This is a genomic window from Marinomonas sp. ef1, from assembly GCF_002806845.1.
GTDB lineage: Bacteria > Pseudomonadota > Gammaproteobacteria > Pseudomonadales > Marinomonadaceae > Marinomonas > Marinomonas polaris.
This window is the reverse complement of the sequence record NZ_NHTT01000004.1, coordinates 115343-173013: the sequence shown is the minus strand read 5'-3', so window position 1 is coordinate 173013 and position 57671 is coordinate 115343. Positions and strand designations below refer to the sequence as shown.

The 57671-nt window shown below is 43.5% G+C and carries 53 protein-coding genes (2 of these 53 running past the window's edge); 26 read left to right on the top strand and 27 right to left on the bottom strand.

The features are described from left to right. Window positions 1-1709, bottom strand: the 5' portion of a protein-coding gene (uvrD, locus tag CCS02_RS07365) for a DNA helicase II (RefSeq protein WP_100636241.1). The gene continues 505 nt to the left of window position 1, outside the view; 1709 of the gene's 2214 nt are visible here — the first part of the coding sequence; it begins with the start codon at window positions 1707-1709; the stop codon falls past the left edge of the window. Window positions 1710-1892: 183 nt separating this feature from the next. Between uvrD and CCS02_RS07360 the strand changes: the two genes are divergently transcribed. The 3 genes from CCS02_RS07360 (at window position 1893) to CCS02_RS07350 (ending at window position 4368) form a co-directional block, all read left to right on the top strand. Next, on the top strand, window positions 1893-2087 hold the full coding sequence (locus CCS02_RS07360) for a PA3496 family putative envelope integrity protein (protein WP_100636240.1): 195 nt from the start codon (window positions 1893-1895) through the stop codon (window positions 2085-2087). Window positions 2088-2387: 300 nt separating this feature from the next. After that, complete coding sequence (locus CCS02_RS07355) at window positions 2388-3584, top strand: amino acid aminotransferase (RefSeq protein WP_072839347.1); 1197 nt, start codon at window positions 2388-2390, stop codon at window positions 3582-3584. A 157-nt stretch (window positions 3585-3741) separates the two neighbouring features. After that, on the top strand, window positions 3742-4368 hold the full coding sequence (locus CCS02_RS07350) for a DsbA family protein (RefSeq protein WP_100187246.1): 627 nt from the start codon (window positions 3742-3744) through the stop codon (window positions 4366-4368). Window positions 4369-4409: 41 nt separating this feature from the next. Here CCS02_RS07350 and CCS02_RS07345 read toward each other — a convergent pair whose 3' ends face one another. Beyond that, window positions 4410-5234, bottom strand: coding sequence for a phosphatase PAP2 family protein (locus CCS02_RS07345; RefSeq protein WP_100636239.1), 825 nt, complete (start codon window positions 5232-5234; stop codon window positions 4410-4412). Window positions 5235-5544: 310 nt separating this feature from the next. On the opposite strand from CCS02_RS07345, the gene eptA reads away from it, so the two are divergent. Beyond that, window positions 5545-7182, top strand: a complete 1638-nt coding sequence (eptA, locus tag CCS02_RS07340) for a phosphoethanolamine--lipid A transferase EptA (RefSeq protein WP_100636238.1) — start codon at window positions 5545-5547, stop codon at window positions 7180-7182. An 89-nt stretch (window positions 7183-7271) separates the two neighbouring features. On the opposite strand, the gene CCS02_RS07335 is transcribed toward eptA, so the two are convergent. Next, window positions 7272-8846, bottom strand: a complete 1575-nt coding sequence (locus CCS02_RS07335) for a GntR family transcriptional regulator (protein ID WP_100636237.1) — start codon at window positions 8844-8846, stop codon at window positions 7272-7274. Window positions 8847-9083: 237 nt separating this feature from the next. Between CCS02_RS07335 and CCS02_RS07330 the strand changes: the two genes are divergently transcribed. Together CCS02_RS07330 and CCS02_RS07325 are read left to right on the top strand one after the other, a co-directional pair. Beyond that, entirely contained in the window at window positions 9084-10301 is a 1218-nt protein-coding gene (locus CCS02_RS07330; protein ID WP_100636236.1) for an aminotransferase class V-fold PLP-dependent enzyme, read from the top strand. 6 nt (window positions 10302-10307) lie between these two features. Beyond that, the gene (locus tag CCS02_RS07325; RefSeq protein ID WP_100636235.1) at window positions 10308-10715 is read left to right on the top strand and encodes a SufE family protein; all 408 of its coding nucleotides are present in this window, start codon (window positions 10308-10310) and stop codon (window positions 10713-10715) included. A 40-nt stretch (window positions 10716-10755) separates the two neighbouring features. Here the strand turns inward: CCS02_RS07325 and CCS02_RS07320 are convergent, their stop codons facing one another. Together CCS02_RS07320 and CCS02_RS07315 are read right to left on the bottom strand one after the other, a co-directional pair. Continuing rightward, window positions 10756-11373: a LysE family translocator gene (locus tag CCS02_RS07320; protein ID WP_100636234.1), complete on the bottom strand. Its 618-nt coding sequence runs from the start codon at window positions 11371-11373 to the stop codon at window positions 10756-10758. 260 nt (window positions 11374-11633) lie between these two features. After that, window positions 11634-12557, bottom strand: coding sequence for a LysR family transcriptional regulator (locus CCS02_RS07315; RefSeq protein ID WP_012072113.1), 924 nt, complete (start codon window positions 12555-12557; stop codon window positions 11634-11636). Between the two features lie 209 nt (window positions 12558-12766). Between CCS02_RS07315 and CCS02_RS07310 the strand changes: the two genes are divergently transcribed. The 5 genes from CCS02_RS07310 (at window position 12767) to CCS02_RS07290 (ending at window position 19801) form a co-directional block, all read left to right on the top strand. Then, window positions 12767-14599: an ABC transporter ATP-binding protein gene (locus CCS02_RS07310; protein ID WP_348981526.1), complete on the top strand. Its 1833-nt coding sequence runs from the start codon at window positions 12767-12769 to the stop codon at window positions 14597-14599. Window positions 14600-14644: 45 nt separating this feature from the next. Then, on the top strand, window positions 14645-16174 hold the full coding sequence (locus CCS02_RS07305; protein WP_100636232.1) for an ABC transporter substrate-binding protein: 1530 nt from the start codon (window positions 14645-14647) through the stop codon (window positions 16172-16174). A gap of 93 nt (window positions 16175-16267) precedes the next feature. After that, window positions 16268-17191, top strand: coding sequence for an ABC transporter permease (locus CCS02_RS07300; RefSeq protein WP_012072116.1), 924 nt, complete (start codon window positions 16268-16270; stop codon window positions 17189-17191). Window positions 17192-17198: 7 nt separating this feature from the next. Further along, on the top strand, window positions 17199-18050 hold the full coding sequence (locus CCS02_RS07295) for an ABC transporter permease (protein WP_012072117.1): 852 nt from the start codon (window positions 17199-17201) through the stop codon (window positions 18048-18050). Further along, window positions 18047-19801, top strand: coding sequence for a M14 family metallopeptidase (locus CCS02_RS07290; RefSeq protein ID WP_100636231.1), 1755 nt, complete (start codon window positions 18047-18049; stop codon window positions 19799-19801). The genes CCS02_RS07295 and CCS02_RS07290 overlap by 4 nt, the downstream gene beginning before the upstream one ends. Before the next feature lie 92 nt (window positions 19802-19893). Here CCS02_RS07290 and tcdA read toward each other — a convergent pair whose 3' ends face one another. After that, the gene (gene tcdA / locus CCS02_RS07285; protein WP_100636230.1) at window positions 19894-20673 is read right to left on the bottom strand and encodes a tRNA cyclic N6-threonylcarbamoyladenosine(37) synthase TcdA; all 780 of its coding nucleotides are present in this window, start codon (window positions 20671-20673) and stop codon (window positions 19894-19896) included. A 144-nt stretch (window positions 20674-20817) separates the two neighbouring features. On the opposite strand from tcdA, the gene CCS02_RS07280 reads away from it, so the two are divergent. Further along, complete coding sequence (locus CCS02_RS07280) at window positions 20818-21558, top strand: TrmB family transcriptional regulator (RefSeq protein WP_072839336.1); 741 nt, start codon at window positions 20818-20820, stop codon at window positions 21556-21558. Between the two features lie 82 nt (window positions 21559-21640). On the opposite strand, the gene CCS02_RS07275 is transcribed toward CCS02_RS07280, so the two are convergent. The 13 genes from CCS02_RS07275 to mnmG all read right to left on the bottom strand — a co-directional run bounded on the left by CCS02_RS07275 (window position 21641) and on the right by mnmG (window position 33193). Next, window positions 21641-22060 (bottom strand): F0F1 ATP synthase subunit epsilon, encoded by a 420-nt coding sequence (locus CCS02_RS07275; protein ID WP_072839335.1) that lies wholly within the window; start codon window positions 22058-22060, stop codon window positions 21641-21643. A gap of 63 nt (window positions 22061-22123) precedes the next feature. After that, complete coding sequence (gene atpD / locus CCS02_RS07270) at window positions 22124-23500, bottom strand: F0F1 ATP synthase subunit beta (RefSeq protein ID WP_072839334.1); 1377 nt, start codon at window positions 23498-23500, stop codon at window positions 22124-22126. A 29-nt stretch (window positions 23501-23529) separates the two neighbouring features. Continuing rightward, window positions 23530-24390 carry a F0F1 ATP synthase subunit gamma gene (atpG, locus tag CCS02_RS07265; RefSeq protein ID WP_072839333.1) on the bottom strand — a complete coding sequence of 287 codons (861 nt, stop codon included), beginning with the start codon at window positions 24388-24390 and terminating at the stop codon, window positions 23530-23532. Between the two features lie 82 nt (window positions 24391-24472). After that, window positions 24473-26017 carry a F0F1 ATP synthase subunit alpha gene (gene atpA, locus CCS02_RS07260; protein WP_072839332.1) on the bottom strand — a complete coding sequence of 515 codons (1545 nt, stop codon included), beginning with the start codon at window positions 26015-26017 and terminating at the stop codon, window positions 24473-24475. Between the two features lie 38 nt (window positions 26018-26055). Next, window positions 26056-26592: a F0F1 ATP synthase subunit delta gene (locus CCS02_RS07255; protein ID WP_100187237.1), complete on the bottom strand. Its 537-nt coding sequence runs from the start codon at window positions 26590-26592 to the stop codon at window positions 26056-26058. Between the two features lie 11 nt (window positions 26593-26603). Then, window positions 26604-27074, bottom strand: coding sequence for a F0F1 ATP synthase subunit B (locus tag CCS02_RS07250; RefSeq protein WP_012072126.1), 471 nt, complete (start codon window positions 27072-27074; stop codon window positions 26604-26606). 57 nt (window positions 27075-27131) lie between these two features. Then, the gene (gene atpE / locus CCS02_RS07245) at window positions 27132-27389 is read right to left on the bottom strand and encodes a F0F1 ATP synthase subunit C (RefSeq protein WP_012072127.1); all 258 of its coding nucleotides are present in this window, start codon (window positions 27387-27389) and stop codon (window positions 27132-27134) included. A gap of 66 nt (window positions 27390-27455) precedes the next feature. Next, entirely contained in the window at window positions 27456-28304 is an 849-nt protein-coding gene (atpB, locus tag CCS02_RS07240; protein ID WP_072839330.1) for a F0F1 ATP synthase subunit A, read from the bottom strand. 48 nt (window positions 28305-28352) lie between these two features. After that, entirely contained in the window at window positions 28353-28760 is a 408-nt protein-coding gene (locus CCS02_RS07235; protein WP_072839329.1) for an ATP synthase subunit I, read from the bottom strand. A 164-nt stretch (window positions 28761-28924) separates the two neighbouring features. Further along, the gene (locus tag CCS02_RS07230; RefSeq protein ID WP_100636229.1) at window positions 28925-29809 is read right to left on the bottom strand and encodes a ParB/RepB/Spo0J family partition protein; all 885 of its coding nucleotides are present in this window, start codon (window positions 29807-29809) and stop codon (window positions 28925-28927) included. Window positions 29810-29854: 45 nt separating this feature from the next. Further along, a complete protein-coding gene (locus CCS02_RS07225) occupies window positions 29855-30622 on the bottom strand; it encodes a ParA family protein (protein WP_012072131.1) in 768 nt (255 codons plus the stop codon). Between the two features lie 3 nt (window positions 30623-30625). Beyond that, complete coding sequence (rsmG, locus tag CCS02_RS07220) at window positions 30626-31252, bottom strand: 16S rRNA (guanine(527)-N(7))-methyltransferase RsmG (protein WP_072839327.1); 627 nt, start codon at window positions 31250-31252, stop codon at window positions 30626-30628. Between the two features lie 51 nt (window positions 31253-31303). After that, entirely contained in the window at window positions 31304-33193 is a 1890-nt protein-coding gene (gene mnmG / locus CCS02_RS07215) for a tRNA uridine-5-carboxymethylaminomethyl(34) synthesis enzyme MnmG (protein WP_100636294.1), read from the bottom strand. Window positions 33194-33887: 694 nt separating this feature from the next. Here mnmG and CCS02_RS07210 point away from each other — a divergent pair. After that, on the top strand, window positions 33888-35249 hold the full coding sequence (locus tag CCS02_RS07210) for an 8-oxoguanine deaminase (protein ID WP_100636228.1): 1362 nt from the start codon (window positions 33888-33890) through the stop codon (window positions 35247-35249). A 131-nt stretch (window positions 35250-35380) separates the two neighbouring features. Here the strand turns inward: CCS02_RS07210 and CCS02_RS07205 are convergent, their stop codons facing one another. Further along, window positions 35381-36439, bottom strand: coding sequence for an NAD(P)-dependent alcohol dehydrogenase (locus CCS02_RS07205; protein ID WP_100187232.1), 1059 nt, complete (start codon window positions 36437-36439; stop codon window positions 35381-35383). Window positions 36440-36625: 186 nt separating this feature from the next. Here CCS02_RS07205 and CCS02_RS07200 point away from each other — a divergent pair, with 186 nt between their 5' ends. The 8 genes from CCS02_RS07200 to CCS02_RS07165 all read left to right on the top strand — a co-directional run bounded on the left by CCS02_RS07200 (window position 36626) and on the right by CCS02_RS07165 (window position 44507). Next, on the top strand, window positions 36626-37504 hold the full coding sequence (locus CCS02_RS07200) for an AraC family transcriptional regulator (RefSeq protein WP_232728839.1): 879 nt from the start codon (window positions 36626-36628) through the stop codon (window positions 37502-37504). 106 nt (window positions 37505-37610) lie between these two features. Beyond that, window positions 37611-38282 carry an acrylate utilization transcriptional regulator AcuR gene (acuR, locus tag CCS02_RS07195; protein ID WP_100636226.1) on the top strand — a complete coding sequence of 224 codons (672 nt, stop codon included), beginning with the start codon at window positions 37611-37613 and terminating at the stop codon, window positions 38280-38282. Window positions 38283-38352: 70 nt separating this feature from the next. After that, a complete protein-coding gene (gene acuI, locus CCS02_RS07190) occupies window positions 38353-39339 on the top strand; it encodes an acrylyl-CoA reductase (NADPH) (RefSeq protein WP_100636225.1) in 987 nt (328 codons plus the stop codon). A 55-nt stretch (window positions 39340-39394) separates the two neighbouring features. Further along, entirely contained in the window at window positions 39395-40552 is a 1158-nt protein-coding gene (locus tag CCS02_RS07185) for a glycerate kinase (protein ID WP_100187229.1), read from the top strand. Window positions 40553-40683: 131 nt separating this feature from the next. Continuing rightward, window positions 40684-41754 carry a sensor histidine kinase gene (locus CCS02_RS07180; RefSeq protein ID WP_100187228.1) on the top strand — a complete coding sequence of 357 codons (1071 nt, stop codon included), beginning with the start codon at window positions 40684-40686 and terminating at the stop codon, window positions 41752-41754. Next, window positions 41751-42440 (top strand): response regulator transcription factor, encoded by a 690-nt coding sequence (locus CCS02_RS07175; protein ID WP_100187227.1) that lies wholly within the window; start codon window positions 41751-41753, stop codon window positions 42438-42440. The genes CCS02_RS07180 and CCS02_RS07175 overlap by 4 nt, the downstream gene beginning before the upstream one ends. Window positions 42441-42484: 44 nt before the next feature. After that, a complete protein-coding gene (locus tag CCS02_RS07170; protein ID WP_100636224.1) occupies window positions 42485-43138 on the top strand; it encodes a potassium channel family protein in 654 nt (217 codons plus the stop codon). Further along, window positions 43104-44507 carry a TrkH family potassium uptake protein gene (locus CCS02_RS07165; protein ID WP_232617121.1) on the top strand — a complete coding sequence of 468 codons (1404 nt, stop codon included), beginning with the start codon at window positions 43104-43106 and terminating at the stop codon, window positions 44505-44507. The genes CCS02_RS07170 and CCS02_RS07165 overlap by 35 nt, the downstream gene beginning before the upstream one ends. A gap of 60 nt (window positions 44508-44567) precedes the next feature. Here CCS02_RS07165 and mnmE read toward each other — a convergent pair whose 3' ends face one another. The 4 genes from mnmE to rpmH all read right to left on the bottom strand — a co-directional run bounded on the left by mnmE (window position 44568) and on the right by rpmH (window position 48377). Next, window positions 44568-45947, bottom strand: a complete 1380-nt coding sequence (gene mnmE / locus CCS02_RS07160; RefSeq protein ID WP_100187294.1) for a tRNA uridine-5-carboxymethylaminomethyl(34) synthesis GTPase MnmE — start codon at window positions 45945-45947, stop codon at window positions 44568-44570. Window positions 45948-46085: 138 nt separating this feature from the next. Beyond that, window positions 46086-47741: a membrane protein insertase YidC gene (yidC, locus tag CCS02_RS07155; RefSeq protein WP_100636223.1), complete on the bottom strand. Its 1656-nt coding sequence runs from the start codon at window positions 47739-47741 to the stop codon at window positions 46086-46088. Window positions 47742-47835: 94 nt separating this feature from the next. Next, window positions 47836-48234, bottom strand: a complete 399-nt coding sequence (rnpA, locus tag CCS02_RS07150) for a ribonuclease P protein component (RefSeq protein ID WP_100636222.1) — start codon at window positions 48232-48234, stop codon at window positions 47836-47838. An 8-nt stretch (window positions 48235-48242) separates the two neighbouring features. Continuing rightward, window positions 48243-48377, bottom strand: a complete 135-nt coding sequence (gene rpmH / locus CCS02_RS07145) for a 50S ribosomal protein L34 (protein ID WP_012072147.1) — start codon at window positions 48375-48377, stop codon at window positions 48243-48245. Between the two features lie 512 nt (window positions 48378-48889). Here rpmH and dnaA point away from each other — a divergent pair. The 4 genes from dnaA (at window position 48890) to gyrB (ending at window position 55199) form a co-directional block, all read left to right on the top strand. Beyond that, a complete protein-coding gene (gene dnaA / locus CCS02_RS07140) occupies window positions 48890-50440 on the top strand; it encodes a chromosomal replication initiator protein DnaA (RefSeq protein ID WP_072839314.1) in 1551 nt (516 codons plus the stop codon). A 32-nt stretch (window positions 50441-50472) separates the two neighbouring features. Then, window positions 50473-51570, top strand: a complete 1098-nt coding sequence (gene dnaN / locus CCS02_RS07135; RefSeq protein ID WP_011977840.1) for a DNA polymerase III subunit beta — start codon at window positions 50473-50475, stop codon at window positions 51568-51570. A gap of 98 nt (window positions 51571-51668) precedes the next feature. Further along, a complete protein-coding gene (gene recF, locus CCS02_RS07130) occupies window positions 51669-52775 on the top strand; it encodes a DNA replication/repair protein RecF (RefSeq protein ID WP_100636221.1) in 1107 nt (368 codons plus the stop codon). After that, a complete protein-coding gene (gyrB, locus tag CCS02_RS07125) occupies window positions 52776-55199 on the top strand; it encodes a DNA topoisomerase (ATP-hydrolyzing) subunit B (protein WP_100187219.1) in 2424 nt (807 codons plus the stop codon). Window positions 55200-55293: 94 nt separating this feature from the next. On the opposite strand, the gene CCS02_RS07120 is transcribed toward gyrB, so the two are convergent. Beyond that, entirely contained in the window at window positions 55294-56139 is an 846-nt protein-coding gene (locus tag CCS02_RS07120; protein WP_100187218.1) for an SDR family oxidoreductase, read from the bottom strand. An 83-nt stretch (window positions 56140-56222) separates the two neighbouring features. Here CCS02_RS07120 and CCS02_RS07115 point away from each other — a divergent pair, with 83 nt between their 5' ends. Beyond that, window positions 56223-56636 carry a winged helix-turn-helix transcriptional regulator gene (locus CCS02_RS07115; RefSeq protein ID WP_100636293.1) on the top strand — a complete coding sequence of 138 codons (414 nt, stop codon included), beginning with the start codon at window positions 56223-56225 and terminating at the stop codon, window positions 56634-56636. 77 nt (window positions 56637-56713) lie between these two features. Here CCS02_RS07115 and CCS02_RS07110 read toward each other — a convergent pair whose 3' ends face one another. Beyond that, window positions 56714-57436 (bottom strand): siderophore ferric iron reductase, encoded by a 723-nt coding sequence (locus CCS02_RS07110; protein ID WP_269800426.1) that lies wholly within the window; start codon window positions 57434-57436, stop codon window positions 56714-56716. A gap of 75 nt (window positions 57437-57511) precedes the next feature. Continuing rightward, window positions 57512-57671: the final stretch of a TonB-dependent siderophore receptor gene (locus tag CCS02_RS07105; protein ID WP_100636219.1), read on the bottom strand. It continues 1982 nt past the right edge of the window; 160 of the gene's 2142 nt are visible here — the last part of the coding sequence; its start codon lies beyond the right edge, outside the window; the stop codon is at window positions 57512-57514.

Genomic DNA, 57671 nt, shown 5'->3' with positions numbered 1-57671 from the left:
AACTCTAGACCTTTCGCCGAGTGCAATGTCATCAACTGCACGGCGTCTTGGTACTCGTCGGCTTGAGCATCGCCAGCGTCCAATACAGCTTTATCCAAGAATGCCATCAGTGGAGAGCTAAACTCTTCGTCTTCATCGCTCCAGCTGAATCCGCCTGCCGCACCAACCAACTCTTTTAAGTTTTCGATACGTGCTTCGCCTTTCTCACCTTTCTCTTTTTCATGGAAAGGAATCAAGCCAGCTTCTTCAATGATCTGCTCGAAAATATCATTCAGGTTCAAATCTGGTTGCTGCACAGTGGTGCTCAAACCTTCAATAAGATGCAAAAACGACTTGATGGCATTGGTTGCTCGCCCCGCCATCAATGACTGACGCACGACTTCTTGCGCGGCTTGCCACATAGAACAGCCATTATCTCGCGCGATTTCACGTAATGTACCGATACTACGTTCGCCAATACCACGAGGTGGTACGTTGATGACTCGTTCCATGGCTCCGTCGTCATTTGGATCCAACGCCAAACGTGCGTAGGCCAAGGCATTTTTGATTTCAAGACGATCGTAGAATCTGTGCCCACCATAAATTCGATAAGCAATCTGTTCCCTAACAAGGCATTCCTCTATGACGCGTGACTGAGCATTGGAACGATAGAGAATCGCCATATCAGTCAGAGAGGTTCCCTTGTCGCGCCATTGTTTGATGATGCCAATGATAAAACGCGCTTCGTCTTGTTCGTTAAAGCCTGCGTACAGCGAGATTGGATCGCCTTCACCGCTATCCGTCCAAAGCTCTTTCCCCAAACGATCATCATTGTGTTTGATCAAGCCATTGGCTGCATTCAGGATATGACCAGTTGAGCGATAGTTTTGCTCCAAGCGAATGGTGCCAACGTCTTTAAAATCTTTGGTGAAGTTTTGGATGTTTTCAATTTTTGCGCCACGCCAACCGTAAATCGATTGGTCATCATCGCCCACGGCGGTAATCGTACCTTGGCTACCTACCATGATACGTAACCAGGCGTATTGGATAGTGTTGGTATCTTGGAACTCGTCCACCAGCACATGGCGGAAACGATCTTGGTAATGGCGTAACAAAGCAGGCGTACTGAGCATCAGCTCATGAGCACGCAATAGCAATTCGCCGAAGTCCAATAATCCACCACGTTCACAGGCTTCTTCGTAATGGTAGTAGAGCTCGCGCATGCCTTTGGAGAAAGGATCATGGCTATCTGGTACATGAGCCGCACGGCGGCCTTCGTCTTTTTGCGCGTTAATAAACCAAGACACTTGCTTTGGCGGCCAGCGAGTATCATCAATACTCAGCTCGCGCATAATACGTTTGATTAATCGCAGTTGATCATCGCTGTCCATTATCTGGAAGTTTTCTTTTAGTCCCGCATCACGCCAATGGGCACGCAAGAGTCGATGCGCCAAACCGTGGAAGGTGCCAACCCACATCCCTTGCGGCGGAACACCCACCAACTGTTCGATACGGCCTTGCATCTCGCGAGCAGCTTTATTGGTAAAGGTTACCGCCATCAGGCTGTAAGGCGACAACTCGTAAGCGTGCATCAGCCATGCGATCCGGTGCACTAGGACTCGGGTTTTTCCTGACCCAGCGCCAGCCAAAACAAGGCTATTCTGCAAAGGCGCTGCGACGGCTTCTCGCTGCTTGTCATTCAGTGAGTCGAGGATAAAAGAAACGTCCATTACATTCCGCCATAATAATTAATAAATTTGTAACAAAAAACGCGTAAAAATAAGTTGATTTTCATTCTATTTGGGTTTTTTATTAGCTTGAAATAAGTGATCTGTCTATTTTGACTTTTTTTAACTGTCGATGACAGCGATCTATGCACTTCAATGTCGTCGAACGTCCAAAAGGGTATAACGATGAGCGATTTTGCTGAAACACTAACTGAAGTAAAAACCGACATAATGCACGCTTCCATTAGCTTGGATAATGAAACAAAAGAACGGAATCAAAAGGAAGACGCGATACGTATGTTAAAAGCCAGACGTGCAATTGAACAGCATTTAGAAGAAAAACGTTTGCACCATGATATCTCTAACGGTTGGGACGATTAATTTCCCTGCTCATTAGTTGATACTTAAAGTGAACTAAATACGACCTAGCTATCTTGCTAGGTCAACGTTTTTTTACACTCAAAAACATCCCTCTCAGCAACCAACGTGTTGTGATATTACTCTATCGGCCTCAAAAAGCGGCTTTATTTAGAATAAGCCGCAATATTTCTACACAGTTAATTCTTGCCCTTTTCCGCCAACTTATAGCGGTTACTCACATGTTGGAGTACCATACGGTCTGATTTTTATATCTTCTAATCCATAATAAAAAAAGAAAATAACCCTCTTGGGGGAGTTACCATGTTTGAACATATCCAAGCTGCTCCGGCAGACCCAATTCTTGGCCTGAATGACGCTTACAGAAATGATCCAAATCCCAATAAAATTAACTTGGGCGTTGGTGTTTATAAAGATGAACAAGGCAATACACCTATTTTAAAATCAGTCAAACAAGCAGAAGAACGTTTGTTGGCTCAAGAAAAAACCAAAAGCTATTTAAGTATCGAAGGCGCACCCGCTTATCGATCTGCCGTGCAAACGCTTTTATTTGGTAAAGAACACAATATTATTACCAAACAGCTTGCTCAAACAGCCCATACCCCTGGCGGCACAGGCGCATTACGCGTCGCAGCAGAATTCATTAAAAAACATTTACCAGAAGCGACAATTTGGGTCAGTAATCCAACTTGGGCAAACCATCAGGCGGTCTTTCAATCCGTTGGTTTAGAAGTTGGCAGCTATGCTTACTACAATGCTGATAACAAATCTTTAGACTTTGAAGCCATGCTTGCGAGCTTGTCTCAAGTTCCTGAAGGCGATGTAGTATTGTTTCATGGCTGCTGCCACAACCCAACTGGCATAGATCCAACACCAGAACAGTGGTATCAATTGGCTAAGCTATGTAGCAAACAAGGCTTCTTGCCATTGTTTGACTTTGCTTATCAAGGCTTTGGCCAAGGCTTAAAGGAAGATGCTCAAGGCTTACGTACTTTCTTAGAGCACGTCCCTGAAATGCTGATTGCTAGTTCGTTCTCCAAGAACTTTGGTCTGTACAACGAACGTGTTGGCGCACTGACTATTTTGTGTGAAACCGCTGAACAAGCTGAAACAGCGTTCACACAAATCAAACGCTGTATTCGCACCAACTACTCAAATCCGCCATCTCATGGCTCAGCAGTTGTCGCCGAAATCCTTAATGATGCCGAGCTGTTCGCATTATGGGAAAGCGAAGTAAAAGCCATGCGTACTCGTATTCATGAAATGCGTAGCTTGTTTGTGAATACACTACGAATCAAAGGCGTTAGCCAAGATTTTTCGTTTATTTCACATCAGCAAGGTATGTTCTCTTTTTCTGGTCTAACACCAGATCAAGTTGCTCAGTTGCGTAAAGAGTACGGCATTTATATTGTTGGCTCAGGACGTATCAGTGTTGCAGGTATGACTCATGAAAACATGGGTCCACTTTGTGATGCTATTGCCGCGATTTTAAAGGGCTAGGCTAACATTTAGTCGCTACTGCGCAATTCTAAAAAACGGCTTCAAACTTTCATGTTGAAGCCGTTTTTTTATGTCGATTGTTTTTGTTTGTTGTTTTATCGCTAAAGAGGCTGTTACCTTATGGACTCGCTTTTTTCTATCTTCACAGGAGCCATCAATGACCGCCACACTGATTTACTGCTACGACCCTATGTGCAGCTGGTGTTGGGGATTCCGCCCTACTTGGACCAAGCTACAAAAATCCCTACAAGACTTAGTCGATGCAGATCAATTAACCATTCAACCCATGCTTGGAGGTCTTGCCATCGATTCTGATGTCGCTATGCCAGATGAAATGAAAAGCAAACTAGAAAGCACTTGGAAAAACATTCAAGCGTCATTAGGAACCAAGTTTAATTTTGATTTCTGGAAAACAGCTGCACCACGACGCTCGACTTACCCAGCATGCAGAGCCTGTTATGTCGCAAGAGACACAGGATTGGAAGAAGAAATGTATCACGCCATCCAAGAGGCGTATTACCTGAATGCTAAAAACCCATCAGACTTAGACATTCTCATTGAATGCGCTGAGCAAATAGGCATGAATGCAGACGGTTTTCAGAAAACCATGCAGCACGTTAAAAATGAACGTTTATTGGAAGAAGAAATAGAGCAAGCTCGACATCTTGGCTTAAATTCATTCCCTTCTTTAGCCTTGCTTATAGGCGATAAGCTCACGCCTATTCCACTAGACTACAAAGACCATTCAAGCATGTTAAATGCCATAAAAAAGGCGCTGTCTTAGCGCCTTAGTCACTTAAATCACATCAGTTCTATAAATATAAATCAACGAACTAAAATATAACTCTTCACTGTCCGAGCTATCGCAGCTGCTGAAACAACATATAGCAAAGGTAAAGCGAGCTTATAATCGTTGCCATCTACAAACACCATAATGCACGCAATAACTAGCAGACTCAGCGTAAATAGGTGCACATAGGCACACAAACCAAACTTCCATTTTGCTGTGATTATCACACCACCAACACCTAAAACCACACCCAATGCGCCACCAACTAAAACATCCATTGGCCAATGCACACCAATCAACACTCGACTCAAGGCAACCAATACCGCCAACAGGATAAACGTCGCTTTAGCATAAGCATTTTGAACGTAGCAAAAACACACACTTGCTAATAAGAATGCAGTTAAACTATGGCCAGAAGGAAAGCTACGTGCTTTATAGGCTCTGCCCAAAAGATTAAAGGTTTCAGGATCAAGCACTGCCGGTGGACGCGGCATCGCAAAATAATCCTTAAGTAAGTTAACTACGATGGCACCAAGTAATGTGGTGAATAGAACAGTCCAATGAAAACGAATATTGCGGCAAGAAAATAACAGCACTAGGGCCAACAAAAATACGCCATCTCCAAATACCGTCATATTTTCCAATAAGAAAGAAGGTATGTAGGTGCTAAAACTATTTATTTCCATAAAGCCAAAGTGATAACCACCAAGAACATTACCAATCATGGCAGTGCTTGCTAATACAACTGCAACCAAAAGCAAAATTTGAATACTAGATTGAGGAACAACAGCCTTGCTTGATCTCGCTTGATCTAGCAGCGATTTATAATTGGTCGACATTTTAGTTAAGTGACAACGCATAAAACCCTCATTTCTTTTGGCAAAAAGAGATATAACTTCGATTGCCACATTTTATGCACATTGAGTGAAAAATAAGTGAAATGCGAATTTAAGACATAAACAGAAATGAATAATTATGTATTTGTTTGTACTTTTATGTGAAATAAGTAAATAAAAGATAAAAGAAAGATTGATGATCATGATGAAATCCCCGTTAATAGGCGAATAATCACGAGCTATTTTTCCATCTAGATTTTTCTTATTTAGCCTTCTCTTAATCTAGGCTTTTTATCGAAGTAGCAAACAAGGTCAACAGGAATACATATCCCAAATGAAGCGTAACCACACTATTTTGTCCCGATTCACTTCGGGGCTATGTTCTTTCTTCAGACAGGGTTTTAGAACAAAACCTAGTACTTCAAGCTTTGTTATTTTGCTAACGCTACTAAATACAGCGCTATATAACTGGCCTTTGTTTTCTTTTTCGATAAAAAATCTAGATGGCTTTACGCTGAATAGCTTGCAAACTCTTATGACTGTTTTTGCCGCTATTTATCTAGTCACTACTCTTGTGCTTTATGTTTTGTTTATTTTATCTAGACGCTTAGGTAAAGCTGTGTGTGTGGTGTTTGCACTTGCAAACTCATTGGCAGTGTATTTCGTGGTGACCTATAACGTCATCTTAGACAGAACCATGATAGGCAATATTTTTAACACCCAATATTCAGAATCTGGACAATTTTTAAGCCCAAAGCTGGCCATTTATTTTATTCTGCTTGGCGTCTTACCAGCTTGGTTAATCCTTCGTACATCGGTTCAAAAAACCTCAAGAATACGATTATTCGCGCATCTCATTATCACCGTCATAGTCACGTCTACTTGGATTTGGCAGTCACAAAGTCATTGGCTATGGATTGATGATCATGCCAAACAATTAGGTGGCCGAATCATGCCATGGTCTTACGTAGGGAATACGATTCGCTATCAAAACCAGTTAGCGAAAGAAAATGTGGTACAAACGCTATTACCAGATGCGACTTTTGGTTCAAATGAAAAAACCGTTGTGGTGTTAGTCATTGGTGAATCAGCACGAGCGGAGAATTTTTCCCTATACGGCTATGACAAACCAACCAATCCTTTGCTAACCGCTTCTGAAAATGTCGTTACCTTAAAAAATGCGACCTCTTGCGCCACTTACACTACCGAATCGGTGAAATGCATTCTTTCACACAATAACCCAAGTGGTAGTTTCTCCGAGCAATTTGAACCTTTGCCAAGTTACCTGCAAAGACAAGGAGTTGACGTTTTTTGGCGCACCAAAAACTGGGGGGAGCCGCCAATTAAAGTAGCTAGCTATTTAAGTTCAGGGGATTTGAAAAAGAACTGTGAAGGCAGTGAATGCGACTATGATGGCGTGTTATTAAGCCATCTGGCTGAGCAAATTCAGGAATCGGATAAACAAAAAGTCTTTGTGGTTCTGCATCAAACAGGCAGTCATGGACCATCTTATTACAGTAAATATCCGAAGGAGTTTGAGGTTTTTAAACCTATTTGTCGTTCGGTCGAGCTTAGTAACTGCACGCAAGAGGAGCTAATTAACGCCTACGATAATACAATCTTATATAACGATCATTTCTTAGATCAGTTACGCAAAACTTTAGAAGGATTGAAAGACACCTCCAGCGCTTATCTTTATGTATCTGACCATGGCGAGTCACTTGGCGAAGGTGGTATTTATTTACATGGAACACCTTACTCCATTGCACCTGAGCAACAATTCAAAGTGCCGTTCTTTGTGTGGATGTCGCCATCTTTTATTGATCAGAGGCATATCTCTATCGATAAACTAAGAGCACGAGAACAAAGCACCCAAGCGAATATTTTCCATAGCGTCATGGGTGCCTTTGATATGAACAGCGAAATCTATAATAAAGACCTAGATATGTTCAGGGCTGCGCGCCAACAATAGCCATAGACTAGCGAACAAACAATAAAGGCCAGTAAATCTGGCCTTTATTGTTTTTGTCATTTTCTAGAAAACCTGACTCTTTTTGGGCTCTAACCAAAGTCGTGATTAATTAAATCCAACATCGGGTTATAAAGTGGTTCTGTTGTGGCATTACGAGACTTTTTAGCTTCCTTCTCAGGCTGCGCTAAATCGCTTTCTATCGCTTCGACAAGCTCTTCTGTCTGCTCGTTTGCTTCAACTAAGTACGTAGCCTCAAGAGGCTCTAAAACCTCTTCTTCAGTCTCTTCAATGATTAGTTCTACAGGATCAGTAATCAGCTCAACCTCATCAAAGACTAAATGCTCAGCCAAGGCTTTTGCCAATGGTTCCACATCGTCCAAGGTGACATTCACCGCCAACCAATGATTAGCGTCGGCTTCATGGCTAACCAAGGCTCCGGGCACAATCGCGTGGCGGAAACTGGCTAGCAAGGCAGTCATACTGGCAACATCTAATGGTTTCGATAAACGCATCCAAAGTGACATACCACCTTTGCTAGCAGCAAAACTAACATGCTCGCCGAGACGCGTTTCTAGGTGTGCTTTAACGCGCTCAGAATTCGCCCAAACCTCTCTCGCGCGTTTCATTAATGAGCGCTTACTATTTGGCTGTAATGCATCATTCAAGGCCATTTGTTGCGCATCGCTTAACGCCATATCAGCGCCTAAGAAAGCGCCCTCCAACAAGGCTTGATGTTTACCAGGCAAACACCAGCTAGCAGAGCGATCTACGCCTTTTGATTCCACGCCGCCGATATAAACAATATGATCAGACGAATCCAGTGACTTGTAGGTCATCATAGATCCAGCGCGATACGCCAAATGTGAGCACAAATCCCACTCAATCACTGGCAGCTTGGTTTCTTCAATAATTGCTAACCAGCGACGCAGACTTAAATTACTCACCAACTGGCCAGCAGGAAACGAGAACTGTCCCGGCAATACAATCAGACGAATGGATTTATCTCGTAAGCAACGAATCGCTAAATCTAAATCGACACCGCGTTCGCCAGCCGTCAAAGCAATCACTTGTCGTCCTAAGCTTTGCAATGTAGTAGTAATCCGCGGATCACAAGGCGTTAACACCAACACGCTATCGCCACGTTGAGTCAGTGTTTGTACGGTTTGAGTGAAGATTGCTAAAGGGGAACGCCCTAACCAAAGATGTGATGCATGAGCTTTGATACCAAGCCCTTTTAAATGCTCACTAACGGCTTCACGGGCCGCCAAATGACCTTTGCCCAATACAGGCAGATGGATTTCTTCCTGACGCACTGCAGGGCTTAAAAAAGTGTCGCTTTGATCAACCAAGGCCGCTCGATGCGCAAGACATGACCAAGCTGGCTTAGTACCGTCTTTGGCGAGTTCACGTAATTCTTCGCCAGCCAATAACAATGCCGGTTTTGTCTCGCTACGGTGACAAACAAAGTAACCAGATTTAGGACGAGACTCGATCCAACCGTCTTCACTCAATAACTCATAACCATGTATGACCGTATTTAAGCTCAGACCCAGTTGTTTCGATAAAGCTCGTAAGGACGGCATTTTATCACCGGGCACAATGGCCTCTTGTGACATCTGATCCAAGAACCAATCCACCACACCTTTATATAAAAAATCCGCCACCGTTTTGTACCTTTTCTAGTTTGTCATCTAGTATCTGTTATCAATCATTATAGTTGTCTTAAAAAAACGCAAGTAAAAGCCCAATAATTCACGATTTTGATGGGAGTTAAGGTACAATTTCACCAATTTAGCGCAGATTTCATGACTTTTGGTTCAGACTTTTAAGCCACTAGCATCACCAATTAAAATCCGCCCATTGTTAAAAACCAAAGTAGACAACCCTAAAGTAGAGTATTCATGGCTTTTGACCCCTCCTCGCTTCGTCACCTATTCCCAATTTTGGCGCAGTCAGCCTATGATCATCCGCTAACCTATTTAGATAATGCAGCGACGACGCAAAAGCCGTTGCCAGTATTGGATGCAATTCAGGACTATTACCGAAGCTTTAACGCCAATGTTCATCGTGGTGCGCACTTCCTTAGCGACCGAGCAACCAACCGTTTTGAGCAAGCCCGAGACACGATCGCAAGCTTTATTAATGCGCCAGAACAAAGCCATGTGATTTGGACAAAAGGCGCGACAGAAGCCATCAATACAGTCGCTTTTGGTTTAGAGCATCTGCTCGAAAAAGGCGATGAGATACTCATCACTAGTTTAGAACATCACGCCAACTTGGTGCCTTGGCAGCAATTGGCCTTTCGCACTGGCGCTCGATTACGCATTCTGCCATTAACATCCAATGGCGAATGGGAGCCGGAATTCAGCCACTACTTCACGGATCGCACGCGTATTTTTGCGGCGACGCAGATTTCCAATGCCATCGGCGTAAGCACACCGCTGCAAACAATGCTCGATCATGCCAAGCAACAAGGCGCTTTTACCCTTGTCGATGGCGCTCAAGCCGTGGCGCACTATCCTATTGATGTGCAAATATTAGACTGTGACTTTTATGTCTTCTCTGGCCACAAGATGTATGGTCCAACAGGTATTGGCGTGTTATATGGTAAAAGCCTCGCTTTGGAAGTTCTGCTGCCCTACCAAACCGGTGGAGAAATGGTGCGTCATGTTTCGTATCAAGCCACAGAGTTCAATGTTTTACCTTATCGCTTGGAAGCAGGAACACCTCACATCGAAGGCGTTATTGGCTTGGCGGCGGCCTGTGATTTTCTTAACGCTCAGGATCGTCTGGCGTTATTAGCTTGGGAACAATCCCTCGCCATGCACGTATATTCACGTCTTCATAAAGAAGGTGGCATCGAAATTTATTCGCCCGAGAAAAACACTACTTTGGTTTCACTAAGTGTACCCAATATTCATATCTTGGATTTGAACGCTTACCTAGATAGCCAAGGTGTAGCGGTTCGAGCTGGCAGCCACTGTGCCCATCCGTTAATGGCACAACTTGGTGTTGCCGGAACCTTGCGTGCCTCTTTCGCCTGTTACAACACCATGGAAGAAGCCAATCGCTTCTGCGATGTTCTTCTAGAAGCCATAGACCTATTAAATGACGAGTAACAAGCAATGACAGACTCTTTAGGACAACAAAAGCCAGTAAACATAAAAGCCCTGCTGCAAGCTTGCCGTAGCAAAGAAGAAACCTTTAAGGCTTTGATGACGTTAAGCAAAACCTTACCGAGACTGTCCGCTGAAGAAAAAACCGAAGACAACAAGGTAAAAGGCTGCGAAAGCGCTGTTTGGCTCATCATGGAAGGAAACGATGGACTACGTCACTTCAAAGCCGACAGCGACGCCAAACTTATGCGCGGTGTATTAGTCGCCATATTGAGCTTAGTAGAAGGAAAAACGCTAGCGGATATTCAACAAATGGACCTCAAAGCAGAGCTAGCCGAGCTTAACTTATCAAGTTACCTAACCAGCTCTAGAACCAATGGTGTGTTAGCGATTTTGAACAAAATCAACACGGTATAAGGTTTAGATACCTTTTCTTTTACTTCACAATACCTGTTACTTAGCTTTTATTTACCAAGATCAATGACAATCCAAAGCCTATAAATATTCCGCCAGTTAATCGATGAAAAAGTCGGTTAATGTTCTCTCTCGCTAGATACTGACTAATTGATGTCGTTGCTAATGCATAAAGACCCAAGCCAACCATAGAACAACAGGCAAATGTCCCCGCTAATAAACAAAATTGCGGCAGGACGGCTTGATTCAAGTCGATAAACTGAGGGAATACGGCAGTGTAGAATGCAATGGCTTTAGGATTACTCATACCAACCACATAAGCTTCAGTAAAAAGCTTTTTACCTGTAGTTAAAGGTTTAGAATCCTTTTGTAGAGCAGGCTTAGTATATCGAGTATTCCAAGCTTTAACTCCAAGATACATTAAATATAAACCACCCAAGACTTTGATCAGGCTAAACAGTAAATCAGAAGCAAGAATAATGGCTCCCAACCCTGCAGCCGATAAACTGGCAAGGGTCATTACAGCCGCAACGTTGCCTGCAATCCCCTTCATGGATTGCCAAACACCAAAATTAGCGGAGTTCTTTATAGCGAGCAACACCGCTGGACCGGGGGAAAAAGTCGCTACCAAGCAGATCAGCAAAAACAACCAATAATCCATCTTCATTCTCCCTACTGATATCTGAATTAAAATTTTTCGTTATCTATTTGTTTTAGATTATTAATCTTAGGTTTCCCTAAAATTTTCAATAACACATTACGGCATGATCTTAATATTGGATACAAAATAGCAGCGACCTTTTTGGAGCTAAACAGCCAATAATTCAAGCGGTTAAACACGCCAGATCGCCGCTAGTGCATTGATAGATCCCCTTCCAATTACATTTGTAGCAACCAGATAATTAGTGATAGTAACTCTTCTTATTTCTGCATAACAACACAATCGTTATTAAACTCTCGCATTGTTTTAGCGACTTTTTGAATGCTCTGAGTAAAACTATATAAGGACTTATGTTGTCGAGCGTTTGTTGGATACGCCAGTCCATAAGGATAATAAATCGCAGGCTCAAAAGGACGAATTACTACACCATTTCCTTCCCACACTCGTGCCGCAAAAGGCTCTAAAACCGCCACAGCTAAACCAGCCGCAATCATGGCATAGCCAGTATGTGATGTGTCTATCATGATACGCTGTTTAATCTGTGATTTTACGGAGTTTAATACTCCACCTAACTCGCTCCAATAAACAGGCGAACTGTCGACCACAGTAAGTACGGTTTCACCGATCAAATCTTGCGCGCAAATCACTTCTTTTTTAGCTAACGGATGATTAGACCTTGCTGCAAAGACAAATCGAGCATTACCAATAAACTCTCGCTCGATGCCGATTAATTGAGGCAATTCCAACCCTATTGCTAAATCAACTGAGTTGGTTTGTAGTTTCATCACCAACTCAGCCATGCTGTCGGTATGAATGGTCACGCGTTCCTCTGGAAAGAACTTTTTATGTTCCTGCAAAGCAAGCGGTAATAGAGAGGTCGCAATAGCCGACGTACTGGCTATTTTTAACTCACTTGGTGTTCTTGTCCGAATTTTTGATGCTACCGATTCGAGCTTTTCTAGCCCTAAAAAACTTTCTTCTACGGAACGAAAAAACTCAGCAGCTTCATGAGTTGGATGCAGTCGTCCTTTACGGCGGTCGAACAAAGAAAAACCTAACGAATGCTCAAGATCACTGAGTAAACGACTCACAGCAGGCTGAGAGACATGCATTTCGGCCGCTGCAGCCGCTGTTGTTCCTCGCAGCATGATGTAACGAAACGCCTCTACTTGCCTGAATTTCATACAGCCTCCCCCTTATTCAATAACATTTGATTATCAAGCATACGATAATATAAGTGGAAGTCATCGTATTAAATAAACATTATGAAAGTAGGTAAAGAATAAGAACTTAAAAAAATAGCTTAGATAGTTTGCCAAACACTCACTTAAACAGGTTGTGATTAGACAAATAGAGCCTGGACCAAATGCATCTTGATAGTAAGGATTATTTAGTGACAGACATCTCATCCGCTCCAATACTGACCGTCGAAAATTTATCGGTGGAATTCGGTCAATCTCGCGTTATTGATGATCTTAATTTTTCTGTCATGGCTGGCCGAACACTCGCCATCGTTGGAGAGTCTGGATCAGGGAAATCTGTTACGTCTCAATCTATTATGCGCTTAGCTGAAAGTACCGGCGCTAGCTACCCAACTGGTCGCATACTCTTCTCCACTGAAAAAGGCGAAGTGGATCTGCTCTCGCTTTCGCAAAAAGAAATGCGCTCAATCCGTGGTAAAGACATTGCGATGATTTTTCAAGAACCAATGACCTCTCTAAATCCAGTTTTCACTATTGGCGATCAAATTTCAGAATCTCTGTCTTTGCACAAAAAAGTCACCAAAGACGAAGCCATTGAAGAAAGTATCAGGCTATTAAAAATGGTTCGTCTCCCTGACGCCGAAGATATGCTTAAACGTTACCCTCATCAGCTATCTGGCGGTATGCGCCAACGAGTTATGATCGCCATGGCGTTAGCTTGCCGTCCAAAAGTGTTGATTGCCGACGAGCCAACAACAGCACTTGATGTCACCATTCAAGCGCAAATCTTAACCATCCTTAATGACTTGCAAAAAGAGCTCGACATGGCGGTGATTTTTATCACTCATGATATGGGTGTCGTTGCCGAAATAGCGGACGACGTTGTCGTCATGTGGAAAGGTAAAAAAGTTGAGCAAGGCGCAGTGAAAGAGCTATTTGCCAACCCTCATCATCCTTATACCAAAGCCTTATTATCCGCGGTTCCAAAGCTAGGCAGTATGGCTGGCGAAGACTTTCCAAAACGCTTTCCAATTACCGTGATGGATGGCGAAAATCCACGCGTAATAGGTGAAGAAAAAATACAGGATACCGCTCGATATAATGACGGACCTCTGTTATCGGTACGAGATCTAGTAACTCGCTTTGATAGCAAGAAAGGCTTTTTTGGCGGCGTTACGCATCGTGTACATGCCGTAGAAAAAGTCAGCTTTGATATTTTTCGTGGCGAAACACTCGCTCTTGTCGGCGAGTCAGGTTCAGGCAAGTCAACAATAGGCCGAACCATTCAACAACTGCAAAAAGCCACCAGCGGTGATATTAGCTTTGAAGGCAATCCATTTGCCACAATGAGTAAAGCTGATAAGCAGCGTTTACGTCAGGAAATTCAATACATTTTCCAAGACCCGCTAGCGTCTCTTGATCCACGAAAAACCATTGGCTTCTCTATTGCTGAACCTATTAAAACCCACGACTTAATTCGCGGTGAAAAGAACATTCAGAAAAGAGTCCATGAGCTATTAGAGCGAGTTGGATTAACCGCCGAACACGCAAAACGCTATCCTCATCAGTTTTCAGGAGGTCAACGTCAGCGTATCTGTATTGCTCGAGCACTTGCCTCAAACCCTAAACTGATCATTGCTGATGAGGCGTTATCTGCTCTTGATGTATCTATCCAAGCACAGATCATCAACCTCTTTATGGAGCTACAAGAAGAACACGGCATCGCGTATTTGTTTATCAGTCACGATATGGCAGTAGTCGAAAAAATGAGCCATCGTGTCGCTGTACTGTATCTGGGACAAGTCGCTGAATTAGGCTCTCGCCAGCAAATTCTTGAAACTCCATCTCATCCCTACACACAACGTTTACTCAGCGCTGTGCCTATTGCTGACCCAACCATTAAGCGTGATTTAGGTCGCTTAAGTGGCGAAATTCCAAGCCCTGTTAGACGTGTAGGAGACGAGCCTCGCATCCTACCACACAAAGAAATCGCGCCAGGACATTTTGTGGCTGACGCTTCATAAAAATAACAATTTATCCAACTATCACAAAAGAACGGAGAGTTGAAAATGAACAGTAAAAAATCATTAGGGACGGTATTAAAAACCCTAGCTATTACCAGCAGCTTAACCGCTGCAAGTTTAAGCTTTGCCAATACATTAACCGTATCTTCACCACAAGATCCGGGAAGTTGGGACCCAATCGACACATTTTTAGTTAATTGGGCTTCCGTCGCAACCAATATCTATGATGGTTTAACCTATCGTGGTCCAGACCTAAAATTACAACCAGGACTTGCTACCTCTTGGAAGCAGTTGGATGACGGAAAGCGTATTCGTTTTACATTACGCCAAGGTGTTAAATTCCATGATGGCGAAGACTTTAATGCTGCAGCCGTGAAATTTACTTTTGATCGCTTAATGGGTGATGAAGGTAAAAAAGGCCCACAGCGTTCTAATTATTCCGCGATTGATTCAGTCGAAGTCATTGATGACTATACCGTCGACTTCCATCTAAAAGCGGCGGATCCTGTATTACTTACCAAGCTGGCAGGTTATGGTGCCATGATAGTGCCGCCAAAATACATTCAAGAAAAAGGTGAAGACTTTTTCAATACGCATCCGGTTGGTACTGGGCCATTTAAATTTGCTTCTTACGAGCCAAAAGTCGGTATCAAACTAGAGGCCTACACGGACCATTGGGGTGGCGCGCCGAAATTAACAAACCTCAATTATCGCTTTATCAGCGAACCGTCTACGGCGGTTGCCGAGCTGCAATCTGGACGCGTTGATTTGGTCATTCCGCCAACCATTCCAATTGGAATGATTACCACAATTGAAAAAGATCCAAATCTTAAAGTGGCTACCACCATCAGCCCTACGGTATACGCATTACGTTTCAATACTAAAAATGGCATTACCAAAGACGAAAAAGTCCGTAAAGCATTGATTTATGGTGTAGATCGTCAGGCAATCATTGATTCCATTTTAGGTGGCCAAGCAGCTCAAATTGCTAGTTTCCAAAGTGCTATTTCATTTGGTGACGATCCATCCATGAAGCCGCTGCCTTATGATCCAAACAAAGCCATGCAGCTTCTTAAAGAAGCAGGCATTAAACCTGGCACCAAGATTCAAATCGATATCCGTGGTAATGACGCCACATTTAATGAAGTCTCCCAAGCCGTTGCCAGCTATCTACAAATTGTCGGTCTAAACGCCACGATTAAACCTTATGAAACCAACGTGCTGCTCAATGACATTATTCCTGCAGGTAAGACAGGCGAAATGTTCCAACAATCTTGGGGTGGATGGACACTGGATTACGACAATACAGCGTATTTCATGTACCACACAGGCGAAAAGTGGAATCCATACGACAGCGATCCAACGCTAGACAAACAATTAGAGTCTCAACGTTCTATTACAGATCATGCTAAGCGAGAAGAGATACTGCAGTCTATTGCTAACTACACGGCAAACCGCGCCTTGGAAATGCCACTGTACAACTTAAATGCTATTTTCGGTGTGTCTAAAAGAGTGAAGAACTTTACTCCTGTACCCGATAGTCGTTTGCGCTTAACCGATGTAACTGTCGAATAAGCTCTTCTACTTAATCTTAGCTAACTAAAGTAAGCAGCATTGCTCAGTCGATTAATCGCTGAGTAATGCCCATTGTTTTTAAAAGGAAAAGTCATGGCGAACTTTTTAATGAAACGATTTCTGCAAGCAGTATTTGTACTACTTGCAGTCACCTTAATCGTTGCTTTTGCTATACGTTTAACAGGAGATCCAGCTTTGATGCTGACTCAAGGTGCAGGTAGTGTGACCGAAGCCGATCTGATGTTAATTCGAGAAGCACTAGGCATCAATAAGCCCTTTTTTGTTCAGTATTTTGAGTTTCTTAAAGGCTTATTTAGCTTCGATTTTGGTCGTAGTTTCATGGGTGGAACGCCAGTATCGGAACTTATCAGCAAATCCTTACCAGCAACGCTAATGCTTGCAGCATCCGTTATGTTTGTGTCTATCGCTATTTCCATTCCCCTAGGTATCAAAGCTGCTGTATCAAAAGGTAAATGGGCTGATCAAACCATACGCATCTTGTCATTAATTGGTCTGTCATTTCCAAACTTTTGGTTAGGACTTATGTTGGTCTTGGTATTTTCTATTTGGCTGCAGTGGTTACCACCAAGTGGTATGGATGGCTTTACTAGCTTCTTAATGCCAGCTATTACAATGGCGATTATTCTGACTGCAACCAATGTTCGTCTGGTTCGCTCGTCTATGCTTGAAACCCTTCAAGCACAATACATAATGGTCGCTAGAGCAAAAGGTCTTAGCGAAAACAAAGTGCTCTATAAACACGCTTTGCGTAATTGTGCGATTCCACTGATTACCTACTTTGGTCTGCAATTCGGTGGGCTATTAGGCGGGATAGTCATTATTGAACGCGTCTTCAATTGGCCAGGTCTTGGCACTCTTGCCTTCGATGCAGTAAGTGGCCGTGACTATCCAGTACTGCAAGCCGTTATCACCATCCTCTCCATGCTTATCGTGAGCGTTAACCTGTTGGTTGATATTGCGTATGGCTTGATCGATCCACGCATTCGTACGGAGTAATAACACTATGTCAGCGAATCGTTTTAGTGCCTCTTTTTCTCGCTATAAAAGCTTAGAGTTTATTCTCGGTATTTTACTGACCGGAAGTATTTGTTTTTTAGTCGTGTTTTCTGACTTTCTGTTTCACGGAGCCGATAAAATCAATTTATCTGCCCGCTTACTAGAGCCGTTTACTCATGTAGGCCATTTTTTTGGTACAGATCCTCTAGGTCGAGATGTTATGGCCCGAGTTGTGTCTGGTGGCAAGATTTCTCTTCAAGTCGGCTTTTTATCTGTCGCTGGCGCTGTAATATTCGGCGTTATTATGGGATTAGTCTCAGGCTACTATCGTGGTTTCTGGGATGTAATTGTCATGCGCTTTGCGGATGTTCAGCTTGCAATGCCATTTATTCTTTTGGCTATTACCTTTATCGCTATTGTCGGTGGTGGTTTAGCGAATATGATTTTTCTATTGATCATTTCCCAATGGGTTCAGTACGCAAGATTAGTACGCGGCTCGGTTCTATCTCTTCGTGATCGTGAGTTTATCCAGTCCGCACAAGCAATTGGCGTAAGTCACTTTAGTATTCTGTTCCGTCACTTACTGCCTAACCTTATTGGTCCCGTCATTGTTTTAATGACGCTTAATGTGGCAAACAACATCTTGCTAGAAAGTAGTTTGACCTTTCTAGGTCTTGGTGTTGATCCATTAACGCCAAGCTGGGGCGGTATGCTCGCTGATGGCCGTACTTATATTCAAAATGCTTGGTGGGTCAGCGTCTTCCCGGGCCTTGCTATCTTGTTAACCGTTCTAGGATTGAACCTTTTGGGAGATTGGCTTCGTGACAGCCTTGATCCAACCGGTAGGACTTCACGATGACTCATATTTTCTCCACTAACATTACGCAAACAACTCACAAGTTAGTCGAACAATTTGGCAAGCCTGAGTATCAAGGACAACTTATTGAAGCTTGGGTCTTTGCCGATCAAACACATCGCTTACAAGCTGAGGCAGCGCTATTAGATTGCGGAGTAAAAGCTAAACTACGCAGTGCCTATAAGCCGCTATTACACTTCTTTTTAGAAGACATTGATGTGTTATCAAGCCAAATCACACGTATTGAAGTGCATTATCCTACGCATGAAGCCGCTTCAGAGAAACGTTTTTTACTTGAGTCATATCCTCTTTCTACTCTAGTCGGTAAAGCAAACATTCATTTCATTGCCAATCCGAAATCAAGTGAATGTTATGAAGTCATTTTACGATCAGCGACGGGAGTACAAACACAGCATAAGGTTTTTGCTCCTAATCATCTGCACCTAGATCTTATCGGCCAAACTCATCTATCACCAACAGGTTGGCTAAAGGTAACGGATTCGGAAGGAAAACTAGCGTTTAACGAGCGCCTTGTTACCGATTATGAATCTTTGTTCTTAGAGGGTATGAGGGCTATTTCACAATACGCTTGGACAGGTTCCGAACCATATTTTGAAGAGCTTAATATCCAAGTATGTTTACCTTGGAAAGCGCAGAAACTGGAACACAAACAAGAAGTAATCAGCTTAAGTGAAGCCCTACATGAAGATTTTTATTTTTCATTGCAGGAATGGTTTAAAACCAAAGCAGGTTATCTTCCTAATGAAAGAGAGGGCAAACCAGGTCAGATCGTACCAGAGATAGGATATACAACTGAAAAAAACCTCACTATCAAAGTCGAAACACGACCTTATCAAATACAATATTCAACAGGACAGCAGACTCTAGAAGTTGCTGAAACTCCGATCAGTATGGAGCAAGTAGAAGTAGAGCTAGCAAAAATAACCGGTGATACTTTTACCGCCAACACAATTACAGGGAGAAAAGTCAGTGCTCGCTATCATAAAGGTACAGACTTCCCTGTCATGATCAGTGGCGGACAGCATGCCAATGAAACAACCGGTGTGGTTGGTACCCTACGTGCTGCTCAAATTCTTAATCATCAAAAAGACAGCCACTTTACTATCTCGCCATTAGAAAACCCTGATGGCTACGCTCTGCATCAGAGGTTGATCAAAGACAACCCTCATCATATGCATCATGCAGCTCGCTATACTGCGTTAGGGGATGATTTAGAGTATCGAGTAAAAGGGGAACTTTATGAAAAAGAGATCCGCCATAAAGCACGAGAAATAAGCCAAGCACAGTTGCATATCAACCTACATGGTTATCCATCTCACGAATGGACTCGCCCGCTTTCTGGCTACGTTCCTCATGGTTTTGATATGTGGACTATACCGAAAGGTTTTTTCTTAATCTTACGTCACAGCGCCGATAAAAAATGGGCAACTTATGCAGAAGAGTTCGCACACCTAGTCACTTTAAAGCTGATTAAAATCCCAGGTGTATTAGCTTTCAATAATGAACAGGTTGAGCTTTATAGAAAGCATGCAGGAGAAACTAACTTTCGCATAATAAACAGCTTCCCTTGCCTGATTTCTCAAGGTAAACAAGAAGACATTCCTATGCAGCTTATTACTGAATATCCCGATGAAACTATCTATGGAGAGCACTTCATTACCGGCCACGACGTACAAACGGCTACTGTTCTAGCGGCTTATGAAGTGCATCAGTTACTGTCAGCTAATCAATAACAAATATCTAGGCCGGACAAGCGTGACCTGTCCGGCCTAATGTCTAAAACCGTTCGTTACCATCTTGCTTCAAATTATTGATCTTCGTTTCACTAATTCGCCTTCTGCGCCAGTTTTTCCAATACTCGACTGACAGCCACAAAACCAAACGTGGCCGTGACAACCGTGCTAGCACCAAAACCAGTGTCGCAATTCATTTTGGTTTCTGTATCGCCTTTTAAACGTTGATGAGAAACCGTGCCGTCACCTTGCGGATAGCTTAATTGCTCGGTGGAATAGACACATTCAATGTCAAAGCGGCGTTTCGGATTGCGGGTAAAGTTGTAATAACGTCGCAGGAAGTTGCGTAGTTTGGCAGCAAGTGGATCTTTTTCGGTTTTAGCGAGATCGCCGATGAGTATTTTGGTTGGGTCCATTTGACCACCCGCACCACCGACTGTGATGACTTTACGCTTGTTACTCTTACTCCACGCCATCAGAGCGGCTTTTGGCTTGATGCTGTCAATGCAATCAATAATGTAATCAAACGGCGTAGAGAGCAGATCAGAGATGTTTTCAGGGGTAATAAAGTCTTCTATGCAGGTTACTTGGCAACTCGGATTAATCAACTTGATACGTTCTGCCATGACATCGACTTTCGATTGACCAATGTTGCCATCTAATGCGTGAATTTGGCGGTTGGTATTGGTGATGCAAACATCGTCCATATCGATCAACGTAATTTTACCAATACCTGAACGTGCCAAGGCTTCAGCCGCCCAAGAGCCAACGCCACCAATACCGATGACACAAACGTGTGCTTGAGTAAAAAACTCATACGCTGCATCGCCATATAAACGGCGAATGCCACCAAATCGTTGATCGTTTGTCACTTTTATCTCCTCGCAAAAGGTTCTACCCTGCGCTTTTTATGCCAATAAGTGTATTCTTTGAACCTAGCAAAGACGAATTACTTTCTATCAAAAACCTTTGCATGCAAAGATTTATATAAATAATCACCAGGTACTGTGAGCCCTATGATTCAGCAAGCTTTTGAAATGCTTGGTTTGACGCCAAGAGAAACTCAACTTTATCAAACTCTATTAAAGTTAGGCCCTTCTTCCATTCGAGATATTGCCGAACACAGCGGCATCAATCGCGGCACGGCATATGAGTCGCTAAAACAGTTACAAAGCAAAGGCATCGTTAGCTACTTTCCAAAAGGAAAACGCCGATTATTTACCGCTGAAAACCCAGATATTCTGCTAAATCTAGCGGAAGAAAAACGCAACCGCCTAGACAAAACTATTGAAAACCTGAAAAACACTATCATTCCTAATTTGCATCAGCAGCAGCCAGATTATCATCAAACCAATGTACGTTATTACGAAGGTGATGATGGCATAGAGTGGGTTTTGCGCGATATTTTAAACGTGGTATCGCAACAAGACCACAAAGAATATTGTGTGTTTTCTTCTAAACCTATTCGCCCTTTCTTGTATCGCCCTTTTCCCAACTACACAAAGCAACGCGTGAAGCTTGGTATTAATGTAAAAGTGATCGCGCTTGGAGATGGTGGTGAAGAAGCACAGTTGTCTGAACGTAAGTGGATTAAAACGGAAGGTTCGGTCGACGCCAGCTATATTGCTATCTATCCGCCCAAATGTGCGATTATTTCTTTAGCGAGTAACAACTTCCCTTCTGCCGTGGTATTGGAATCTAAAGACATCGCCAAAGCACAGCAGATCATCTTCGATACCTTATGGAAGATGCTCTAAAAAGCAACGTTCCACTCAAATAGCAGGCAATAAAAAAGCAGCCCTTAGGCTGCTTTTTTGACTTCAAACTCAACATTACCGCTTATTTGTGATCGCGGAACTGCTGAATAGTACGCAAGCGGGCCATAGCTTCTGCTAGTTCCACTGTCGCACGAGTGTAGTCGACGTCAGGTTTTTGGTTAGCCAAAAGCTCTTTAGCATGTTCCTGAGCTTTTAGTGCCGCCTCTTCGTCCAGATCTCTTGCACGAGTGGCTGTGTTAGCCAAGACGGTGACGCGGTGCGGTTGAACTTCTAGGAAGCCACCGGACACGAAGATTATCTCTTCGTCACCATTTTCTTTAACCACACGAACAGGACCTGGTTGCAGAGTAGTCAACAATGGCGCGTGACCAGGCATAATGCCCAAATCGCCATAGCTGCCTGCAGCCACAAGAGATTGTACCGTACCGGAAAAAATCTCTTGTTCAGCGCTTACGATATCGCAGTGTACTGTGATAGCCATAAGTTGCCTCTCTTAGTCATACTTAGCAAAAGCGTTTTACAACGCTTTTGCTACGCGTGATGGTTAAAGTTTCTTAGCTTTCTCGACAGCTTCGTCGATGCTACCAATCATGTAGAACGCTTGCTCTGGAAGATCATCGAACTCACCATCCAAGATGCCTTTAAAGCCACGAATCGTGTCTTTCAAAGAAACATACTTACCTGGAGAGCCAGTGAATACTTCTGCTACGAAGAAAGGCTGAGACAAGAAACGCTGGATTTTACGAGAACGGTTAACCGTTTGTTTATCTTCTTCAGATAACTCGTCCATACCCAAGATTGCGATAATGTCTTTCAATTCTTTGTAACGCTGCAATACCATTTGAACGCCACGTGCTACGTCGTAATGCTCTTGACCGATAACTAGTGGATCAAGCTGACGTGAAGTAGAGTCAAGAGGATCGATCGCTGGGTAGATACCCAAAGATGCGATGTCACGAGACAATACAACGGTTGCGTCCAAGTGAGAGAACGTTGTTGCTGGAGACGGGTCAGTCAAGTCATCCGCAGGTACGTATACCGCTTGAACAGACGTGATAGAACCAGTCTTAGTAGAGGTGATGCGTTCTTGAAGAACACCCATCTCTTCAGCAAGTGTAGGCTGGTAACCTACCGCAGATGGCATACGACCTAGCAATGCAGATACTTCTGTACCCGCAAGCGTGTAACGGTAGATGTTATCTACGAAGAAAAGTACGTCACGACCTTCGTCACGGAACTTCTCAGCCATAGTCAAACCAGTCAAAGCAACACGTAGACGGTTACCTGGTGGCTCGTTCATTTGGCCATATACTAGAGATACTTTATCGATTACGTTCGAGTCAGTCATCTCGTGGTAGAAGTCGTTACCTTCACGAGTACGCTCACCAACACCAGCAAATACAGAGTAACCGCTGTGCTCGATTGCGATGTTACGGATAAGTTCCATCATGTTTACGGTTTTACCTACACCGGCACCACCAAACAGACCAACTTTACCACCTTTCGCGAAAGGACAAACAAGGTCGATAACCTTGATACCCGTTTCTAGCAATTCGTTGCTAGAAGACTGCTCAGCATAAGAAGGAGCTGCGCGGTGAATTGACCAACGCTCTTCTTCGCCGATTGGGCCTTTTTCGTCAATCGGATTACCTAGAACGTCCATAATACGTCCTAGTGTTTTAGTACCAACTGGCACAGAAACTGGTTTGTTTGTATTTTCTACAACCAAGCCACGTTTAATACCGTCAGTGGAACCCATTGCGATGGTACGAACAATACCGTCGCCTAGTTGTTGTTGAACTTCCAACACCAACTGTTTACCCTCAATGGTCAGGGCATCATATACTTTTGGCACGCTATCACGTGGGAATTCCACGTCCATAACCGCGCCAATAACCTGTACGATGTGTCCGCTACTCATGTTCGGATCCTCTTAAATACCTAAATACCTTAAACCGCTGCCGCGCCGCTGACTATCTCAGAAATTTCCTGAGTAATCGCTGCTTGACGAGCCTTGTTGTACACCAACTGCAATTCATCAATGATATCGCCGGCGTTGTCTGTTGCGTTTTTCATCGCAAGCATACGAGCTGCTTGTTCACACGCAATATTCTCAACCACTGACTGATATACTTGAGATTCAATATAGCGAACCAATAATTCGTTCAAAATTTCAACGGCTTCCGGTTCATAAATGTAATCCCAGTGGTGCTTTAACTCTGTATTCTCTTCCGCTTTTAATGGCAAAAGTTGTTCAACCGTCGGGTTTTGAGTCATGGTATTCACGAACTCATTTGAAACCACATAAAGACGATCAATACGACCTTCATCAAATGCGTCTAGCATCACCTTTACGCTACCGACTAAGTCGTCAGCTTTTGGTGCATCACCTAAACCGGTGAAGGCTGCTGTTACATTTCCGCCGTAGTTACGAAAGAATGAAACGGCTTTGCCACCAATCGCACAGATGTCTATTTCAACACCAGTATCAGCAAACTGTTTCATATCTCTAATGGCTTTTTTGAACACGTTAACGTTCAAACCACCACATAAACCACGATCAGAAGAGATTACGATATAACCAACACGCTTCGCCTCACGTTCGGTAAGGTAACGGTGTTTATACTCAGGATTCGCGTTGGCCAAATGACCAACTACTTGGCGAATTCGTTCCGCATACGGACGAGAAGCGGCCATACGATCCTGAGCTTTACGCGTTTTACTTGCAGCTACTTTTTCCATAGCACGAGTAATTTTACGCGTATTGTTAATGCTCGAAATCTGAGTACGTATCTCTTTTCCGACTGCCATAATAGAACTGCCCTTGTGAGAATGTTATTTCACAAACTGCAAGAAAGTGGTGACAAGCTTTAATCGCTTGTCACCAAACTCATTACCAAGTTTGCGTCGCTTTAAACTTCTCGATTGCCGCTTTAAAGGTCGCTTCAATCTCGCCGTTAAAATTACCAGTTTTGTTAATGTCAGCCATAAGATCAGTGTGTTCACTGTTCATGTAGCTCAACAAAGCAGTTTCAAAACTACCAATTTTGCTTGTTTCAACATCTTCAAGGAAGCCATCATTAGCAGCGTAAAGAACTACGCCCATATCAGCTACAGACATAGGAGAGAACTGCTTTTGTTTCATCAGTTCAGTAACCTGTTTACCGTGCTCTAACTGCTTACGAGTCGCTTCGTCTAGGTCAGATGCGAACTGAGCGAAAGCCGCCAATTCACGGTACTGAGCCAATGCAAGACGAATACCACCGCCAAGTTTCTTGACGATCTTAGTTTGTGCTGCACCACCTACACGAGATACCGAAATACCTGCGTTCATCGCTGGACGAATACCGGCGTTAAACGAGCTCGTTTCCAAGAATATCTGACCATCTGTGATGGAGATAACGTTGGTTGGTACGAATGCAGATACGTCACCACCTTGAGTCTCGATGATTGGCAATGCGGTCAAAGAACCCGTTTTGCCTTTCACTTCACCATTAGTGAATTTCTCTACGTAATCAACGTTTACACGTGATGCACGCTCAAGAAGACGAGAGTGAAGATAGAATACGTCACCTGGGTAGGCTTCACGACCTGGCGGACGACGTAGAAGCAAAGAGATCTGACGGTAAGCCCAAGCTTGCTTGGTCAAATCATCATAAATGATCAATGCGTCTTCACCGCGGTCACGGAAATATTCACCCATAGTACAGCCAGTGTATGGCGCTATGTAAAGCATTGCTGCTGGATCAGATGCGCCAGCTGCTACTACTGTGGTGTATTCCATTGCGCCAGCTTCTTCAAGCTTACGCACGACGTTAGCAATTGTAGATTGTTTCTGACCGATCGCTACGTACACACACTTAATGCCAGAATCTTTCTGAGCAATAATGGTGTCAATTGCTAATGCAGTCTTACCAATCTGACGGTCACCGATGATCAACTCACGTTGACCACGACCAATTGGCACCATAGCGTCAATTGCTTTGTAACCTGTTTGAATCGGTTGATCAACTGACTGACGTTCGATAACGCCTGGCGCCACTTTTTCAACTTTATCAGTTAGTTTTGCATTGATAGCGCCTTTGCCGTCGATTGGGTTACCCAATGCGTCAACAACACGACCAAGCAATTCAGGACCGATTGGAACTTCCAATATACGACCTGTACATTTAACTTTTTGACCTTCTACAAGGTCTTGGTATTTACCAAGTACTACTGCACCGACAGAGTCACGCTCTAGGTTCAAAGCAATACCGTAAATACCACCAGGGAATTCAATCATTTCCCCGTACATAACATCTGCCAAGCCGTGGATCAGAACGATACCGTCTGCCACGCTGACAATTGTGCCCTCATTTTGGGCATCAGAAGATACATCGAGGTTCTCGATGCGCTTCTTGATAATCTCGCTGATCTCAGATGGATTCAGTTGCTGCATGCTAAATTCCTCAACCCTGGTTTCGATTTAACGAAACGCTAGGAGTTTATCGCCTCGGCCAGTTTCGCTAATTTACCGCGTACTGAACCGTCGATGATTAAGTCACCTGTACGAATAACCACGCCACCAATTAGGCTTGCGTCTGTTTCACTGGTTAAGTTGACTGTACGGTCCAACTTTTTAGCCAGTGAAGCGGCTAATGCTTGTGTTTGTTCTGCTGTTAATTCAAATGCAGACGTAAATTGAACATTTACGGCTTTTTCGAAATTCAGTTTGAACTGTAAAAATAACTCAGAAATAGCAGGAAGAAGCGATAAACGCTTATTCACAGCAAGAGCTAGCAAAAATGCTTTGCCTTGTTCTGTTGTTACTTCTGCACAAACGTCCGCTAGAGCGTTTGCCTTCTCTTCCGCACTAAAAGCTGGATTCCCAAGTGCTTTTTTAAGCTTAGGTTCAACAGTCACAGCAGCTAATATGTTTAACATATCTGCCCACTCTGAAATATGACCTTGCTCTCTAGCAACTTCGAAAACCGCTTTAGCGTACGGTCGCGCGACTGTTTTTAATTCAGCCATTAGACCCTCGCTTAAAGCTCTTTGGCGAGCTGTTCAACGATCTCGCTATGTGCTTTTTCGTCAATGGTGGCTCCCAAAATCTTCTCGGCACCAGCAAATGCAAGAACGGAAACTTGAGCACGCAATGCTTCTTTAGCACGCATAACGTCTTGTTCGATCTCTGCTTGAGCTGCTTCGCGCAGACGCTTGCCATCGGCAATCACCTGCTCTTTTGCCTCGTCGACCATTTGGTTCGCACGTTTGTTGGCTTGTTCAATAATCTCGGCCGCGTTCTCTTTGCTTTCACGTAATATTTGAGAGGCTTGTTCTTGTGCCAACTCAAGGTCACGTGAAGCACGGTTCGCTGCTTCCAAACCGTCTGCAATTTTTTTGCTACGCTCTTCGAGCGCAGCAATAACTGGTGGCCACACATATTTCATGCAGAACCAGACAAAAATAGCAAACGAGATAGCTTGGCCTAGAAGTGTGAGATTTAAGTTCACGCTAATACCCTCGCTTTTAGTCGTTTAAAAATCATTCCCGCAAAGTTTTGCAGAATATTAACCAGCGACCAAAGCAACAAAAGGATTCGCAAAAGTGAAGAACAATGCGATACCTACACCGATCATAGTTACGGCATCTAGAAGACCCGCTACGATGAACATTTTAACTTGCAGCATTGGAACCATTTCTGGTTGACGCGCAGCGCCTTCCAAGAATTTTCCACCCAAAATACCAAAACCAATCGCAGTACCTAGGGCACCTAGACCGATTAGAAGGGCTACAGCGATCGCAGTAAGACCAACTACAGTTTCCATTTTAACTCCTACATTTTCACAGTTTTAGATAAGGTTTAAAAAATTATTACTTTAAAGAACACACTATTAATGATCTTCGTGCGCCATACTTAAGTAGACGATAGTCAACATCATAAAGATGAAGGCTTGAAGCACGATGATCAAAATATGGAAGATCGCCCATGGCACAGACAGAGCCCATTGTAGGCCCCAAGGCAATATAGCAATCAAAATAAAGATCAATTCACCAGCATACAAGTTACCGAACAATCGCAATGCTAATGAAACAGGTTTCGCAAGTAGACCAACACCTTCAAGTAATAAGTTGAAAGGGATCATCCATTTGCCAAATGGCTGTAACGTCAGTTCACCAACAAAACCACTTATGCCTTTCACTTTGATGCTGTAGAAAACAATCAAAGCAAAAACAGAAAGTGACATGCCTAATGTGGCATTAATATCTGTTGTTGGAACAAATTTGAAATACACATGATTAGGATCAGCGCCAAACACTGAAGTACCAATCATTTGAGCTACAGCAGGCAAGAAATCAACAGGAATTAAATCCATGAAGTTCATCAAGAAAACCCAAACAAAGATAGTAAGTGCTAAAGGCGCAATGACCTTACTCTTACCATGAAAGGTTTCTTTAACACTGCCATCAACAAACTCAACCATAAGTTCTACAAAGTTTTGTAGTCCAGTCGGTGTATCTGTCGAAATTTTCTTTGCGGCCTTACGGAACAACCATAAAAACAAGAAACCCAAAGCAATCGAAATTGCCATAGTGTCTACATGAATTGCCCAGAATCCCATATCTGCTGCTTCTTTAGCATCATGGGCAAGACCCCATGTTCCATCAGGATGTTGACCATAGGTCAAATTCTGAAGGTGATGCTTTATATATGAAGAAGCTGTTGGACTTTCAATACCCATACTTATATCCACGCTCTCTCAATGATTAAAATCCTATTGCCTACCGTACTAGGTATTTCTTAGCACGATAGGACTGAGCCAATGGCTCAAAATTGCACCGCCAAAACCTGCAAAGAAAGCCCCTGCAGCTAATGGTTTTATCAGAAGAAAAACCAGCGACAATAAAACCACTGTCATAGCCAACTTACCGGCTTCTCCTCGATAGAATGATCTAACGACATCTTTTGCTGGACGAGTCCCTTTGTAACCAAAGATTCGCCAAGCCATATAAACACTCGGCAATATGCTGGTTAAAGCGCCCAATATAAACGAGTACCCATACAGACCACCAGCAACGTAAAAAATTCCCAAAGAAACTAAAAAAGTGAGCAATAATTGTAATAAAAGGAAACGAAATATAGCCTTCTTTTTAGCGCTAATAATTGCACTCGCGCTTAGTGGCTTTTTTGTCTCCATTACCCAACTCTCTTTTCGCACTATAAAAGTGCAATCAATGTGATGATTTACAAAATTCGAGGCATTATATGGGTAATAGCTGCCTTGTTCAACTTAAACCGATTCACACGATCACTTTCAAGGCATCTTGTCTAGATAGAAAAACGTACTTGTCACGAATTGCTTCATTTCCCTGCAAGCAGTTCGCTAATCAAGAGTTCTAGGTGTTCTGGGTTACGGTACTCAATAACCAACTTACCTTTTCCTTTGGCTGAAGGTTGTATTTTTACCGCCGCATTAATTTTTTGACTAATGCGTTCTGCTTCTGCACTTAAATCTGGCAGGATAGGTTTGCTATCTTCATTTTTTTCAATAACTTGGAAGTTTTTCACCAATCTTTCTGTCTCACGGACAGACAAGGATTTAGTGACAACTTGTGACGCCGCTTGAATTTGTTTGTCATGCTCTAAAGGTAATAAAGCTCGCGCATGGCCCATTTCAATATCACCATGTTCTAACAAACGACGAACTTCAGGCGTCAATCCTAACAAACGCAATAGATTCGCTACAGTTGAACGAGATTTACCAACGGTATCTGCAACTTCTTGTTGAGTAAGGTGAAAATCTTCAACTAGACGTTGTAGAGCTAATGCTTCTTCTACTGGGTTTAGGTCTTCACGTTGAATATTTTCAATCAAAGCAAGAACCACGGCATCCGCATCTTCAACATGACGAACGATGACAGGAACCTGCTTTAAATCGGCCAATTTGGCAGCTCGCCAGCGGCGTTCACCCGCGATAATTTCATATTGATTGTGGCCACTTGGTCGTACAACAATAGGCTGCATAATACCTTGATTACGAATTGAAGCCGCGAGATCTTCTAATTGCGCAGGGTTCATATCACGACGAGGTTGAAATTTACCTTTAGAAAGCCAATCCACAGGTAAATAAGTTAGGCCTTTTATTTGCTCACTATTAGAGCCACTATCAGCCTCATTGGTTGGAGTTGATTGTGGTGCTAATAATGCATCTAAGCCACGACCTAGACCTCTTTTTTTCATCGTCATTTCATTAACCCTAATTGGTATTAAAGTACGCTTATAAAACAGTAATTATGCGACAGATTTTCGAATAAACTCACCCGCTAAGGCGAGGTAAGCGATAGCTCCACGAGACTGTTTCTCATAATGCAAAACAGGTAAACCGTAACTTGGTGATTCCGCCAAACGAATATTTCGAGGGATCACGGTATCATAAACCTTGCTGCCAAAATGCTTATGAAGTTGACTAGATACATCATGCGTTAAGCTGGGGCGAGGATCATACATGGTTCGTAAAATACCTTCGACCTCTAGAGACGGATTTAACGCTTGAGTAATACGATTGATCGTTTGCAATAACGCTGTTAACCCTTCTAACGCGTAATATTCACATTGCACCGGAATCAATACACCTTGAGAAGCGGCTAAAGCATTTACCGTCAGCATATTCAATGCAGGTGGACAGTCTAGTAAGATGTAATCGAAGTCACTGTCGACTTCGTACAGGCCAGCACGCAGACGGGTTTCTTTACTCGGTAAATCAAGTAAAACCACTTCTGCACCAGTTAAATCACCGTTTGCAGGCAATACCCAATAATCTCCAGGCATGCTTTTTTTCATGACTTCTTTTACGCCATGAGAACCAATCAATACGTCGTAAACGCTAGTGTCTAACTCTTCTTTAGTAAAGCCACTTCCAGTGGTCGCATTACCTTGCGGATCTAAATCGATTAATAATACTCGGCGCTTCATTGCCGCCAGTGATGCCGCTAAATTGACACAGGTGGTGGTTTTGCCCACACCACCTTTTTGGTTGGTAACTGCGATGATTCTTGCCATGATTTATCCTTTACGCGTCATCACTACCATGTGACGCTCCGCCTGAATATTTGGCACATTAAGAGGCTCTACAGATACTAAACCAACCTCTTTTGGTAGCGCCGCTATTTCTTCACTAGGGTAAACCCCTTTCATGGCTAGAAAATTACCTGTCTCTTTTGGAAGAGGTAAAGTCCAATTAATCATATCTTGTAATGAAGCAAAAGCTCGAGAAATAACGTGATCGTATTCCCCTTGGTGACTGTGTTTTTCAACCCGTTCATTTGCCACCGTGGCGTTATGAATGCCCAATTCCATCTTAACTTGCGTCAAGAAACGTGTTTTTTTGCCGTTACTATCAAGCAAGGTGAAACGTTTTTCAGGGTAACATATAGCAAGCACCATACCAGGTAAGCCAGGTCCAGTACCAACATCTATAATATTGTCCCCTGTTATAAAGGGTAAAGTCGCCAAACTGTCTAATAAGTGCAAAGAGATCATTTGCTCAACATCACGAATAGCAGTCAGGTTATAAGCCTTGTTCCACTTTTCTAGCATGGCTAGGTATTTTACAAGAGTCTGAATCGTTTCATCAGATAAAGCAGCGCCCATTTGTTGGGCGCCTTTTTGAATAGTGTCAAAGTGTGTCACAGTCGATCCATTTCTATAAAGATAGCAATTAGGGATTATCGGCTGATGATTCTAGGCACTTTTGCGCGCAATCGCACGTTTTTTCAAGTGAATTAATAGTAAGGATACCGCAGCAGGCGTTACACCTTGGATTCGAGAAGCCGCAGCAAGCGTGGCTGGACGCAACTGAGTCAACTTTTGTTTGATCTCATTTGATAAGCCTTCCATCTTGGAATAATCCAAATCATCAGGCAATGCCGTATTTTCCTGACGACGTAAACGCTCAATATCTTCTGCTTGACGAGTGATATAACCCGCGTATTTTACCGCAATTTGAACTTGCTCAGAAACTTGCTCATCTACCGGCTCATCAAGACCGTTTTTCAAATTCGCAATATCGGAATAAACAATATTCGGACGTTTAAGCAAATCTAATAAACTGTACTCATGAGTAATCGGTGTTTCTAGTTTTGGATTAATGCTATCCGCTTCAGGCGTATTTGGCACAATCCAGCTAGATTTAAGCCGCTGTGTTTCTAACTCAATCGCTTCGCGTTTTTTGCAGAAGGCAGCCCAACGTTCATCAGATACCAAGCCAAGTTCACGGCCCTTCTCTGTTAAACGCATGTCGGCGTTATCTTCACGTAAAATCAAACGATATTCCGCACGACTAGTGAACATACGGTATGGTTCTTTTGTACCCATACTGATCAAATCATCGACTAGTACACCTAGATATGCTTCATCACGTCGAGGTGTCCAAGCATCTTTATCTTGTGCAAGCAAAGCTGCGTTTAAACCAGCAAGTAAGCCTTGAGCACCCGCTTCTTCGTAGCCTGTTGTACCATTGATTTGTCCAGCAAAAAACAAACCAGGCATATGTTTGGTTTCTAAGGAATATTTCAAATCTTGCGGATTAAAATAATCGTATTCAATAGCATAGCCCGGACGAATGATATGAGCATTTTCCATGCCTTTCATCGAACGAACTAGCTCAATTTGTACATCAAATGGCAAAGAAGTCGAAATACCATTTGGATAAAGTTCGTGTGTCGTTAAACCTTCTGGCTCAATAAAAATTTGATGTGAGTTTTTATCGGCGAAACGTACGATTTTATCTTCAATAGAAGGGCAATAACGTGGACCAACACCTTCAATCACACCAGTGTACATAGGTGATCTATCCATTCCCGCACGAATAATATCGTGTGTACGTTCGTTGGTATGAGTAATAAAGCACTCAATTTGACGAGGGTGCATTGCGCGATTGCCCATGTAAGACATGACCGGATCAATATCATCACCAGGCTGAGCTTGCATTTTTGAGAAATCAACCGTTCGAGCATCAATTCGAGGTGGTGTACCCGTTTTTAAGCGATCAACACGAAATGGCAAAGCACGTAGTTTTTGTGCCAAGCCAATGGATGGTGGATCTCCAGCTCTACCACCTGAATGGTTTTGTAAGCCAATGTGAATAACACCACCTAAAAAAGTACCTGCTGTTAAAACAACTGTTTTACTACTAAAACGTATACCCGTTTGAGTAATGACACCACGAGCGGCACCATCTTCAACAATAAGATCTTCTACTGATTGTTGAAAAAGCCATAGATTTTCTTGGTTTTCTAATTTATGACGAATAGCCGCTTTATATAATATACGGTCTGCTTGAGCACGAGTAGCTCGAACAGCAGGACCTTTGCGAGAATTCAAAGTACGAAATTGAATACCAGCTTGATCCGTTGCTAATGCCATAGCGCCGTCTAAAGCATCTATTTCTTTTACAAGATGGGACTTCCCAATGCCACCAATGGCAGGGTTACAGGACATTTGTCCTAAAGTTTCAATGTTGTGAGAAAGTAACAAAGTTTTAACGCCCATACGTGCTGCAGCTAAAGCCGCTTCTGTACCGGCATGTCCGCCACCAACCACAATCACATCAAAGCGACTTGGGAAATCCACAGGAACCTCGGTATTACTAATAAATAGAAAAATGAATAAAAAACGATCAACCATCGATTGAGGCCGCTTAGTATATAGGCAAATTTCCAAAAAGAAAGAGATCGAAACCCACTTACCCCGGTCATCAATATTAATATATTTAAGTAAGTATATAAGTTCTTTTATGTTTGTTATGTTTATATAGCAAGCAAATATCTGTGCATAAGAATAAAAAAACTATATTTATTAAATATTTACAAAGATAACATCTTGTTAAGACAAGGCTGGTTATCTTGTGGTGTGGATAACCTGAACCTGTGTATAAAACAGCTACTTATACAGAGTCGATTTTTAAGGCCAAAGTTGTTAAAAACTGTGCAAAACTTCTTATCAACCTATCACCACACTTATCAACAGGCGTTTTTTTGTATTGTTAATACATTAAAGTGTTGTTTAAAAAGGATTTATCAGTTTTTTAACACAAAATTCAGCATTTTTTTTTAAAATTTAATCCACAAGCAAATAAATAAAAAAAACCATTTAGGCGTATTTTTTTTATATCACTAATGTGAATAATTACGCTAGACCCTGCTTTTTGCTGGTGTGTGAGTCATTGTGGAGAAAGAAAGACAATTCATAAAATATCCACCTGTGAGTAACTATTTTGCTTTTGTAGTAATCTTTATCAGATCAAACGACAAAGATGAGGATTACTATGATTGGGCGAGCGACTTGGATTCAATCACCTAAAGCGATATTGGCATCCAATGCGGATGATGGTGTGGTGATTCGTGATGGAAAAATTTGTGAGTTGGTTGCAGCTGGGAAAACACCCACCAGCCACTATGATGTTATTTTTGATGCTTCTAATCATGTTGTCTTACCTGGTTTAATCAATACGCATCATCATTTTTATCAGACGCTTACTCGGGCTTTTCCAGATGCTCTTAATAAAGCGTTATTTCCTTGGTTACAGACTCTTTATCCGCTTTGGGCTGAATTAGAGCCGGAGATGCTTGCTAGCGCGACCAAGCTTGCCATGGTGGAATTAATGGAATCCGGTTGTACTCTTGCTGCAGATCATCATTACTTATTCCCCGCCGGTATGGAAAATGCCATCGATGTGCAAGTTGATGTTGCTAAGTCTCTTGGTATGCGCGCAATGTTTACTCGTGGTTCCATGAGTTTGGGAGAAAAAGATGGCGGCTTGCCGCCTCAATCTACTGTTCAGGATGAAAAAACCATTATTGATGACAGTGCGCGATTGATTAAAGCTCATCATCAACGAGGTGAAGGCGCGATGATTCAAATCGCCTTAGCACCTTGTTCGCCTTTTTCCGTCACCACAGACATTATGAAAAGCAGCGCGGAATTAGCAAAAACCGAAAATGTACGATTACACACTCATCTTGCCGAAACCCTAGATGAAGAAGATTTTTGTCTAAAGCGCTTTGGTATGCGTACGGTCGATTATTTAGAAAGTGTCGGTTGGTTACATGATAGGACCTGGTTAGCACATGGTATTCACTTTGATGAGGATGAAATTAGCCGATTAGGTAAAGCCAAAGTGGGAATTTGCCATTGTCCAACCTCAAACATGATGCTGGGTTCGGGTATTGCACGAAATAATGAACTAGAAGCAGCTGGCGCCTTGGTTGGACTCGGTGTTGATGGTTCCGCGTCAAATGACGGCTCAAATATGATTATGGAAGTTCGCCAAGCTTTATATATTCAACGATTACGCTATGGTTCCGCCAATGTTTCTCACTTCGATGCTTATCGTTGGGCGACCAAAGGTTCCGCAGCGGTACTTGGACGTGAAGACATTGGCGAAATCGCCGTTGGAAAGCAAGCTGATCTGGCGCTTTTTAAACTTGATGAACTGCGTTTTTCAGGCAGTCATGATCCTTTAGCGGCGCTTCTATTATGTGGCGCACAAAAAGCCGATCGAGTGATGATCGCGGGAAAATGGACGGTAGAAAATGGTCATGCGATTGGGATTGATAGACAACAATTGATGGCTGAACATTCAGCTCATGCGCTGCGTTTAGCGAATAAGTTATTAGCTAAAAAGTAACGTAATTGCTCTCTAACTCTCTAACTCTCTAAATAGAGAAGAATAGAAATAGAGCAAAAAAAGCGCCTATCAAAGGCGCTTTTTAACTATCAACCTATTTTAAGATAACAAAAAATAGCTATAAAGCTCGATTAAGCTTCTTCTTTCAAGCTTTTCATATCAATGATGAAGCGGTATTTCACATCGCCTTTTTTCATACGCTGATAAGCTTGGTTAATATCTTGGATATTGATCATCTCAGCATCACACTCGATATTGTGTTCCGCACAGAATTCCAACATTTCTTGTGTTTCTGCGATACCACCGATCAAAGAACCAGTAAGAACACGACGTTTCATCACCAAATTCGCCGCATGAACCGCTGGTTCCATTGGTTCGATAAGACCGACTAAAATGTGCGTGCCATCGACTTTTAAGCAACCAAGGTACGGGTTCAAATCGTGTTGAACAGGAATGGTGTCTAACAAATAATCAAACGTCATCGCTGCCGCTTTCATTTGTTCTTCATCAGTCGACACAATAACGTGATCCGCGCCTTGTTTTTTCGCTTCCGCAATTTTGCTTTCAGAACGAGTGAAAATAGTCACTTCCGCACCAAAGGCTTTGGCGAATTTCACGCCCATATGGCCTAAGCCGCCCATGCCTAAAATACCAACTTTATCACCAGCTTTAATACCGTGATGACGAAGTGGAGAATACGTCGTGATACCAGCACACAATAAAGGTGCTGCTTTACTCAATTCCAAGGCTTCAGGAATGGATAAGACGAATTTTTCACGCACAACGATATGATCAGAATAACCGCCGTAAGTTAAGGTACCGTCGATTAAATCGTGAGCACCGTAAGTTCCAACTGGGCCATTATCACAATATTGCTCTAAGTCAGCTGCACAATGGGAACAATGCTGACAAGAGTCGACCATACAACCGACGCCGACAATATCGCCAACTTTGTATTTAGATACTTTACTGCCAACTTCTGTCACTTTACCGACAATTTCATGGCCTGGAACGATTGGGTAATTACTTGGGCCCCAATCACTTTCCGCTGTATGAATATCAGAATGACAAACACCACAATAAAGAATATCGATGTTTACATCGTCTTCACGAAGAGCGCGGCGTTCAAATGAAAATGGTGCTAAAGGGGTTGTTGCAGATAGTGCAGCATAGGATTTTGCTTGGCTCATAAATTGTTACTCCAGTGTTTGAACATGAAATACGTGACACCTAGTGTAGAGTAAAATCCTTTATTTTGTGTTGTGCATTCTTGCTATTGTTTTGCCTATTTCTCCAAATTAGTGAAACTTAACTTTTCCTACACAATCTTGTATGCATAATAACCTCATTGATTTTTATAGATGGGTGGATCAAAGATGAGCGATAGAAATTTAGTAGATTTGATCAAACCTCTAGTGAACGAGGATGGCTTCTGCGATACATTGATTGCTAATGTCCGTCTAATGAAGTGCGCAAAATCATTACCTCGAATGCCTCTTATTTACCGGCCAGGACTCACTATTATTGTTCAGGGCCAAAAAATAGGCTACTTAGGCGACCGTGAAATTCACTACAATTCTGGTCACTACTTGGTTCAAACGCTGCCTCTGCCTTTCGAATGCGAAACCTTTGCAAGCCAACAAGAACCGCTTTTAGGCGTCTCTATCGATGTAGACCCTGTTTTATTATCCGAGTTAGTTTCTGTTTCTTCTGAAGAGATGTTAAACCCATCTGTATCTCATTTTCCTATGTCATCCGTCCCAATGAGTGATGACATGATTGAATCTGTTTCTCGCTTAATCAAAGCGTTACATGATCCGTATACCGCAAAAATAATGGGACAAAGTCGAGTTAGAGAGGTCATTTTTGAAGCCTTACAAAGTCCACAAGGTGATGCTTTACGCGCCTTGGTGTTAAACCAAGGGCGCTTTTCATTGATAGTGAATTCTCTCAAGCAGTTACATCAGCAGCTGGATCAAGAAGTTCGGGTGGAGCAACTTGCAGAAGAAGCCAACATGAGTGTTTCCAGTTTTCACCATCACTTTAAAAATATAGCAGGATCTTCTCCTCTGCAGTATTTGAAGCGTCTACGTCTTTTAAAAGCACAAATGCTGTTAAACCAAGGTCATCTAAATGTCAGTCAGATTTCTTTAGAAGTTGGCTATAAAAGCGTGCATCAATTTAGTCGAGACTATAAGCGCTACTTCGGCGCGCCACCGACAAAAGATAAGTTAAGAGAAGATGCCGTGATATAAGACTTTTACGTTCTTCAATTCACGTTATTGAATTAACTTTCTTGAATTTAATAGACGAGTGGTCTAAATTGATACCTATCGTATTTTATTGCCTAGGTATAATCACTTGCTCCCTGTCCTTGATGAACTAAATGCCACTGTCAACTTGCCTAATAAACCTCGTCGTGGTCGACCTAAAAAGCAGCCTGTAGACGCTTTAGATACGCGCGAAGCTTTATTACGCGCAGGTATGTTGATATTGACGGAATCTGGTTTTACCCGCAGTGGTATTGATCCGATTTTAAAATCGATTGGTGTGCCAAAGGGCTCTTTCTATCATTACTTTTCCAGTAAAGAAGCCTTTGGTTTGGCCGTTTTAGAACGTTATCGCCGTTATTTTGAAGCTAAGTTAGATGATTTTTTGCTCGATGAGGTATTTTCTCCGTTAGAGCGATTACAGCGTTTCGCTCAAGACGCCCAAGACGGCATTGTCCGTCATGAGTTTAAGCGTGGCTGTTTAGTTGGCAATTTGGAACAAGAATCTAGCCTGTTATCCGAAGCATTTCGAGAGCAATTACAAGCGACCTATCAAAGCTGGCAAGCTCGGGTTGCGACCTGTTTATTAGAAAGCCAAAAACAAGGTGAAATTGATCTACAAGGCAGTATTGAAGAGACTTCTCAGGCATTTTGGATTGGCTGGGAAGGCGCGGTTCATCGAGCTAGATTAGTAAAAAGCACTCAGCCATTAAGCTTGTTTATGAGATTTTTTACCCAAGCGATTCAAAGTAAAACCCATTAACAATAAACCAGGCAGCAAAGCCTGAGTTTTTAGCTATTTAACTAGACGAGCGGTCTAAAGTGGAGGATTTATGTTTAAAGGCTTATTGATCACCCAAGAAGATAAAAAAAGTACAGCATCTGTGGTTGAACTGCAGGAAGATCAGCTACCCGAAGGCGATGTGCTCGTCGAAGTACATTACAGCACGTTAAATTACAAAGACGGCTTAGCCATCACTGGTAAGTCTCCTGTTGTGCGTTCTTTTCCTATGGTGCCGGGAATCGATTTAGTCGGTAAAGTTTTACAAAGCGACTCTGATCGCTTCTCTGAAGGCGATTTCGTCATACTGAATGGTTTTGGTGTGGGTGAAATGCATTGGGGTGGGCTTGCACAAAAAGCTCGACTCAAAAGCGATTGGCTTATTCCGCTGCCAAAAGGTATAGACGCTAAGCAATCTATGGCAATAGGTACAGCGGGTTATACCGCCATGTTGTCGGTACTTGCGCTTGAAAAACAAGGTGTTACGCCCGACTCTGGTGAAATTCTAGTCACTGGCGCCAATGGTGGTGTTGGTAGCTTTGCCATTCGACTACTGAATCGTCTTGGTTATCAGGTGGTTTCCTCCACTGGACGAATGGAAGAAAGCGACTATTTGAAAAGTCTTGGCGCGAGCGACATCATCGACCGAAAGTCACTTTCCGAGCCAGGTAAACCTTTGCAGAAAGAGCGTTGGGCTGGGGTCATCGATTGTGTCGGTAGTCACACTTTAGCCAATGCTTGTGCGAGTACAAAATACGGTGGCGTAGTGACCGCCTGTGGCTTAGCACAAGGTATGGACTTCCCTGCTTCTGTCGCACCCTTCATTTTGCGCGGCGTCAAACTTATCGGCATTGACAGCGTCATGCGACCCTTAGCAGACCGTATTGAAGCGTGGCAACGCTTAAGCGAACTGTTGCAACCAGAAGACTTTGACAGCATCTGTGAAGAAATTGGCTTGGAAGACGTAGTAGAAACGGCCTATAAATTGCTTGATGGAAAGGTACGTGGTCGAGTATTGGTGAATGTAAAAGCTCAATAACCCGCTTTTCCTGTTTTATCGACGAGACTGTTTTTACCAGCAGCAAGGATTGACTATGAAGATTGTGATTGCACCGGATTCCTTTAAAGAAAGTTTAACCGCGCTGGAAGTAGCGAATGCGATTGAAGCGGGCTTTCGTCAGGTATTTGCTGAGGCGGAATATATCAAAGTCCCGATGGCGGATGGCGGTGAAGGCACGGTGCAGTCTATGGTTGATGCGACTCAAGGTCATTTAGTTGACCTTGAAGTGACCGGTCCGTTGGGTAATAGAGTCATGGCGCAATACGGTATTTTAGGGGCTGTAGATGGTCAAACATCGTCCACCGCGGTGATCGAAATGGCCTCTGCTTCAGGGTTACATTTGGTGCCACGAGATCAGCGTGATCCACTTTACACCACAAGCTTCGGAACCGGTGAATTGATCAAAGATGCTTTAGATCGAGGCATTAAACACATTGTTTTGGGATTAGGTGGCAGTGCAACCAATGACGCGGGCGTCGGTTTGGCACAAGCATTGGGCATTCAATTTCAAGGCGATAACCATCAAGAACTGCCCTTTGGCGGCATGGCACTCGCACAATTGAGTCAGGTTGATGTGAGCCAAGCGCACCCTCTTCTAGCGGAATGCCGCTTCGATGTTGCCTGTGATGTTGATAATCCTTTATGTGGCGAACGTGGTGCTTCCGCTATTTTCGGTCCACAAAAAGGTGCAACGCCAGAAATGGTGACCTTGTTAGATAAAACACTCGAGCACTTTGCGGATCTCTTAGTGCAGAATGGTTTTGCTGACCATCGACTCGATCCTGGCGCTGGTGCGGCTGGTGGCATGGGCTTGGGGGCGAAAGTGTTTCTTAATGCGACTTTAAAGCCCGGCATCGAGATTGTCATGGAAACGGTTGGTCTGGCTGACAAGCTGAAAAATGCCGATTTAGTCATTACTGGTGAAGGCCGAATAGATGGCCAAACTGTCTTTGGCAAAACACCCATGGGCGTGTTGAAACAAGCCAACGCAAACGGGGTTCCAACCATTGGTATTGCTGGTAGCTTGGGTAAAGATGCCGAGGCTATTTTGGTGCACGGCATGTTGGCGATATTCCCCATTATTCCGGCGCTCGATAGTTTGGATAATGTTTTGGCTCAAGCCCAAAGCAATCTAATCAACTCATCACGAAACATCGCCGCCGCAATTCAATTAGGTCGTTTGATCAGCTAATTAATGTGGCGGTCCAATTAATGCGATGGCCAATAAAAACGTTACGTTTTTTTTACGCGCCAATCTCTGCGCCCTTTGCTACAGTCTTGCTTGTGCTCTTCCTTACTTAAAAGGCGTTGACAAGCGACACCATGAAAATGAAAACACCAACAATCCCCTCTCACTATTTAGCGGTACTGGCTGTTAGCACGGCTTTGCTGATCAGCTATGGATTGGATATTTGGCTAGGATCAAATATTGCCGTTTTGTTGATTTTGCAACTGGCCGTGGTGGTAGTCGCTTTATCCTGTCGTTCTCGTTGGGTGTATGGCGTGGCGCTGTTTGAAGCGCTTTGCTTCAACTTCCTGTTTACCGTTCCGCGTTATTCGTTCGAGATGTTTAATGGCGATGACATAGTGAATTTACTGGTATTTCTGCTGGTGGCGGTAATCACCAGTAAGCTGGCAGAGTTATATCAACATCAGCAAAACCAATTAAAACAAGAGCAGCTTCGTAACAGTATTTTATTGTCGGTTTCTCATGATTTACGTACGCCGCTGGCGACCATTATTGGTACTTTGAGCACCTTAAAAGAATACATGGATAAGCTCTCGGAGCAGGAAAAGCAAGAGTTGCTAGACAGCGCCACCATCGAAAGTCATCGTCTTCATCAATACATAGAGAACCTACTGCAAGCGACAAAACTGCACCATGGCGTGGTGGTTCCAAGAGTGTCTGAGCAATCTGCCGTTGCCATTATTCATCTTGTATTGGATCGTTTTAGTCAGCAAAAATCTCGTTTAATTCTGCAAATAGATGACAAGCTGCCACTGATTTCGGTGAGTGCTTCACTTATTCAGCAGGCAATTTTTAACGTTATCGATAATGCCTTGCGATACTCACCAATAGATAAACCTGTCACCATTTCTATAAAATTATTGGATACAGATAATAAGCATCCTCAGGTGGTTATTGATGTGCGAGATCAAGGGGTTGGTATCAGCTCTGCCCAGTCTGAAACCATCTTTGAGCTGTTTTATTCGGTCGACTCTTTCAAACGTAATGACAGCGGCACAGGTTTAGGTTTGGCGGTATCAAAAGGCATTATTGCTGCTCACCATGGTTCTATTCAATCTGTTCCCGTCGAGCAAGGCTGCCTAATTCGTATCTGTTTACCTGCATGCGTTGAACCGTCCATTAATGAAAAAGGTAATGCATCATGACCCCTTATAAAATCTTGGTGGTCGACGACGAGCCTCAAATCCATACCTTCATTCGAATTTCATTAGCAGCAGAAGGTTTTGAGTATCTTGGTGCGGAATCCATCGCCGCTGCAAAACAGGTGATTGAACAAGATTCACCGCATTTGTTGATCTTGGATTTAGGCTTGCCAGACGGTGATGGCATGGATTTGGTCAACTATGTGCGAGCTACCAGCAACACACCTATTTTGATTCTGACTGCTCGGGATGAAGAAGATGAAAAGATTCGCCTGCTTGAAGCTGGCGCTAATGATTACCTGAGCAAACCCTTCGGCATTCGCGAATTAATTGCCCGAGTGAAAGTTTTACTACGGGATTTAGTGAATACCCACTCATCGGCAGATGTCCTAGAAATCCAAGATATTAAGCTAGAAATCAGCACCAATCAGGCTTGGTTACAAGGTTCCCCCTTGGCGTTAACCAAGAAGGAATTTGCCTTTTTACGCATGCTGATGACCACGCCAGACAAACTGGTGATGCAAGAAGAGTTGCTGGCTAAAATTTGGGGCGTGACCCATACCCGAGACTCGCATTACTTGCGAATTTTAGTTAGCCAGCTGCGAAAAAAACTCAACGATAATGCCAATGATCAGCGCGTTATCAAAACGGAACCTGGTCTGGGTTATCGATTGTTATCTGATCGTTAAATTATCGAAAGACTCTTCAAAAATACGAACAAAAGGTAATCAATATGGCGCATTTTACAGTGATTGGTTTAGGGCGTTTTGGGGTTTCGGCAAGCATGGAGCTAATTTATTTAGGTCATACGGTAACGGGTGTAGATCGAGACGCAAAAATTGCGGAAAAGTACGTTGATGACTTCACTCAAGTGATGATTTGCGATTCCACAGATGAAAACGCGTTAAAAGAGCTCGACCTAATTAACAGCGATGCTGTGCTGGTGGCCATTGGTGAAGACATGGAATCCAGCCTGTTGTGCATCTTGGCACTGAAAAAGCTCGGCGTAAAAGAAATCTGGGTCAAAGCCAGTAGCCGCACACATCATACCATTGTTTCTAAACTAGGCGTGGCACGTATCATTCATCCAGAAGAAGAAATGGGTGTGCGAGTAGCGCAAGCACTGAATTACCCGATGGTGAACGATTATTTGTCTATAGGTCATGGTTTGTACGTGGTGGAGATTCACATCAAACCACAGCTAGACGGACGTCCTCTTGGTGATGTTTTAGACCCCGCAAAGGGAAAAGTCGATGCGGTGATGGTTAAACGTGAGCAAGAGACGTTTTTGCAGTTAGACAAAACCTTTGTTCTAAAAGAGAAAGATATCTTGTTGCTGTGTGGCCCTCGCAGTGAACTTAAACATATTGCACCAAGGCTGGCTTGAGATGGTGAATTGGGATCCTGCGGTTACCGCCATAGAGCGTCATCCAAAAGCGGCGAAAAAAATCATGGCGGCGCCACCTTTGATTTTATGTGGTGGTTTCTTATTGTTGATTATTATCGGTACCTTGCTGCTTAAATTACCGATTGCCACCACACAACCGATTTCTTGGTTACACAGTGTTTTTACCGCAACGTCTGCCGTCACTGTGACGGGCTTAGTGGTAGAAGACACAGGCACTGCTTTTACCACGTTTGGGCAAGTTGTGATTGCGATTTTGATTCAATGTGGCGGTCTTGGCTTAATGACCTTCGCTATCGTTACTCTCGTCGCGTTGGGCGGCCGTATTGGCTTTTTACAGCGTACGGTAGCCATTGAAGCATTCAATCAAACTGATGCCTCTAGCATCGTTTCTACCGCAAAGTCAGTATTGCTGTTTTCCTTGATTGTAGAAGTCATCGGTATATTAATTCTCGCGATACATTGGAGTGAAACCTTGGGTTGGAAAACCAGTTTGTTTCATGGTTTTTTCTACACCATCAGCGCCTTTAATAACGCCGGTTTTGCGCTCTCCTCAGCGAGCTTAATGCCCTACGTGGCCGATCCTATTGTGAACTTTACTATTAGCGGTTTGTTCATCATTGGTGGTTTGGGTTTTTCTGTATGGATCGATCTAATGAAAAATCGCCGTTGGGCGCGACTTTCTCCTTACAGCAAAATGATGATTACCGGCACCATTGTCATCAATTTGGTGGCTTTGCTTGCGATTTATTTCATTGAATACAGCAATCCAAACACGCTTGGTCCACTGAACGAAACAGGCAAATGGCTGGCGTCTTGGTTTCAAGCAGTTACCCCACGTACTGCGGGTTTTAATACTCTTGCCATTGAAGAACTAAGAGACGCCACGACCGCGCTGATGTTGGTGCTGATGTTTATTGGTGGTGGGTCCTTGAGTACCGCCAGCGGAATCAAGGTCGTGACTTTTATGTTGTTGGTCTTAGCTACTTACGCTTATCTGCGCCGCGATGAAGAAGTAAACGTTTTTAAGCGCGAGATTCCTAAGGAAGTGATCAGCAAAGCGCTGGCCTTGAGTATGATTTCCATCGGTGTCACTTGGTTAGCAATATTCGTATTATTGGTGAGTGAAAAACACGCGCAAATGATCGATGTGGTGTTCGAAGCTGTATCGGCATTGGGCACCGTTGGCCTTTCTCGTGGCTTAACCGGATCATTGAGTAACACAGGGGAAGGCATCATCATCTTCTTGATGTTTATCGGCCGCCTTGGGCCACTGACGCTCGCCTACTTCCTCGCCAGCCCAAGAAGCAAAAAAGTCCGCTACCCGAAAGTCAAAATGACCGTGGGTTAAGAGGCTTTTTCGAGCTCTAAACCTTATGGTTTAGAGCTCGAATGCTTTTTTACTTGTTTATCACTTCCCAATACAAAACGAGCCGAAGATACGTCCTAGCAGGTCATCGCTGGTGAAAGCGCCGGTGATTTCGCTAAGAGCTTGTTGGGCTTCTTTGAGATCTTCAGCCAGCAATTCCCCTGCGCCGTAGCCGTGGAGTTGTTCGTTGCCTGCGTCTAAGAAGCGGTTGGCTTTGTTAAGTGCTTCGATATGGCGACGACGAGCGATAAAACCACCTTCAGTCGTGCTGTCGAAGCCCATGACGGCTTTTAGGTGTTCAGTTAAATCAGTAACGCCCTCGCCTGTTTTTGCCGATAGAGAGACAACAGGGACGCCTGAAATCATTTCAATACCCGTGCCTTCTTTGGTTAAGTCGACTTTGTTACGCACCAAAGTTAGGTGTTTGGTATCGCCGAGTTTTTCCATGAATTCTGGCCAGATTTCGCTTGGGTCTTTTGAATCTATCGATTGGCTGTCAACCATCATTAGAATGCGATCGGCTTTGCTGATTTCGTCCCATGCGCGCTGAATACCAATGCGCTCTACTTCGTCTGGGCTATCGCGTAAACCGGCTGTGTCGATAATGTGCAGCGGCATGCCATCTAAGTGAATGTGTTCGCGCAACACGTCACGAGTAGTTCCTTCGATATTGGTGACAATAGCGGATTCTTTGCCAGACAAAGCGTTTAACAAGCTGGATTTACCAGCATTTGGGCGCCCTGCAATAACCACGTTCATACCTTCGCGAATCAAGGCGCCTTGGTTGGCTTCTTTGAGTACTTCTGCCAGTTTAATTTGAATGCCAGCCAGTTCCGCGGCGACTTTGCCGTCACCGATGAAGTCGATTTCTTCTTCTGGGAAGTCAATCGCGGCTTCCACGTAAATACGTAGGTGAATCAAGGCTTCAACCAGCTCGTCAACACGTTTCGAGAAAGCGCCTTGTAAGGAGCGTAACGCGCATTTAGCTGCTTGCTCTGACGTACTGTCGATCAAGTCAGCAATGGCTTCTGCTTGGGTTAAGTCCATTTTGTCGTTCATGAAAGCACGTTCGGAGAATTCCCCCGGACGAGCTAAACGTGCGCCAAGTGCCACACAATGGCTAAGCAGCATGTCCATAATCACTGGGCCGCCATGGCCTTGTAGTTCGAAGACGTCTTCGCCAGTGAAGGAGTTCGGGCCTGGAAAATATAAGGCAATGCCTTCATCAAGCTGTTCTTGATCCGTCGTTTTGAAAGGCACGTAATGGGCATAACGTGGTTTAGGTTCGAAGCCGACAATTTGCTTGGCGATGGCAAGGCTTTTTGGGCCGGATAAACGAATGATCCCCACGCCACCTCGGCCAGGAGCGGTGGCTTGTGCGGCAATCGTGTCTTGGTCTGTGGCGTATTGGAAGTCGGTCATAATCAAACTCTGTGCGATAAAAGAAAATAAATAGCGGTTGCTGTCATTGTCCGTTAGCAAGACAAGCATGGCAATCTAAACGTAAAAAAGGCCTCCCAATGGGAAGCCTTTTTAATCGAAACCTAAGCCTGTTTAGTATCAGACTTCTCCTTCGATGCGTTTTGTAATCACATACTGCTGCAATATCGATAAGGTGTTGTTCGTTACCCAATATAGAACCAAACCAGCTGGGAACCACAAGAAGAAGATGGAGAATGCCACTGGCATAATCTTCATGATTCGAGCTTGCATTGGATCTGGAGGCGTTGGGTTAAGTGATTGTTGAACAAACATACTAATACCCATCAAAATTGGCAGGATAAAGAATGGGTCCATCACTGATAAATCGTGAATCCATAGGAAGAATGGCGCATGGCGCAATTCAACGGATTCCATCAATACCCAGTACAACGAAAGGAAAACCGGCATCTGAACCAAGATAGGCAAACAACCACCCAAGGGGTTAATTTTCTCTTTCTTGTAAAGCGCCATCATTTCTTGCGACATTTTCTGACGGTCGTCACCATGCTTTTCTTTTAGCTTGGCAATTTCAGGCCCGAATTTACGCATTTTCGCCATTGAACGGTAGCTTGCCGCTGATAACTTGAAGAAAACAGCTTTTACACAAACCACGATCAAGATAATCGCAATACCCCAGTTGATAACGAAAGACTGGATCAGTGTTAGCAACCAGAAAAGCGGTTTAGCCAACCACCATAACCAGCCGTAATCAACGGTTAGATCAAGGTTTTCTGCTGTGCTTTCTAGGTGATCTTGTAATTTTGGACCAACATAGAAAGTTGAGCTCAACGTACCTTGTTTACCCGGTGCTATTTCAACTGGCGTGCCAGTAAAACCGATGATGTTAAAGTCACCATTAGTGCGAGCTTGCAAGGTTACTTTTTGGCCCTGTTCTGGAATCCAAGCAGAAACGAAGTAATGCTGAAGTACCGCAACCCAACCTTTGGTAGTGGTTGTTTTGATAGGATCTTCTTTCATGTCAGAGAAAGAAACCTTGGTGTATTTCGTTTGCTCATCAGAAATCGCGCCACCTAGGTAAGGCTGTAAGCCCATGCTAGTCGCTTTGCTTGGATCTGGTGTGTTGTCACGTTTGATCTGCGCAAATAAGTTACCGCGCCAAGTGCTTGATGACGTATTGTCTACCGTGATCAATTGGCGAATACGGTACTTGCCTTTCATAAAGCGGAAGGTTTTCGTGTATTTCACGCCTTTTGCATCAGTGTAGTACAGATTCACATCAAGAGAATCTTCACCATCAGCTAAGGTGTAAGCCGTTTTTTCAGATTGGTAAACTGGACGACCTTCAGGAGAAGCGTCTGGACCATCTTGACCAACTAAACCACTTTGAGTCACATAAGTGCGCTCGCTGCCATCTTCTAAGATGACAAATGGATCAGGCTGGCCTAATTCTTTTTTGTATTGAAGAAGAGCGGCTTCAACTAAGTCACCACCGACAGGATTGATCGCAACGCGAAGGGTATCGGTTGTTACTTCAATCAATTTTCCTGGTGCGATTTTTGTCACACTTTGCGGAATTTCGGCATTGGCTTCGCTTGTGCTTTGAGTCGCCATAGGCAAATCATCGCTCATTTGAGAGTTTGTCTCAGATTGAGACTGTGTGCTTTGAGCTACGCTTTGAGTGGACTGAGGGCCATAATCTTGGCTCCACTGTAAAAACAGCAGGTAGCCACTGATAGAAAGCGCACCCCATAAAAAGTAACGTCTGAAATCCATGCTATTCAACTAATTTGTTTGGTTGGACAATAGGTTCACAGAACCCTTATAAAAATCACGCGCTATTAAACCAGCCTTTGGCAGTTTTTTCAGCCTATTTCTGTCTAGATTGATCGCGTTTTTTATTTTGAGCGGGTTTTAGAGCTTTTTTTGCCAACTGATCCCATGCTTTATCGAGTCTGTTGTGCAAATCTGCGTTTTCCAGTTCCTTAATACCTTGTCGTGCTAAGAAGACAATATCAAGACCAGAAAGAGGTATTTTGTGGTGACGAAAGGAATCACGCACCAAACGTTTGATACGATTCCTGCCTACCGCGCGTTTATCCGTTTTCTTGGACACAATAAGACCCAACCGAGTTTGGTCATCATCTCGTTTTCGTGCCAATAAAAGGAATTCGCCTGCGAAGACTTTGGAGGAGGTGTCGTTAAAGACAGATTGATAATCCCCGGCATTCAGAAGTCTGACATGCCGAGGAAAACAATATTCGGTCATCAGCGTACTTATGCGCTTAGAACCTTACGGCCGCGAGCACGACGACGAGCGATAACTTGACGTCCGCCTTTAGTAGCCATACGAGCACGGAAACCGTGGTTACGTTTGCGTTTTAGAACGCTAGGTTGGAAAGTTCTTTTCATCTTAATTCTCTCACTGAATGCAGTGTTTGAGTTTTGAGGGTTAGCGACCGCCAAGCCTCTACATTTGATTGGTCAAATCAGGGCGCGGATTTTAGAGCCTTTCCTTAGTAAATTCAATGCTTAGCACAGCTTAATTAATAAAAAAATAGCTACACAATCCATTAAACACTTACACACAGACTTCTACCTCACTGGTGGATAAAGAATATTTTATAAAATTATCTTATCCACAAGAGCGGTTTTTTATTAATTTATGTGTATAAAAATCAAAATGATAAAAACTTTTCCACTTGTGGGTAAGGTTAAAATAAACCGCCATCAACATGTGTATAAGTAATGTTGTTATGCACATAATATTTTTTTATCTACCGCTGTGCATAACCTCATGTGTTATTAACATTTCTACTATTAACCTATGAGTTACGTTTTTTTCTAATTATGTGTGGATAACTTTAAGGGCCCGATGTAAAATCCGCTCCTTGTCTGTCACTCAACCAGGGAGTACGTCTACAGTGTCTTTGGAGCATTGGAATCTTTGTCTGCAGCGCTTGCAGGGTGAGTTTTCCACATCTCAGTTCAACACCTGGATTCGTCCATTGCAGGCTGAAATGATGCCGAATGGAGAATTGTGCCTAAGTGCACCAAACCGTTTTGTGTTGGATTGGGTGAGTAACAAATATCAAACGCGCATAAAGGAATTATTGTCTGAATTTGCTGGCGATGATCTTGCACCTGCTTTAAAGCTAGCGGTGAAAGCTCAAAATTTTGCCCAAGCGAATCAGATGTCTCCTCCACCTCCTCCGGTCTCAAGTGAACCGGCTATTAACCCTTTAAATAATGAAGTGGCTAGAGAATCTGGCTATCGTCCGGGTTTTGGCTTAATGGATGACGAAGAAGGCAGCCCAAATGCTGACCTTGAATTTGAAGCACCATTAACTTTGTCGGGTACTGGATTGCGTGGCGAGCTTGAACCTTATGAACAGGGCCAACTGCCATTAACGGCACCCAAACGTAAAGTACAAGTAGAGGGTGGTATTAACCACGGCGCGAATCTAAATAATTCGTTTACCTTTGATAACTTCATCGAAGGTAAATCCAACCAGCTCGCTCATGCTGCGGCATTGCAAGTCGCTGAGAATCCAGGCGGTGCTTACAACCCTCTCTTTATATATGGTGGGGTTGGCTTGGGTAAAACTCACTTAATGCAAGCCGTTGGTACTGAAATGATGCGTCATAATCCGAATGCTAAGGTGGTTTACCTGCATTCTGAGCGTTTCGTTGCCGACATGGTAAAAGCCCTACAGTTGAACGCGATTAACGATTTCAAACGTTATTATCGTTCTGTGGATGCTTTATTAATCGATGATATTCAATTTTTTGCCGGTAAAGATCGTACGCAAGAAGAGTTTTTCCACACCTTTAATGCTTTGTTAGAAGGTGGTCAGCAGATGATTTTGACCTGCGACCGCTATCCAAAAGAGATCCAAGGTTTGGAAGATCGTCTTAAATCGCGTTTTGGTTGGGGTTTAACTGTTGCGATTGAACCGCCGGAATTAGAAACACGTGTCGCCATTTTGATGCGTAAAGCAGATGAAAGTGGCATCAAGTTATCTTATGATTCTGCATTCTTTATCGCTCAGAAAATACGTTCAAACGTACGTGAGTTAGAAGGAGCGCTAAAACGTGTTATCGCTAACTCGCACTTTACTGGACGAGCAATTACGCCAGATTTTGTCCGCGAGTCTTTAAAAGACCTTTTGGCCTTGCAAGATAAGCTGGTAAACATCGATAATATCCAGCGAATTGTGGCGGAATACTACAAAATTAAGATCAGTGATCTGCTGTCGAAACGTCGTAGCCGGTCTGTTGCTCGTCCTCGCCAAGTGGCGATGTCATTAGCAAAAGAATTGACCAATCATAGCTTGCCTGAAATTGGCGATGCATTTGGTGGCCGCGATCATACGACAGCCTTGCATGCGATTCGCAAGATTAAAGAACTGCAAGATACGGATTCTGATATTCGTGAAGACTACAAACAATTGATGCGAATTCTGACCACCTGATGGTCTAAGACTTTGAGTTTACGAGGAAAATAATGAAATTTTCAGTCGTCCGCGAGACACTTCTTAAGCCACTTCAACTAGTGGCAGGCGTTGTAGAGCGCAAACAAACCATGCCGGTCTTGGCCAATGTGTTGGTAGAAGTAAAAGACCAACTATTAACGCTTACCGGTTCTGACTTAGAGGTTGAATTGGTAGGTCATGTGCCATTAGATGAGTGCGAAGAAGGCCGTATTACCGTGCCAGCCCGTAAACTAATGGACATTTGCAAAAGCTTACCTGACAGTGCGGTAATTGAATTCACCTTGGATGACCAAAAAGCGGTTATTCGTTCAGGTCGTTCACGTTTTAGCTTGTCTACTTTGCCAGCAGATGAATTCCCGAATATCCAAGATATGCAAGGCGATTTAACGGTTTCTATCGCACAAAATAGCGTACGTCGTTTGATCGACCGTACGGGTTTTGCGATGGCGAACCAAGATGTGCGTTATTACCTTAACGGTATGTTGTTAGAAGTGGCTGACGGTCAGTTACGAGTTGTAGCAACTGATGGACACCGTTTAGCGACTGCTGTTGAAGATGCTCAAGTGAGCGGTGATTTAACGCAAGTTATCGTGCCTCGCAAAGGTGTTTTGGAACTAAACCGCTTACTAAATGATACAGATGAAGTAGTTGAGCTAACGATAGGTACAAACCATATTCGCGCGAAAGTAGCAGAATATGTTTTTACCTCTAAATTAGTTGATGGCAAATTCCCTGATTATCATCGTGTTATTCCTCGTAATAATGAAAAAATTGTCATTGCCGATCGTTTGGAATTACGTCAAGTATTTCTACGTGCATCGATTCTTTCCAACGAGAAATACCGTGGTGTGCGTTTGATTTTGTCTAACGGCATGTTGCAAGTGTTTGCCAATAACCCAGAGCAAGAAGAAGCCGAAGAATCCGTATTGGTGCAATACCAAGGCGACAATATGGAAGTGGGCTTCAACGTGGGTTACTTGTTAGACGTATTGGGTGTCGTAGACTCTCAAGAAGTACGTTTATCATTGAACGACTCGAACAGCAGTGCCTTGATCGAAGAAGCACAAAGTCACGCAGCACAATACGTTGTGATGCCGATGCGTCTATAATCATCGCTTAGATGATAGACCTATCACCCGCTTGGTGATTTAGTTTTCTAAAATGCCAAGTGGGTTGTCTTCCCTCCCCCAATTAAGGTTTAAGAGTTATGCCGCTGGTGCGTTTGGACATCTCTCATGTTCGCAACCTTTCTAGTGTGCGCTTTGAACCTTCGCCCCAAGTAAATGTGATTGTTGGCAAAAATGGCAGTGGTAAAACCTCTGTTTTAGAAGCCATTCACCTATTGTCGTTTGGTCGCTCCTTTCGTAGTCACAAGCACAAGACCTATATTCAACACGAAAACGAGGCTTGTATTGTCTTTGCGCAGCTTCAACAAACGCACGGTAGTCCGATCCGTGTCGGTTTACAGCGCTATCGTGATGGTCAAATAGATGTCCGCATTCAAGGACAGCGTGCGCAATCTGTTATTGAGCTTGCAGAACGTCTTCCAGTACAGCTCATTAACCCTGATGCATTTCGATTATTAGAGGGTTCTCCGAGCATTCGTCGCCAATTTATTGACTGGGGGGCGTTTCATTTCGATAAAGACTTCATTCAAGCATGGCGAGGCTGGCAAAAAGCATTAAAACAGCGGAATACCTTGCTCAGACGTGGTAAAATATCCCTCAGTTTATTGGCGGCATTTGATCAGGAATTGATCCGACTGGGTGAGCAAGTCAATCAATCTCGCAAAGCATATGTGGAAAAATTAACACCGCATTTTGTGAAGGTTTTATCGCTATTAACCACAGAGCTTTCGGTGAATTTGCAGTTCTTTCAAGGCTGGGATGCACAGAAAAATTTAGCCATGGCGGTTGAAGCGGGACGTGAGCGAGACATCGAGTTAGGTTATACGCACACAGGCCCTCAAAGAGCAGATTTACGTGTGAAAACGGCGACGGGAGATGCGTTAGATACGCTGTCACGTGGCCAACAAAAACTTGTCGTTTCCGCGTTAAAGATTGCTCAAGGACAGCTACTGATTGATATGGGTCGCCCTCTGGTATTTTTAGTGGATGATTTACCAGCAGAGTTGGACGCTAACCACAGACAGAAACTTTGTCAGTTGTTGGAGTCATTAAACAGCCAAATTTTTATTACCAGTGTCGAGCCTGACACAACGGATTTTACTTGGGCCGACACCACAGACGTTCGTCAATTTTCTATGACTAATGGCGAATTGTCTTTATTGAGCAAAGGTTTGCAGGAGAGTTAAATGAGTGAAAATAAATACGATTCGTCCAGTATCAAGGTGCTCAAAGGGCTAGATGCCGTACGTAAACGCCCTGGCATGTACATTGGCGATACTGACGATGGCACCGGTTTGCATCACATGGTGTTTGAAGTCGTGGATAACTCCATCGATGAAGCCCTTGCTGGTCACTGTGACACGATCACGGTACTGATTCATCCAGATGAATCGATTTCTGTTTCGGATAACGGCCGTGGTATTCCGGTTGATATACACGAAGAAGAAGGCGTTTCTGCCGCTGAAGTTATCATGACAGTACTTCACGCTGGTGGTAAGTTTGACGATAACTCATACAAAGTTTCCGGTGGTCTTCATGGTGTAGGTGTTTCGGTTGTAAACGCCCTATCTGAAGCGCTTACTTTGACCATCCGAAAAAATGGCAAAGTATACGAACAGCTTTATGTACATGGTGTTCCACAAGCACCATTGGCCATTGTTGGCGACTCTGATGGCAAGGGAACAACAGTTCATTTTAAACCTTCTCCTGCTACTTTTAACAATATCTTATTTGTTTATGACATCTTGGCTAAGCGCCTACGTGAATTGTCATTCTTGAACTCGGGCGTTGCGATTAGACTCAAAGATGAGCGCTCTGGCAAAGAAGATTTCTTTAACTACACCGGTGGTTTGCGTTCTTTTGTTGAGCATTTGAATACTAACAAAACACCAATCAACGATATTTTCCACTTCATCTGCCAGCGTGATGACCTAGAAGACGGTATCGCCGTAGAAGTCGCATTGCAGTGGAACGAAGGCTTCCAAGAAAACATCTACTGTTACACCAATAACATCCCACAACGCGACGGTGGTACTCACCTTGCTGGTTTCCGTGGTGCTTTGACTCGTACTCTAAACACTTTTATTGAGAAAGAAGGTCTAGCGAAGAAGCAAAAAGTGGCGACAACAGGCGATGACTGCCGTGAAGGCTTGACTGCTATCGTATCGGTGAAAGTGCCAGATCCTAAATTCTCTTCTCAGACCAAAGACAAACTTGTGTCTTCTGAAGTAAAAACTGCCGTAGAACAAGAGATGACCAAGCGCTTCTCTGAGTTCCTGCTAGAGAAACCAAACGAAGCCAAAATAATCGTTAACAAAATGATCGATGCGGCTCGTGCGCGTGAAGCAGCGCGTCGTGCTCGTGATATGACGCGTCGTAAAGGTGCGTTAGACATCGCTGGTTTGCCAGGTAAATTGGCCGATTGTCAGGAAAAAGACCCAGCGCTTTCTGAAATCTACCTAGTGGAGGGTGACTCTGCAGGTGGCTCGGCAAAACAAGGTCGTGATCGTCGTACGCAAGCCATTTTGCCTCTTAAAGGTAAAATCTTGAACGTCGAAAAAGCCCGTTTTGACAAAATGCTGGCGTCTGTTGAAGTTGGCACCCTGATTACTGCATTAGGTTGTGGTATCGGTCGTGACGAATTCAACGCCGACAAATTACGTTACCACAGCATCGTTATCATGACCGATGCCGACGTCGATGGATCGCACATTCGTACCTTGCTTTTGACCTTCTTCTTCCGTCAAATGCCAGAAATCATCGAACGTGGTCACATCTTTATTGCACAACCGCCTTTGTTTAAAATCAAACGTGGCAAGCAAGAACAATACATCAAAGACGAAGCTGCGATGGACCAACATCTAATCGAAGTGGCGCTAGATGGTGCTCATATGCACGTCAACGAAGATGCTCCAGGCATCCAAGGTGAGCATTTGGCGAAATTAGTACGTGATTACATTCACATTGAAGCCGATGTTGAACGTTTGTCTCGTGTGTATCCAAAAGATGTAATGGGTAAACTTCTGTACTGCAAAGCGCTAACACAAGAAGATTTGACCAAAGAAGCAGCGGTTATGGAATGGGTTGAAGCTATTCGTAGCCAAATGCCACAAGATGCTCGTACTGGTTTCCGTTTTGACTTCTCTGTAGAGAAAGACGATGAACGTAATATCTACTTACCAGTAGTCGATATCATGTCTCATGGTGTATCGAACCGTTACCGTTTTGAAGGCACTTTCTTCAACTCACCAGAGTACAAACGTATTGTTGCTATGTCTGAAACCGTAGCGGAATTGTTTGGTGAAGAGTCTTATATTCAACGTGGTGAACGTCGTGAAGCAGTGCACACCATTAGCGACATGAAAGCGTGGTTGATGAAAGAAGCGTCTCGTGGCATGACTATCCAGCGTTATAAAGGTCTGGGTGAGATGAACCCTGAGCAACTTTGGGAAACCACTATGGACCCAGAAGCGCGCCGCATGCTTCGCGTTACCATCGATGATGCTGTTGCCGCTGACCAAATGTTCACAACCTTGATGGGTGACGAAGTAGAACCACGTCGTAACTTCATCCAAGAAAACGCCTTGAACGTAGCGAACCTAGACATTTAAGTCTTAGTTTGCTCAATAAAAAAGCGGTTAGAGTGAAAGCTCTAACCGCTTTTTTTATACTTAATTTTTTATACCCAAATTTAGGTGTACAAACTTACAACGCCGCCTTGATGCTGTCTTCAATGGACGTCGTAGGACGGCCAATTAGCGTTGATAAGTCTTTGCTGTCACTGAACAAGCCGCCTTTGGCTGCGCCAGCTTCTGAATCTGCAAGAACCGCTGCAAAGCCCTCTGGAAGGCCAACACTTACAAGAATCTTGGTGAACTCTGTTTCAGGAACATTTTGGTACGCAACGGTTTTGCCTGATACTTTGCTAATCGCTGCAGCGTATTCGCTTAGTGTGAAGGAGTTGTCACCCGCTAGTTCGTATACTTTGCCAGCTTGTCCGTCTTTAACCAGTACCGCGGCAGCGGCAGCGGCATAGTCTGCACGTGCTGCAGTAGACAGTTTTCCATCTTCAGCACAACCCACAACACCATGCTCTAGTGCACCTGCTACGCCCATTGTGTAGTTTTCTGAGTACCAGCCATTGCGAAGTAGTACATAAGGTACGCCAGATTTCGCTAACAGATTTTCTGTTTCTACGTGTTCTTTTGCCAAAATAAGAGGCGATTTGTCCGCGTTTAAGATACTGGTGTAAGCAATCAAAGCGACGCTAGCTTGTTTAGCTGCATTGATTACGTTGCTGTGCTGAGCAGTACGTTGACCCACTTCACTTGAAGAAACTAATAGTACTTTTTCCACGCCTTGCATGGCTGCAACAAGAGAATCAAGGTCGCTATAATCCGCTTTGCGAACTTGAATGCCCTTTTCTGCTAAATCGACGACTTTCTCTGGGTTACGAACCGCTGCCACGATTTGGTTTGCTGGTGTGGTGTTTAAAAGGTTATCTATAACTAAACGGCCAAGTTGGCCAGATGCGCCAGTAACTAAAATCATAATATTCTCCTTTGAGTTTTAAGTTGATGGAAGTAGAATATATCACTAACAAACTTTTAGTAAGTACGTACAAAAAGGTAAGTATGGAAAATAATTTACAAACTTCACAGAACGGCATGTCGCGCTTATTTGATAAAGGCGATGTGTTTTCAGACAAATGCCCTTCACGTGATATTTTGAAACATGTCACCAGTCGTTGGGGTGTGTTGGTGTTGGTTGCTCTTAAAGATGGTGACACACAGCGCTTTAGTGAATTGCGTCGTAAGATTGTGGGTGTCAGTGAAAAGATGCTCGCGCAAACTCTTCAAGCCTTGGAATTAGATGGCTTTGTGTTACGTACTTCTTATCCTGTGGTACCGCCTCATGTGGAATATAGTTTGACGGATTTAGGGCTAGAAGTGTCCGTTCGAGTGGCTAGTTTGGCTGATTGGATTGAAGACAATATTACCGATATTTTGGCTATACAATCCCAACGAAATGAAGAGTTAGCTTCTTAAATTTATATTTATTAGGCTTTAAATTGAGAGTGAGTACTTACACTAAATTACTTATTTATAATAATCACTTACCTTTATCACCGTTGATTAATTGTATTTTGCTGTTTTTGTTTGGCGCTTTTTGTGTGCAGTCTTGGGCAGTTTGTACAGAGCTCTCCGCCGTCACGGCGAAAGTGCAAGCAGCAAGTATGACGCACAAAAACAGGTGTTTCTGTTTCTTGCTGACTTAGACCAGCAAGAGGTTTTAATGGCAAATTCATCCCTTGCGCCCAAAGTTGAAAATCCGTTTCTAGGTTGTATTTTTGCTCATCGGGCAACAAATTATTTATAGCAATTAACGCACTCATTAACTGATCAGCAAGCAAACCTTGATAAAGTGCAGGTCTTCCACCAAAGGCATCAACATGGGTTGTTTCAAAGGATTGGAACATCGTATTGAGCTGTTCACTGGCTGTTTTTATCAGCGTCTTGTGACTTCCCTCTTGCCACATTCCATCGGGTAAAAAATACCCAGCGACCATCTCGCCACTTTGCTTTTGTTCTATTTCTTGCAAGCGCAACGGCACAGCTTTGAGCTGATAAACGCAAATCATAGCCAGATAGATTGGTTGCCAGCAAGCCAACCCCCAACATCGAATACGCCAATAAGGCGCACCCGTTTCTGGGTGCGCCTCTTGTAGTGTTTCATGTAAAACAAGCAATGCTTGCTCTGGCTCTTTGGCTGATAAGTTGGTTGTGCTTTGTTTTTTATCAGACAAACTTTCTTGCCCATCCAGCACAGCAATGTAAGATCTTGCAATGTTGAAAAGACGATCTATAGGCCTTTCGATTTTTCTATACCTCTAGTATTGCTGCTAAGTTGTGCTATGAAATGTTTAGAACTCATATCGTGCACTGACTTCGAAGGCTCTTTCATCTCCGAACCAGCAGTTGGATTCGTCGTAGCAGCTGTAATAGGTTTCATCAAATACGTTGCTCATCGAAAACCTGACACTGGCTCCTTGCCATTGCGCAGACAGCATTGATAAGTCGTAA

Excerpts from the sequence above, each read along its gene's own strand:
- CCS02_RS07230 (WP_100636229.1), bottom strand. The coding sequence starts at position 29,809 with ATGACGATGAAAAAAAGAGGTCTAGGTCGTGGCTTAGATGCATTATTA.
- atpB (WP_072839330.1), bottom strand. The coding sequence starts at position 28,304 with ATGGGTATTGAAAGTCCAACAGCTTCTTCATATATAAAGCATCACCTT.
- CCS02_RS07255 (WP_100187237.1), bottom strand. The coding sequence starts at position 26,592 with ATGGCTGAATTAAAAACAGTCGCGCGACCGTACGCTAAAGCGGTTTTC.
- CCS02_RS07315 (WP_012072113.1), bottom strand. The coding sequence starts at position 12,557 with ATGAAATTCAGGCAAGTAGAGGCGTTTCGTTACATCATGCTGCGAGGA.
- rnpA (WP_100636222.1), bottom strand. The coding sequence starts at position 48,234 with ATGACCGAATATTGTTTTCCTCGGCATGTCAGACTTCTGAATGCCGGG.
- dnaN (WP_011977840.1), top strand. The coding sequence starts at position 50,473 with ATGAAATTTTCAGTCGTCCGCGAGACACTTCTTAAGCCACTTCAACTA.
- CCS02_RS07225 (WP_012072131.1), bottom strand. The coding sequence starts at position 30,622 with ATGGCAAGAATCATCGCAGTTACCAACCAAAAAGGTGGTGTGGGCAAA.
- atpG (WP_072839333.1), bottom strand. The coding sequence starts at position 24,390 with ATGGCAGTCGGAAAAGAGATACGTACTCAGATTTCGAGCATTAACAAT.
- rpmH (WP_012072147.1), bottom strand. The coding sequence starts at position 48,377 with ATGAAAAGAACTTTCCAACCTAGCGTTCTAAAACGCAAACGTAACCAC.
- gyrB (WP_100187219.1), top strand. The coding sequence starts at position 52,776 with ATGAGTGAAAATAAATACGATTCGTCCAGTATCAAGGTGCTCAAAGGG.
- CCS02_RS07360 (WP_100636240.1), top strand. The coding sequence starts at position 1,893 with ATGAGCGATTTTGCTGAAACACTAACTGAAGTAAAAACCGACATAATG.
- CCS02_RS07180 (WP_100187228.1), top strand. The coding sequence starts at position 40,684 with ATGAAAATGAAAACACCAACAATCCCCTCTCACTATTTAGCGGTACTG.
- atpD (WP_072839334.1), bottom strand. The coding sequence starts at position 23,500 with ATGAGTAGCGGACACATCGTACAGGTTATTGGCGCGGTTATGGACGTG.
- atpE (WP_012072127.1), bottom strand. The coding sequence starts at position 27,389 with ATGGAAACTGTAGTTGGTCTTACTGCGATCGCTGTAGCCCTTCTAATC.
- CCS02_RS07295 (WP_012072117.1), top strand. The coding sequence starts at position 17,199 with ATGTCAGCGAATCGTTTTAGTGCCTCTTTTTCTCGCTATAAAAGCTTA.
- recF (WP_100636221.1), top strand. The coding sequence starts at position 51,669 with ATGCCGCTGGTGCGTTTGGACATCTCTCATGTTCGCAACCTTTCTAGT.
- mnmE (WP_100187294.1), bottom strand. The coding sequence starts at position 45,947 with ATGACCGACTTCCAATACGCCACAGACCAAGACACGATTGCCGCACAA.
- CCS02_RS07185 (WP_100187229.1), top strand. The coding sequence starts at position 39,395 with ATGAAGATTGTGATTGCACCGGATTCCTTTAAAGAAAGTTTAACCGCG.
- atpA (WP_072839332.1), bottom strand. The coding sequence starts at position 26,017 with ATGCAGCAACTGAATCCATCTGAGATCAGCGAGATTATCAAGAAGCGC.
- CCS02_RS07235 (WP_072839329.1), bottom strand. The coding sequence starts at position 28,760 with ATGGAGACAAAAAAGCCACTAAGCGCGAGTGCAATTATTAGCGCTAAA.
- acuI (WP_100636225.1), top strand. The coding sequence starts at position 38,353 with ATGTTTAAAGGCTTATTGATCACCCAAGAAGATAAAAAAAGTACAGCA.
- CCS02_RS07345 (WP_100636239.1), bottom strand. The coding sequence starts at position 5,234 with ATGCGTTGTCACTTAACTAAAATGTCGACCAATTATAAATCGCTGCTA.
- CCS02_RS07320 (WP_100636234.1), bottom strand. The coding sequence starts at position 11,373 with ATGGATTATTGGTTGTTTTTGCTGATCTGCTTGGTAGCGACTTTTTCC.
- CCS02_RS07275 (WP_072839335.1), bottom strand. The coding sequence starts at position 22,060 with ATGGCTATCACAGTACACTGCGATATCGTAAGCGCTGAACAAGAGATT.
- CCS02_RS07115 (WP_100636293.1), top strand. The coding sequence starts at position 56,223 with ATGGAAAATAATTTACAAACTTCACAGAACGGCATGTCGCGCTTATTT.
- CCS02_RS07325 (WP_100636235.1), top strand. The coding sequence starts at position 10,308 with ATGACAGACTCTTTAGGACAACAAAAGCCAGTAAACATAAAAGCCCTG.
- CCS02_RS07280 (WP_072839336.1), top strand. The coding sequence starts at position 20,818 with ATGATTCAGCAAGCTTTTGAAATGCTTGGTTTGACGCCAAGAGAAACT.
- CCS02_RS07330 (WP_100636236.1), top strand. The coding sequence starts at position 9,084 with ATGGCTTTTGACCCCTCCTCGCTTCGTCACCTATTCCCAATTTTGGCG.
- CCS02_RS07305 (WP_100636232.1), top strand. The coding sequence starts at position 14,645 with ATGAACAGTAAAAAATCATTAGGGACGGTATTAAAAACCCTAGCTATT.
- CCS02_RS07205 (WP_100187232.1), bottom strand. The coding sequence starts at position 36,439 with ATGAGCCAAGCAAAATCCTATGCTGCACTATCTGCAACAACCCCTTTA.
- CCS02_RS07175 (WP_100187227.1), top strand. The coding sequence starts at position 41,751 with ATGACCCCTTATAAAATCTTGGTGGTCGACGACGAGCCTCAAATCCAT.
- CCS02_RS07300 (WP_012072116.1), top strand. The coding sequence starts at position 16,268 with ATGGCGAACTTTTTAATGAAACGATTTCTGCAAGCAGTATTTGTACTA.
- CCS02_RS07290 (WP_100636231.1), top strand. The coding sequence starts at position 18,047 with ATGACTCATATTTTCTCCACTAACATTACGCAAACAACTCACAAGTTA.
- CCS02_RS07355 (WP_072839347.1), top strand. The coding sequence starts at position 2,388 with ATGTTTGAACATATCCAAGCTGCTCCGGCAGACCCAATTCTTGGCCTG.
- CCS02_RS07120 (WP_100187218.1), bottom strand. The coding sequence starts at position 56,139 with ATGATTTTAGTTACTGGCGCATCTGGCCAACTTGGCCGTTTAGTTATA.
- CCS02_RS07170 (WP_100636224.1), top strand. The coding sequence starts at position 42,485 with ATGGCGCATTTTACAGTGATTGGTTTAGGGCGTTTTGGGGTTTCGGCA.
- CCS02_RS07200 (WP_232728839.1), top strand. The coding sequence starts at position 36,626 with ATGAGCGATAGAAATTTAGTAGATTTGATCAAACCTCTAGTGAACGAG.
- eptA (WP_100636238.1), top strand. The coding sequence starts at position 5,545 with ATGAAGCGTAACCACACTATTTTGTCCCGATTCACTTCGGGGCTATGT.
- yidC (WP_100636223.1), bottom strand. The coding sequence starts at position 47,741 with ATGGATTTCAGACGTTACTTTTTATGGGGTGCGCTTTCTATCAGTGGC.
- CCS02_RS07210 (WP_100636228.1), top strand. The coding sequence starts at position 33,888 with ATGATTGGGCGAGCGACTTGGATTCAATCACCTAAAGCGATATTGGCA.
- CCS02_RS07350 (WP_100187246.1), top strand. The coding sequence starts at position 3,742 with ATGACCGCCACACTGATTTACTGCTACGACCCTATGTGCAGCTGGTGT.